Source organism: Stenotrophomonas chelatiphaga (genome assembly GCF_001431535.1).
Taxonomy (GTDB): Bacteria; Pseudomonadota; Gammaproteobacteria; order Xanthomonadales; family Xanthomonadaceae; genus Stenotrophomonas; species Stenotrophomonas chelatiphaga.
In genome coordinates this window covers 56,467-112,392 of the sequence record NZ_LDJK01000043.1, presented here as the reverse complement: position 1 = coordinate 112,392, position 55,926 = coordinate 56,467, and the positions used below count along the sequence as shown (strand labels likewise).

Below are 55,926 nucleotides of genomic sequence, written 5' to 3'. Positions count from 1 at the left end.
AAGGCAGGATGCCGGTGCCCACTTCCGATTGCAGGCCATCCAGCTTGAAGTCGGCCAATCCCAGTACATCGATGCCAAAGCCGACCACGCCCGGCGTATAGCCGCTGCGTGCATCCAGCACGAAGCCCTGCGCCCATTCCTCGCGCTTGCCCTGGCCGCTGCCGCTGCGGAAATCCCGGTTGTAGTAGAAGTTGGTCGCGGTCAGGTCCGCGCTGGCACCGGCCAGGAAGCCTTCGCCATCGGCGGCCAGTGCAGGGGCACTGGCCAGTCCGAAGGCGATCAGGATCGCATTGCGTGTGATGTTCATGAGTCCGGCCCCTCCGCCGTACACAAGTAGGAAAAAGGATCGGTCAGAAGATCGCGCTGGCGACCAGGATCAGCAGCAGCGACACCACCGAGGCCAGCGACACCGGCAGGCTCAGCGTCTTCAGCGTGCCGCGCAGGGTCATGCCGAAGGTGGTCTGCATCAGCCAGAACGTGTTGCTGGTGACATGCACCAGGAACAGCGAGCCGGAGCCTGCGGCCAACGCCACCAGCACCGGCGGCACATCCAGCGAATGCAGCGCCGGGGCCAGCATGCTGGCGGCGGTGATCGCCGAGGCCGACACCGAGCCGATGGCGATGTGCAGGATGGCGGCCACGACCCACACAAGCAGCAGCGGCGCGGCCGCATTGGCGCTGAAGTAACCGGACAGGATGTCGCCCAGCCCGGTGGTGGCGACCACCGCCGACAGCGAACCGGCCACGCCGGTCAGCAGCAGGATCTGTCCGCTTTCCTTGAACGCATCGGTCACCGCGCCACTGCGGTCGTGCGCGGGCACGGTGAAGCGGGCGATCACGAAGGCCAGTACCAGGCCGCAGAACAGCGCGAAGGTCGAGTTGCCCACCGCGGCCAGCGCCGGGATGTCCAGCCCCAGTGCGCGGTCCAGCGCGCCGGTGGCGATCATCAGCAGCGGCACGATGATCGGCAGCAGCGACAGCTTCAGCGGCACCGCGTTGTCCTCGTCCTTGATCTCGGCGGCAACCACCGCTGGAGCCTGATCATCAGGCAGTTCGTCGGTTTCCGGATTCCAGAAGCCGCGACGCAGCAGGAAATGGAAGCCCCACAGGGTCAGGAACACGGTGGGGACGGCGATCGCCAGGCCGACCAGCAGCATCGTGCCCAGCTCCACGTCCAGCACCGCCGACAGCGCCAGCGCCGCCACGCCCGGCACCACCATGGTCAGTGCCAGGTAGATGCCCACGCCCACCGCACCGGCCATCTTCGGCAGTGCGTCGCCACCGATGCGCTTGGCCGTGGCACGGGCCAGCGGCGCGGACATCAGCAGCAGCACATCGGTATAGATGGGCGGGAAGATCGAGGTCAGGATGGTGGCGAACGCATATGGCATCTGCGTCGGCTTGAACGTGCGCACCAGCAGGCGCACCACCTGCTGGAAGGCGCCCATGCGGTGCAGGAACGCACCGATCATCACGCCGAAGCCGATCAGCAGGCCGATCTTCCCCATCAGGTCGCCGAAGCCATCGGTGATGGCCTCGATGGTGGGGCCGAAGCCGAGCCCGGACGACAGCCCCAGGTACAGCGGGCCGGCGATCAGCGCGATCATCGGGTTGACCTTGAAATAGATGATCAACAGGACGATCAACAGAATGGCGAACAGAGCGTTCGCCAGCACAAACCACTCGTGCATGATTCCCTCCCAGGAATGAAGCGTTGTTGATTTCGCAGGGCGATGCCCTGCGCGATGAAGGACGAAAGGCTTACGCGGCGCGCAGCCCGGGCGGTGCGGGATGCAGGTCGGCGACCCGGCCGGCCTTGGCGACCTGGCCGGCGGTCTCATGGCCGACCAGCGCCGGCAGTCCGCGCGACAGGGCGATCAGCGCAGGCAGGTCCAACCCGGTCGGGATGCCCATCTCTTCGCACATCGCCACCAGGTCTTCGGTGCAGATGTTGCCGGAGGCACCGGGAGCGAACGGGCACCCGCCGAGGCCGCCCAGCGCTGCATCGAAACGCTGCGCCCCGGCATCATAGGCAGCCACCACGTTGGCCAGGCCCAGCCCGCGCGTGTTGTGGAAATGCAGGGTCAGCGCATCGGCGCCGACCAGCGGCAACGCCTGCTCCACCAGCGCGGCGACCTGGCGCGGATTGGCCATGCCGGTGGTGTCGGCCAGGGTGATCCCGGTGCAGCCCAGGTCCAGGTAACGGCGGACCAGGTCGAGCACCTTGGCGACCGGCTGCGCCCCCTCGAAGGGGCAGCCAAACGCGGTCGCCACGCTGCCGTTGAGCAGCACGTTGCCACGCGGCAGCGCGGCGATCCGCGCAAAGCCCTCGAAGCTTTCGTCGGTGGTCATGCGCATGTTGGCCAGGTTGTGGGTCTGCCCGGCCGACATCACCAGGTTCAGTTCCCCCGCACCGGCGGCCAGCGCACGCTCGGCGCCTTTCAGGTTCGGCACCAGCGCTACGTATACCGTGCCCGGCGCGCGCTGCATGCCGGCGAACACCTCGGCGGCATCGGCCAGCGCCGGCACTGCCTTGGGTGAGACGAAGCTGCTGACTTCGATCCGCGCAAAGCCGAGTGCGCTGAACGCATCGGCCAGGCGGATCTTGTCGGCGGTGGCAACGAAGACCGGTTCGATCTGCAGGCCATCACGCAGGCAGACTTCCTGCACGATCAAGGGACGGACGGTGTTCATGCGGCGTCTCCGGTGCGACCGCTGGCGGTGGCGATGGCCGCTGCGGTCATGCCCAGCGTGGCCAGCACCTGGTCGGTGTGTTCGCCCAGGGCCGGACCGGTCCAGTGCATCTGGCCCGGGGTGGCCGACAGCTTCGGCACGATGCCCGGCAGGGTGATCGGCTGGCCGTCGGGCAGGGTGGTTTCCAGCAGCATGCCGCGTGCCCGGTAGTGGGGATCGGCGACGATGTCGGCGGCCGAGTAGATGCGCCCGGCGGGCACGTCGGCGGCATCCAGCGCGGCCAGCACCGCATCGATGTGCAGCCCGCTGGTCCAGTGGGTAATGGCCGCGTCCAGTTCGGCATTGCGCAGCACCCGGCCCGGATTGGTCGCCAGCGCGGCATCGTCGGCGAGGTCGACGCGGCCGATCGCGCGCATCAGGCGCCGGAAGATCGGATCACTGTTGCCGGCGATCACCACGAAGCCGCCATCGGCGGTGGGGTAGGTGTTGGAGGGGCTGATCCCCGGCAGCGCGCCGCCGGTACGTTCGCGCACCGTGCCGAACATCGCGTGTTCGGGCACCAGGCTTTCCATCAGGTTGAACACGCTCTCCACCAGCGACACGTCCACTACCTGGCCGCCGCCCTGGCCGGTCTTGACCCGCAGCAGCGCCATCAGCGCGCCCATCACCCCATGCAGCGAGGCCAGCGAGTCACCCAGGCTGATGCCCACGCGTGCCGGCGGCGTGCTCGGGTCACCGGTGGTGTAGCGGATGCCGCCCATCGCCTCGCCGATCGCACCGAAGCCGGGGCGGTCGCGGTACGGGCCATCCTGGCCGTAGCCGGAGATGCGCACCATGACCAGATCCGGATTCATCGCGGACAGCACGTCCCAGCCCAGGCCCAGCTTTTCCAGGCCGCCGGGACGGAAATTCTCGATCACCACATCGGCGCTGGCGGCCAGTTGGCGCGCCGCCTCGGCGCCCTCGGCGGATTTCAGGTCCAACGCCACCGACTTCTTGTTGCGCGCCTGCAGCGACCACCACAGCGACGTGTCGCCATGCAGCTGGCGCCACTTGCGCAGCGGGTCGCCGCCCTCGGGCGATTCGATCTTGATCACCTCGGCGCCGAACTCGGCGAACAGCCGCGCGGCAAACGGGGCCGCGATCAGTGTTCCGAATTCAACAACGCGGATGCCGTGCAATGGACCGGACATCTTCTACCCTCCCAGGACTAGATCGGCAGGGTAGGTCGCAATCATCAGGTAACGCCATGCCTTTCTGACGAAAAACCGTTCGCGAAACGCGAACGCCTACGCCTTTAGTCGAAGGTGGTCGACCAGCTGCTGGGCGGCGGTGGACAACGGCCGGTCACCGCGCCAGACCAGTTTCAGCTCGCGCTGGGCCCAGGCGTCGGTCAGCGCCTCCACATGCAGTTGCATGGCCCGCCCGAAGAGCGCGAACACCGGCTCCGGCACCACGCCGATGCCCAGCCCGGCCTGCACGGTGCGGCAGATCGCATCGAAGCCGGGGACGTGGATGCGCCGCCGCAGCGGCCGGCCGGCATCGCGCGCGGCCATCTGCGAACGGGTGAAGATCGAGCTCTCCGCATGCAGCGCGATCTGGTCGAAGGGCAGCGTATCGGCGAACGCCAGCGGTCCGCTGCCGGCCAGCGGATGGTCCGGCCGCATCAGCATCACCAGCCGGTCGCGGCGGAAGGTCACGGCGGTCAGTTCGCCCAGTTCGCCATCGCCGGAACACACGCCGATTTCCGCCCAGCCTTCCTGGATGCCGCGCACCACGCCGCCGGTGGGGCGTTCTTCCAGCTCGATGCGCAGGTCCGGATGGGTCAGGAAGAACTGCTCCAGTTCTTCGGGGAGGTAGGCCACGATGGCCGACAGGTTGGCCAGCATGCGGATGTGCCCGCGGATGCCGCGACGGTATTCCAGCAGTTCCGATGACAGCGCCGAAGCGGCCAGCAGCATGCGCCGCGCGTGCTGCAGCAGACTCTCGCCGGCGAGGGTCAGCTGCATGCCGCGCGAGTTGCGGGTGAACAGCGCGACATCCAGCCCGCTTTCCAGGTCATTCAGGCGACGGCTCGCGGCGGAGGTGGCAATCGCTTCGCGCTCGGCCGCACGGGTCAGCGAGCCTTCCTCGGCCACGGCCACGAACAGCCGCAGCGTGGTCAGGCTGATCCGGTCGATGGACATCGGCTGGCTGATGGCGGCGGACCGTGATGTGAGGAGTCCGCATTCTACGACCCATCCCGTTTTCTCCGCAGGCCTGCGCTGATTCTGCAAGTTTCCGTGTCGCGTGGCGAAGGAAAATGCGAACCCGGACTGGACGCTTCCTCATGCATACGTGGACCTGTGGACCCTGCGGCACGGAAGCGAGCGTGAATGCCGTCGCGCAGGTGCGGCAAGTGATACCCAGCCTGCGCCTGAACACGGTCAGCAATGCGCCGCCGGCGTGCGGGTTCATTCCGGTGCGGGTGCCGGCCGCGGTAGTGCAGGAATTCATCGACTGGGGCGGACAGATCCTGACCACGCATCTGGTACGCCTGACCAACGTGCACCTGCCGGGCTTGGCATGGATGCACGGCGCCTGGCAGCTACGGCAGGTCGTGGCCGATCTGCGTCGTGGCCATCTGGCTGATGCGGTAGTGCGGGGGGCGCCTGCCGCGCTCGCGCTCAGCGGCCTGGGCGGGGCACTGCTGGAGGCGTGGCCCGGATCCGGTGGGCACCATGCGCGGCATGAAGCGGCGGTGCTGGCCGTTGCGGCCGCCGTGTGGGCCACCGGGCAAAAGGAAGAACTGCCCAGCGCACCGCCTGGCCTTGCGCAGCGTGCGCTGCTGGGATCATTGAGGATCCTGCGGACCGTGTCAGGCATGATGGGCGCCAGCGGCCGCCACCCACCCTTCAGCCCGCCCGATGTCTGCGATGGCGGGTACTGCGTGGGCACAACGCCGGTGCCCGCCGGATCGCCGGTCACGGGCAACCAGACCGCGTCGCTGACGGCGCGGGGCCTACTGCAGCCGAACCCGATCCCCCAGCAAAGCGTGGCGCCAGCGACGGGATGCGCGTTTCCTTTCGCGTGTGGCTTCACCGTGCTCCCCGTTGTAACGGCCAAGCGTTCCAGCGGACGGGGGGCGCCACCGCGGCCGGCACGCCCCAAGGCACCCGCGCGCTCATCCATGAGGCGAGTCGACAAGGGCGTCAAGGTCACCCGGAATCGCAAGCGGCATCCTGCCGCGTCGGAGGGACTCAACAACGTGCTCGAAGAAAAGAACCACGTCGTCCCCATGCGCGGCGCTGCCAGAAACAATGCGGCCATGGCCGCTCATGCGCAGGCCGCCAACGGGGACGGGAATCGGGATTCGATGATGGGCCCTCTGTCCCACTCCTCGCGTGTGGCCCTGGGATTGTCCGAGGCCGAAGACCGGCGGAAGGCGGCAGGTGCCGTCATTTCCACGCCTTCCCCTCCCACCCTTGATCCCCGCCGCAGGCGACCTGAAAAGCAACCGCCGGCACCACCGACACCACTGGGCCCGCCAGCGATACCGCTGGCGTCGGCTACGGTTCCTTCAACGACGGCTGCCGCCACCGCCCTGCCTGTCTGCCTGCGCTTCCACGATGTCCGTCAGACCTGCGCCCAACTGCGCGCACTGCGCGAGCAGCCTGATGTGATCAGGTACTGTGCCCATCCGCGCGACGATGAGCCCTTCATCACGATGTTCCGCTTTCCAGGCGCCGAGCTTCCGGGCCTGGGTGCGCGCACCATCGCCCATCCCATCCTCGAAGACATTCCAGAGGTGCTTCGCTCCTCGGCCATCCAGGTCCTCGGGCGGCAGTTGCATCCCGGTCCGGCCCATCTGTCCCGGCCCAGCGTGGTCGGGCATCATCGGCTGTATGCCGTGGTCACGATCGCGCTGCTCGATTCGCCGGTCGATGCCTCGGTTGAAACGCTGCTGACCGACGACCCCATGTCCCTCCTGCGCAACACCTTCCGTTTGATGGAATATGTCGATATCGGCGGAATGCGGCATCTGTTCATCGCCTACCTCGTGGCTCAGGATGAATCCGGAAAACAGGGTGTCGCCGCAGGCATCGTGGACGTTGAGGTTGATGATTCGGGCCGCGCCAGCCTGAAGGATCCACGACGCAACTGGATCATTGGCGCGCCTGACCTGGAAGCGCTTGTGACCAGCCTGGAAGACATGAGTGGGCTGGTCTTCGACCCGGGCCCGGACCGTCGGCATGCGGACGCCGACATGCCGCGTCCCATCATTCCAGAGCCGGCAAGCAACCTGTGGGTAACCGAGGAAGAACGGCTGTCATGGACGCCGCCACATGCGCGGCTTCCCTATGACCGTAGCCTTGGCTTCATCACGCCCGTTGTGATCCCGGAAAGCGCGCATCACCCTGCGGTGGAGTTGTACGCCAACAGCTTCAGCGTGAGGGGAAACAGCCTTGTCTACGCCGAAGATAACCGCTCGACCGGTGTGCTGCGCTTTGGCTGTCCGACCATCCAGCACAGCAGCGCGGCCATACGCCACTGCCCGCCGGGTGCCGATGCGGACTTCGCCGCCCGGTTCGGCCTGCAACACGGTTACGTCTATAACCTTGAGTCGCTGGCCCGGCAGCTGGTAGCTGGCGGCATGGTGCGGGTGCCGGATCCGGACGCCGAGACGGAGGACACGGGCGACACGGCGCTGACCACCACGACCACGCCCCCGGACACCTCGCCTGAAAGCGCTCTACGCTGCGCCGCATGCTTTACGTTCAAGCAGGGAATCCTGGACTACAAGGACCCTCATGGTCGTCAGGGAATATTGCGATTCGATGCAGTACCAGGTCATCGGCAACAGTATCTGCTGGGCGATATCGAACGCGCTGAAGACCAGGAATTCGTGCTGTTGAATGGCTTCAACCGGCTTGGCCGCTACACCGAAGATGCCATCGTGCAGTGGTTCATCGGGCAGGGTTACGTGCGACAGCGCGTCACGTAGCCTTGGTTCAATCGTGTCCGTTCGTCCCTGGTCTGCCTCTGCACCGGCCCCTGTGCTGGCCGAGCCGGTGCGGCGATGGCCGGAGGACGGATCGCACGGCTGCCTTTCTTCGGTGTACCGTTGGTCACATCCGCGCGGGGGCTTCGTCCTTGTCGCATGACCATCAGCAAGGGGAAGCAAGGAAGATGTCCAGAAACCACCTGAAACTGGCCGGGCTGTTGGCCAGTGTCCTGTGTGCTGCGTGCAGTGCGCCACCTTCGGCAAGCGAAGGCGGGGTCAGCGGGCGCCACTACGGGCAGATCGAATTCAAGCCCTGCACGCTGACCGGCGCGGTCGCTGCGGCGAATGTCGAAGCGTTGTGCGGCACCTTCAGCGTGCCGGAAAACCCCGCCGCGCCGGAAGGCCGGAAGATCGACCTGCGCATTGCCTGGCTGGATGCGGACAACGGGGGCACGGGCCTGCCGGACCCGGTGTTCTTCCTGGCCGGCGGTCCCGGCCAGGCGGCCAGCGACGTGGCGCTGCAGGTCAGCACCGCGCTGCGCCAGGTGCGCAAGCAGCGCGACATCTTCCTGATCGACCAGCGTGGCACCGGCGGTTCCAATCCGCTGAGCTGCCTCAGCCCGGACGGCAAGGAGCTGCCGATGGACGAGCACGCCGATCCGACCGAAGCGTATGTCCAGGGCTACGCCGCCCAGTGCGCCAAGTCGCTGGAAGGCCGTGCGGATCCGCGCTTCTACACCACCTCGCAGGCCATCGATGACCTGGACGCCGTGCGCAAGGCGCTCGGTGCCGGGCAGCTCAACCTGGTCGGCGGTTCCTACGGAACCCGCGTCGCCCAGCGCTATGTCGCGCGCTATCCGCAGCACGTGCGCAGCGTGGTGATCGACGGGGTGGTGCCGAACGATCTGGTGGTCGGCGGTGACTTCGCCAACACCTTCGAAGACGCGATCATCCTGCAGTCCGCGCAGTGCATCAAGGATGCGGCCTGCGCCAAGCGGTTCCCGGTCAACACCCGTACCCAGCTGCGCAGCGTGCTGGACACCCTGGCCGCCGCGCCGGTGACGGTCGACTACCGCGATCCGGCCACCGCGCAGGCCCGCCAGGACGTGCTCAAGCCGGACGACGTGCTGGGGCTGATCTTTGCCTTCTCCTACATTCCCGAGTTGTCCTCGCTGCTGCCGGTGGTGCTGGATGAAGCCGCGCAGGGACGCTACGGTCCGCTCGCGGCGCTGACCCGCAACGCATCGCGTGCGATGGACCTGCAGATCAGCCGGGGCATGCAGTGGTCGGTGATCTGCAGCGAAGATGCACCGCGCTTCCAGCCGGCCCCGCAGAGCGACCGCCTGCTGGGCCCGCACGTGGCGCAGATGTTCTTTTCCGCCTGCGCGGTGTGGCCGCACGACACGGCCGCCGCCGACGCCGCCACGCCGCTGAAGAGCGACTTGCCGGTATTGCTGCTGTCCGGTGAACTGGATCCGGTGACCCCGCCGCGCTACGCCGAGCAGGTGCTGAAGGGCCTGCCCAATGGTCGCCACATCGTCACCCGCGGGCAGGGCCACGGCAGCATCAACGCCGGCTGCATGCCGCGCGTGCTGGGCCAGTACATCGACACCGCAGACGCCAAGGCAGTGGATGCCAGCTGCCTGGATTCGCTGAGCCACGTGCCGGCGTTCACCTCGTTCAACGGATGGGAACCATGATCGTCGCAGAGGGCCTGCACAAGGCATTCAACACCAAGACCGGCCGCATCCAGGCGGTGCAGGACGTCAGCTTCCGTGCCGAGGATGGTCGCATCACCGGCCTGCTCGGACCGAACGGGGCCGGCAAGACCACCACCATGCGCATGCTGTACACGCTGATGAGCCCGGACCAGGGTCGGGTCACCGTGGATGGCATCGACGCGAACGTCGACGCCACCGAAGTACGCCGCCGGCTGGGCGTGCTGCCTGATGCGCGTGGTGTCTACAAGCGGCTTACCGCGCGCGAGAACATCGCCTACTTCGGCGAACTGCACGGGCTGGACGCCGGGACCATCGCCCAGCGCACCGAGGCACTGTCGCGCGCGCTGGACATGGCCGACATCCTGGACCGGCAGACCGATGGCTTTTCGCAGGGCCAGCGCACCAAGACTGCCATCGCCCGCGCGCTGGTACATGACCCGCGCAACGTGATCCTGGACGAGCCGACCAACGGCCTGGACGTGATGACCACCCGCGCCATGCGCCGCTTCCTGCATGGCCTGCGTGACGAAGGCCGCTGCGTGATCTTCTCCAGCCACATCATGCAGGAGGTCGCCGCGCTGTGTGACCACATCGTGATCGTCGCCAAGGGCACGGTGATGGCCGCCGGCAGCGCCGATGAACTGCGCGAGCAGGCCGGTGAGAACAACCTCGAAGACGCCTTCGTCAAACTGATCGGCACCGAAGAGGGCCTGCACGCATGAGCATCATGTCCACGTTGTTCACCGTGATGCGCAAGGAACTGCGCGACCTCTCGCGTGACCGCCGCACCCTGGCGCTGACCCTGCTGATGGGGCCGCTGCTGTATCCGATCCTGATCCTGGGCATGGGCAAGCTGGCCGAAAGCCGGGTCAAGTCACAGATCGAACAGCCGCTGGAAATCCCGACCATCGGCGCGGAAAACGCACCCAACCTGGTGCGCTTTCTGGCCGCGCAGGGCCTCAACGCGACCACCGCCCCGAAGGACCTCAACCAGGCGATCAGTGACCAGCGCATCGACGTGGCACTGCGCATCAGCGAGGCCTTCGACGAACGCTGGCGCGACGGCCGGCCGGCGCTGGTGGAGATCCTGCAGGACAGCACCCGGCGCGCCGCCGACGTGCCCACCGCACGGTTGAAGGCGGCCCTGCAGACCTACAACGGCCAGGTCGGTTCGTTGCGGTTGATGGCACGCGGCATTGATGCGCAGGTCGCCCGTCCGCTGGACGTGGCGACCCAGGACCTGGCCTCGGCCGAGGCCAAGCAGGGCATGATGCTGTCGATGCTGCTGCCGCTGCTGCTGACCATCACCTCGTTCCTGGGCGGTGCCTACCTGGTGATGGACACCACCGCCGGCGAGCGCGAACGGCAGTCGCTGGAACCGCTGCTGGCTACCCCGGCCAAGCGCAGCGCGATCGTCAGCGGCAAGATCGCCGCTGCCTGCGCGGTGGGCATCGCCTCGCTGGTGCTGACCCTGGTGGCGTTCAAGATCAGCGCGCAGCTGTCGGACAGCAGCGTCGGCCGCCAGCTCAACATGGGCCTGGGTTCGATGCTGCAGATGCTGCTGGTGATGCTGCCGATGCTGCTGATCGGCACTTCGCTGCTGACCTTCCTGTCGGCCGCGTCCAAGAGCATGAAGGAGGCCCAGAGCCACATGACCTGGCTGATGCTGCTGCCGATGCTGCCCAGCTACGCGCTGCTGGTGTATCCGCTGAAGAGCGTGGTGTGGCAGTACGCCATCCCGTTCCTGTCGCAGAACCAGATGCTGTTGAAGGTGATCCGCCACGAGCACATCAGCCCGACCATCTGGGTGATCTACCTCGGCGCCAACCTCGGCCTGGCCGCCCTGCTGTGGTACGCCGCGATCCACCGCTACCGCCAGGAACGCCTCGCGATCTCCGGCTGACAAAAAAGGGGACGGAGGGGATTAAGTCGTTTTCGGCTTGCCCCCCCGTCCCCTCATGACGTCTCTTCGCCCGTCTTGCGCGGACGCCCCCGCGCACGTGGGGTCACCGGACGCCCCAGTGTCTCGGCCAGCATCTGCAGGAACCGGGCGCCGCCAAGCGGGCACTGCGTCCTGCCGTGTTCCCTGATGCCTGCGGACTCCCTGTCGGCAGCACGGCGATCCTGCAGGAAGGCGCGGTAGCGGGCGCTGCGTCTGGCGGGCGTCGTGCCCAGCATCAGCAGTGCGGCATGCGGGGTCAGCAGGGGATCCCGACGCAGGCCAAGGGTGCCGTGCACGCTGGACCACCGTGCCTGCTCCGGAGGGGACACCAGGCCGGCACGCACCGGGTTGAGCTCGATGTAGCGGTGAACCGCCAGCAGATAGGCGTCGTTGTCGACCAGGCTGGAATGGTAGCGGCCCTGCCAGAGCGGGCCGGAGCGCCCGTGGCGCTGGTTGAACGCCTGAACATACGCGGTCCCGAGCGCACGCATCGCAGATGCCAGCCCGCAGGGGACCACCGGCGTGGCCAGCAGATGCACGTGGTTGTCCATCAGCACATAGGCATGCAGGGCGACGTCATGTTTGACGAATGCCTTGTGCAGCACGCGCAGGAAGTGGTCGCGATCGACGTCATCGGCAAAGATCGCGCCTTTGTTGACGCCGCGCTGGACGACGTGGAAAGGCAGGCCGGGCAACAGCAGGCGGGCGCGGCGGGGCATGGCGCGGGTCTCCACGGCAGGGTGGAAATCCAGCGTGCGGGTCGCTGCTGCCTGATGCCATCAGGCCAACGCGTACCACGCCATCGCGGCATGGCACGCGCTGCACCAGAAGGGGGGGATTACGACTTAATCCCCTCCGTCCCCTTTTTTCAGCCGCCGGGGCTGAAGGCCAGCGTGCGGCGGGTGGTGACCGGTGCGGCGACCGGCTCGAAGCGCCAGCGCTTCACGGCGGCCAGCGCTTCGCGGTCGAAGGTGCGGGCCGGCGTGGCGCGCAGCACGCGGGCGTTGGTGACTGAACCGTCGGTACCGACGGTGATTTCCACCAGCACTTCCCCGGAGGTATTCGAACGCAGCGCGTCGGCCGGGTAGCGCGGGGCCGGCGTGCTGACCGGACGCAGGCTCGGCGCTGCGGTCTGGCGTGCGGCGGCAGCCGCGGCGGCCTGTGCGGCGGCCTGCTGCTGGCGCTGTTCGGCTTCACGGCGGGCGGCGGCCTGGCGTTCGGCATCCTGCGCGGCCGGGGCGGGCGCGGCGGCTGCGGGCGCGGCAGCTGCCTGCTGCGCGGCGATCTGCTGGGCCGCGGCGGCTTCGCGGGTGCGCTGTTCGGCCAGCTTCTGCTGTTCGGCCAGCTGCTTGGTCTTGGCTTCGGCTTCGCGCTTGACCCGCTCGGTCTCTTCGGTGGTACGCAGCGCGGCCACTTCCACGCCGCGGGTGATGCCCTGCTTCAGGCGCGGCAGCGCCGGCGCCTTCGGGTCCACTTTTTCGATCAGCGCGATCAGGCGCTGGCCTTCCTCGAAATCCTCGCGCGCCATGTTCTGCTCGGCGGCGATCAGCGTGTACGGCAGCAGGTCGGTCAGCGCGCTCTTCACCGACGCATCGTCCGGCGTCTTGTCACGCAGGGCCAGGTAGTACTCGATGGCGTTGTCGCCGGCGGGGGCGTACATGCGGTTGTCGCGCAGCGCCTGGCTGGCCGATTCGCGCAGCTCTTCGCTGCCCATGGCCTGCACCTTGCTGGACACGGCCGGTTCGGCGGCAGGCGCGGTGGCGGCCGGCGAGGCGGCGGCAGGCTTTGCATCGGCGGCGGGTGCGGCGGTTTCGTCCTTGCCTGAACAGGCGGCAAGGCCGATCAGCAGGACGGCGGGCGCCAGCAGGCGCGCACGGACAATGACGGATTTCCTGACGTACGACATCCTGTTTCCCCCTTGAATACGACGATACGAAAGACCTGGCAATGGTCCCAGGCACGAGCCTGCGGCGTTTCCCGACGCCGTAGGCAGATACTGTCAGCAGTGCAATCTAGCATCCCGCGCGGGTGAAGGGGCAGGGGCAGCCGCGCCGCCCCTGCCGATCAGTCAATGCGCGTCGCGGGACCCACCGCTGCCGCTGTTCATCAGCTTGTCGGTCCAGGCGATGCCGATCGCCGACAGGATGAATACGGCGTGGATGATGGTCTGCCACAACACTCCGGTGGAGGTCAGCGTGGCGCACTTGGCGGCGCCGGCATTGGCGGCCGAGGCAGCGGCGTTCATCAGTTCCGGCGGGCACAGCGGCAGGCCATCCAGCGCCCCGGCGGCGATGAAGGTCTTCAGCAGGTGGATCGAGGAAATGCCGATGATCGACAACGCCAGCTTCACCTTCAACACGCTGGCGTTGACGTGGCTCAGCCATTCCGGCTGGTCCGGGTGGCCTTCCAGGCGCAGCCGCGAGACGAAGGTTTCATAGCCACCGACGATCACCATCACCAGCAGGTTGGAGATCATCACCACGTCGATCAGCCCCAGCACGATCAGCATGATCTGCTGTTCGCCCAGGCTGCTGGCGTCCATGATCAGGTGCCACAGCTCCTTGCCGAACAGGTAGACGTAGACGCCCTGGGCGACGATCAGGCCCAGGTACAGCGGCAGCTGCAGCCAGCGCGAGGCGAAGATCAGGGTGGACAGGGGATTGGGGCGGTGCTGAGGGGTCATGGACGGCATGCTGCGTTGCAGGAGAGGGCGCAGAGTACTGGTCCAATGAGACAGTGCCAAGCCGGTCCACCTACTACACTCGCAGCACATCCCCGCTGAGTGACCCGCCATGATCGATCTGTATTACTGGCCCACCCCGAATGGCCACAAGGTAACCCTGTTCCTGGAAGAAGCCGGGCTGGAGTACCGCATCCATCCGGTCAACATCGGCACCGGCGACCAGTTCAAGCCGGAGTTCCTGGCCATATCGCCCAACAACAAGATGCCGGCGATCGTCGACCCGACCCCGGCCGGTGGTGGCGCGCCGCTGAGCGTGTTCGAGTCCGGTGCGATCCTGTTGTACCTGGCCGAAAAAACCGGAAAGTTCCTGTCCAGCGACCCGCGCGAGCGCGTGGAAACCCTGGAGTGGCTGTTCTGGCAGATGGCCGGGCTGGGCCCGATGAGCGGGCAGATGGGCCATTTCAACGTGTATGCGCCGGAGAAGCTTCCGTATGCCATCGAACGCTACGGCAATGAAGTGACCCGCCTGCACGGGGTGATGGACAAGCGCCTGGCCGAACACGAATGGCTGGCCGGCAGCGCGTACAGCATCGCCGACATGGCGAGCTACCCGTGGATCGGGGCCTACGACAAGCTGCCGCCGGACTTCGCCGCCTTCCCGAACCTGCAGCGCTGGCACCAGGCAATCGCTGCGCGGCCGGCCACCCAACGCGCCTACGCGCTGCGCCAGCAGGTCAATCCGGATGCCGGCAAGCCGCTCAGCGAAGAGGAGCGCAAACACCTGTTCGGCAAGCGCTGACGGCGAACCCTGGCCGGTGCTTCCGCGCATGCGGCGGCGCCGGGTTAGGATTGGGGCAGCCGTATACCGGAACCTTTCATGCGCCACCTGTTTGCTGCCCTTGCCCTGATGCTCGCCACCACCACCACTGCCCACGCTGAAAAACTCACCTTGGAAGCCATCACCGGCGCGTTGCCGCTGTCCGGCCCGACGCTGATGAAACCCAAGGTGGCGCCCGATGGATCGCAGGTCAGTTTCCTGCGCGGCAAGGACAGCGACCGCAACCAGCTGGACCTGTGGACCTACGATATCGCCAGCGCGCAGACCCGCCTGCTGGTGGATTCCAAGGTGGTGCTGCCCGGCACCGAAACGCTGAGCGATGAAGAAAAGGCACGCCGCGAGCGCCAGCGCATCGCGGCCATGACCGGCATCGTGGATTACCAGTGGTCGCCGGATGCGCGCACCTTGCTGTTCCCGCTCGGTGGGGAACTGTATCTGTACGACCTGGGCAAGCAGGGCGCGGCCGCCGTGCGCCAGCTCACCCATGGCGAGGGCTTCGCCACCGATGCCAAGCTGTCCCCGCGCGGCGGCTTCGTCAGCTTCATCCGCGCCCGCAACCTGTGGGTGATCGACCTGGCCAGCGGCCAGCAACGCCAGCTGACCGGCGACGGCAGCGCGACCATCGGCAACGGCGTGGCCGAGTTCGTGGCGGACGAGGAAATGGACCGCCATACCGGTTACTGGTGGGCGCCGGATGATTCGGCTATCGCCTTTGCCCGCATCGACGAAAGCCCGGTGCCGGTGCAGAAGCGTTACGAGGTCTACCCGGATCGCACCGATGTGATCGAACAGCGCTACCCGGCCGCCGGCGATGCCAACGTGCGCGTGCAACTGGGCGTGATCGCGCCGGCGCTGGATGCACAGCCGCGCTGGATCGACCTCGGCAAGGAGGCGGACATCTACCTGGCGCGCGTCGACTGGCGCGATCCGCAGCACCTCAGCTTCCAGCGCCAGAGCCGCGACCAGCGCCAGCTGGAGCTGGTGGAAACCACGCTGGCCGACGGCCGCCAGCGCGTGCTCGCCCGCGAAACCAGCAGCACCTGGGTACCACTGCACAACAGCCTGCGTTTCCTCGATGACGGCAGCCTGCTGTGGTCCTCCGAACGCAGCGGCTTCGAACATCTGTACCGCATCGACAAGGCCGGCAAGGCGCACGCATTGACCCACGGCGAGTGGCCGGTGGATGAGCTGCTGGCGGTGGATGAAAAAGCCGGGCTGGTGTTCTTCCGCGCGGGCATGGAATCGGCGCGCGAAAGCCAGATCTACAGCGTGCCGCTGCAGGGCGGCGCGCCGAAGCGACTGTCGCAGGCCCCGGGCATGCACAGCGCCAGTTTCGCGCGCAACGCCAGCGTCTACGTCGACAGCTGGTCCAACACCAGCACGCCGCCGCAGATCGAACTGTTCCGCGCCAGCGGCGAGAAGATCGCCACCCTGGTAGAGAACAACCTGGCCGATCCGGCCCATCCCTACGCACGCTACAAAGACGCGCAGCTGCCGGTGGAGTTCGGCACGCTGACCGCCGCCGACGGCCGCACGCCGCTGAACTACAGCGTGATCAAGCCGGCCGGCTTCGATGCCGGCAAGCGCTATCCGGTCGCGGTGTACGTCTACGGCGGTCCTGCCTCCCAGACGGTCACCAACGCCTGGCCGGGCCGCGGCGACCATCTGTTCAACCAGTACCTTGCGCAGCAGGGCTACGTGGTGTTTTCGCTGGACAACCGCGGCACCCCGCGTCGCGGCCGCGACTTCGGCGGCGCGCTGTATGGCAAGCAGGGCACCGTGGAAGTGGCCGACCAGCTGCGCGGCGTGGAGTGGCTGCAGAAGCAGCCGTGGGTGGACCCGGCGCGGATCGGGGTGCAGGGCTGGTCCAACGGCGGCTACATGACCCTGATGCTGCTGGCCAAGGCCTCCAACCGCTATGCCTGCGGCGTGGCCGGGGCGCCGGTGACCGACTGGGGCCTGTATGACACCCACTACACCGAACGCTACATGGACCTGCCGGCGCGCAACGAAGCCGGCTACACCGAAGCACGCGTGCTGACCCACATCGACGGCCTGCGTTCGCGGCTGCTGCTGATCCACGGCATGGCCGACGACAACGTGCTGTTCAGCAATTCCACGGTGCTGATGAGCGCGCTGCAGAAGCGCGGCCAGCCATTCGAGCTGATGACCTATCCGGGTGCCAAGCATGGTCTGTCCGGCGCCGATGCACTGCATCGTTATCGTGTAGCAGAAGACTTCCTGGGTCGCTGCCTGAAGCCCTGATCGCGTGACCCCGCTGTTGGCAAGGAGCCCGTTGATGCAACCACCGCCGCCGCTTCCTCCGCACGCTGCACGTGGCGGGTGGTCTCGCCACTGGCGCTGGGCACTCCCGCTGGGCGTGCTGGCTGCCCTGGCCGTGATGGGGGGCTGCATCGGCTGGGCCCTGCTGCGCTGGAGCGAGAGGGCACATGACAGCGCGCCGATGCGCGAAGCGCTGCGCCGGGCCGGCTGCAGCATCGAGGTGGCCAGCGCCTTCGGCGAGCCCCTGCAGCCCGAGCGCCTGCCTTACGGCAGCATGCGGACCCACGTCGACGGGCGGCATGAAGTCGGGCTGGTGGTCGGCGTGCAGGGCCCGCGCGGCGTAGGCACCCTGTTCGTGCGGGGCGTGCGCGTGGACGATGCCTGGGACTACCCGGTGATGTATGTGCTGGGCGAGGACGAGGCGACCTTCGACCTGAGCGCGCTGGACGATGCCGAGGCCGCTGGCGAATGCGCGCTGCAACAGTGTCGTACCGAGGCAGGCGACGATGCCTGCGAGGACGCGCCGCCCGCGCTGCGGGTATGAGCCGGTGCTTGCGGCCGTGACCTCCGGCGCATTGCCGCCCCGGTCGTGAATGCGTAGGGTGCTGGCATTGCCCGCATCCTGGAGTGTGTGATGAAGCCGCTTGTCCTTGCCATTGCCCTCGCTTTGGGCGCCGCCCCGCTGCTGTCCACCGCCCCGGCCCATGCGGCCCCGGCCGCGGCGTCCAAGAAGCCCGTCGCCGCCCCGGCCTGGGTGGCGCGCAGCAACCAGCTGGCGCAGATCCTGCTGGATGCACAGGGCCCGTTCCAGCCGGAAAGCACCGGCTTCTTCGGCGTTCCCGGCTACGACGACAAGGTCGCCGACCTCGGCCCGGACAATGCCAGGCGCTACCGCGAGGCGATGACCAAGGCACGCGGTGAGCTGCAGGCCAAGCTGGCCAGCGAGAAGGATCCCAACGTCCGCCAGGACCTGGAGATCATGATCGGCGCGGCCACCGAAAGCATCGAAGGCAGCACGCTGGGCGAGCAGTACTTCCTGCCGTGGAGCGATGCGCCGCAGACCGTCTTCAGCGGCCTCAACCTGCTGCTGTCCGACCAGGTGCCGGCAGAGCGCCGCGCCAAGGCTGTGGATCGCCTGAAGGCCTATGCGGGCCTGCAGCCGGGTGGTACGCCGCTGACCACGCTGGCCCGCCAGCGTTATGAAGAACGCCTGTCCAACAGCGCGCTGCTGCAGCCGACCAAAATCGAAGTGCAGCAGTCGCTGGACAATGTGGAGACCTACATCAGCGGCATCGAATCGCTGCTGCAGAAGTACAAGGTGACCGGTGCGGACGAGGCCATGAAGACCCTCGCCGGGCAGCTGAAGGACTACGCCGCATGGACGCGCAGCACGGTGCTGCCGAAAGCGCGCGAAGACACCCGCCTGCCGGCGCCGGTGTATGCCTACCAGCTCAAGCAGGTCGGCATCGACATCGACCCGAAGCTGCTGATGCAGCGCGCCCAGCTGGAGTTCATGGAAACCCGTTCGGCGATGCGCCAGCTGGCGCCGCTGGTGGTGCAGGCCAAGGGCCTGAAGGTCAGCGATCCGACCGATCCGGTCGCGGTGATCCGCGCGCTGAAGAAGGAAACCATCGCCAACGACCAGCTGGAAGGCCACTACCGCAAGGTCATCGATGCGATCGACCCGCTGATCCACGAACACCAGATCGTCGACGTGCCGCAGCGTGCGATGCAGATGCGGCTGGGTTCGGCAGCGGAAAGCGCGGCCAGTCCGGCGCCGCATTTCCTGCCGGCGCCGCTGGTCAACAACACCGGGCAGCAGGGCACCTTCGTGCTGCCGCTGGGCAACCCGGCCGCCGGCGAAGGCGCGCAGTACGACGACTTCAACTTTGGTTCGGCGGCGTGGACGCTGAGCGCGCACGAAGGCCGTCCCGGCCACGAACTGCAGTTCACCGCGATGGTCGAGCGCGGCGTCTCGCTGGCGCGCACGATGTTCGCGTTCAATTCGGTCAACGTCGAAGGCTGGGCGCTGTATGCCGAAGCGGAAATGGTGCCCTACGAGCCGCTGGACGGCCAGCTGATCGCGCTGCAGTTCCGCCTGCTGCGTGCCGCGCGCGCGATGCTCGACCCGATGCTCAACCTGGGGCTGATCGAACGCGCCGACGCCGAACGCGTGCTGATCGACGAAGTGAGCCTGTCCAAGGCGATGGCCACCCAGGAACTGGACCGCTACACCGTGCGCATGCCCGGCCAGGCCGGCAGCTACTTCTACGGCTACACCCGCATCCTCGAACTGCGCATGCAGACCGAACTCGCACTGGGCGCGAAGTTCGACCGCAAGGCCTTCAACAACTTCCTGCTGGACCAGGGCCTGCTGCCGCCGGACCAGCTGGCCAAGGCAGTCAACGAAGTCTTCATTCCGAAGTATCGCTGACCCACTAAAAAGGGGACGGAGGGGATTAAGTCGGTTCTGGCCCGTTTACGGCTGAAAACGACTTAATTCCCCCCGTCCCCTTTTTTTGTTCAGCGTGCGGGGATCTGCTGGGCCGGCAGGCGCGGGACGGGCTGCGGGTTGGGCACCCAGATCGCCACGCCGGCCGCCTTGCGCTGGGTGGTCGGGATGCCGATGCCAAGGCCCCCGCCGACGTGCGAACCGTAACTGCCGGCACCCACCGACATGCCCACCGGCGAGCCGCTGGAGCCCACGCCCATCAGGATCACGCCGTTGGCGCCCAGCGCGGCGGCATCACGCTTGAGGCGGGCCACGGCCGCATCGGTCTGGCCCTGCGTACCGAAGCCCACCGCGCTGGACGATTCCAGCTGGGCGATCTCCACCGAACCGGCCGGCGGGGTGGAATACACCTGTACCTGCGCCGGGTCGATGGGCGCGCGGGCCTGGCCCAGCATCACCCGTGAGGTGCTGGCACAGCCGGCCACCAGCAGCAGCACGGCGGCAGCGGCGGTCCAGCGGAATGTGGTGGTCGTCTTCATGGCTCGAACCCCTGTAGGTAGGTAGCGGATCATCGGTCCATCGATCTGAATCGGCCCCAACGCCGGGACCCTGCAGGCACGCTAGCACTGCGGCGGTGAGCGCGGCGGCAAGCCCATGCGGGCCTATCCGACGCCCACGCGAACGGCTATGGTGGGCCCCAATCCATCGGCGAGGAGGGCGTATGGGACTGATCAGTCTGTTGTGGGGCATCGTGGCACTGGTATGGATGGTGGTCGCGCTGGTGCCGCTGCTCGGCTGGGGCAACTGGTTCCTTATCCCGTTCGCCGCGGTGGGCGCGCTGATCGCAGCGATCGGCATCCTGTTCACCCATCCCAGCAAGCGCGGCCGGGCCTGGACCGGACTGATCCTCAACGGCATCGTCATCGTGGTCGGCATCTTCCGCCTGGGGCTGGGCGGCGGCATCGTCTGAGGTCGCGGTGCGACCGTCGGTCGCAGGCGGGCCGGGAGGCCGCTGGCGCGGGCGTACAATGACCAGCCCGAGGGCCGTCCGGCCCTGCCCAGCGCCAGACCGGCGCGCAACGCTCCCGACGCCCCATGATCATCCGCCCACGCCCGCACGGCTGGCAGCTGCTGTACATCCTGCGCGGTTCCATCGTTCCGGCGGTGGCGCCCAAGGTGCTGGCGATCCTGCTGCTGGCCATCGCCGTGTCCGCGGTGGTGGAACTGGGCAACGTGCCGGGCATCGAACGGGTGTCTTCCGCGCCGTTCGCGCTGCTCGGCCTGGTGTTGTCGATCTTCCTCAGTTTCCGCAACAACGCCTGCCACGAACGCTGGTGGGAAGGCCGCAAGCTGTGGGGCCAGCTCATTTTCGAATCGCGCTCGCTGGCGCGCCAGGTGCAGCAGCTGCTGCCCGACGATGCACCGCGGCGCGCGCGTATCGGGCACCTCGCCATTGCCTTCGCCCACGGCCTGGCCGCACGCCTGCGCGGCGCGGATGAAGCGCAGGTGGCACGGGAATGGCTGGAGGCCGATCAGCGTGTCCTGCTCGACGACCGCCGCAATGCGCTGGATGCGCTGCTGTCGATGATCGCCGCCGAACTGGCGGTGCCGCTGCGCGACGGCCGCCTCGCGCCGATCCTTTATGCGCAGTTCGAAGAGCGCCTGCATGCGCTGTCGTCCATCCAGGCCGGCTGCGAGCGCATCCTCGCCACCCCGCTGCCGTTCGCCTACACCCTGCTGCTGCACCGCTGTGCATGGCTGTTCTGCGTGCTGCTGCCGTTCGGCCTGGCCAGTTCACTGGGCTGGGCCACGCCGGTGCTGTCGGCGGTGCTGGCGTATGCCTTCTTCGGCCTGGACCAGCTGGGCGAAGAGATGGAAGACCCCTTCGGCACCGAACCCAACGACCTGCCGCTGGATGCGATGGTGCGGACGATTGAAATCGACCAGCTGGACGCGCTGGGCCAGCGCCCGCTACCCGACCCCCTGCTGCCGCGCGACTATCGCCTGCAGTGACCCGATGCCTTGACGGAGCCCCCCATGTCGCACCCCCTGTACCGCCCCCGCCGCATGCGCCGCGATGACTTCTCGCGCCGGATGATGCGCGAAAACACGCTGACCGTGGACGACCTGATCCATCCGGTGTTCGTGCACGAACATGCCGGCCGCACCGCGATTCCCTCGATGCCGGGCGTGGAGCGCCTGTCCATCGAAGAACTGCTGAAGGTCGGCGAGGCGGCGGTGGAGCTGGGCATCCCGGTCATCGACATCTTCCCGGTGATCGACCCGGCATTGAAGTCGCTGGATGCCGAAGCCGCCTGGGCCGACGATGGCCTGGCGCAGCGTGCGGTGCGCGCGTTGAAGGAACGCTTCCCGACGCTGGGCGTGATGACCGACGTGGCGCTGGATCCGTACACCACCCACGGCCAGGACGGCATCATCGACGACACCGGGTACGTGCTCAACGACATCACCGTCGCAGCGCTGGTGAAGCAGTCGGTGTCGCACGCACGGGCCGGCGTGGATGTCATTTCGCCGTCGGACATGATGGACGGGCGCATCGGTGCCATCCGCCGCGGGCTGGACGAGGCCGGCTTCATCAACACCCGCATCATGGCGTACTCGGCGAAGTACGCTTCGGCCTTCTACGGCCCATTCCGCGATGCGGTGGGCAGTGCCGGCAGCCTCGGCAAGGCCGACAAGAAGACCTACCAGATGGATCCGGCCAACGGTGACGAGGCCCTGCGCGAGATCGCACTGGACCTGGAAGAAGGCGCGGACATGGTGATGGTCAAGCCGGGCATGCCGTACCTGGACGTGGTGCGACGGGTCAAGGAAACCTTCGGCGTCCCGACCTTCGCCTACCAGGTGAGCGGCGAGTACGCGATGCTGAAGGCAGCCGCGGCCAATGGCTGGCTGGACGAACGTGCCTGCGTGATGGAGTCGCTGATGTGCTTCAAGCGCGCTGGCGCCGACGGCGTGCTGACCTATTTCGCGCCGCAGGTGGCGCGCTGGCTGCACGAGCGCTGACAATAGCGGCTTGTGCACGAGGAGAACGGAACCATGGAAATCCTGGGCGTTGGCCACTGGATGATCTGGATCATCGGGGTGGTGGTGTTCGGCGCGCTGATCGTCTGGCTGGCGCTGGCAGCGTTCCGCGAAAAACGGCGTGCACCGGAACTGCCGTCGGCCGCCGCACGCGTGTCACGCGAACTGCAGCAGCCTGAAGCGGTGCAGGCCGAACTGGCGGCGTTGAACCAGCGCAAGGACGACGGCCGCATCAGCGAAGCAGAGTACGAACAGGCGCGCGCCAGACTGCTCGACCGGTAGGGACGGCCGCTGGCCGTCCGCATCACCTGGTAGGGACGGCCGCTGGCCGTCCGCCGTTGGTGGGTGACGACCGTTGGTCGTCACGCTTCCGCGTCCGCCGTCAGCCCCCACACCCGGCTACCGCCACCCCACGTGGCGCCATCATCCGGTACACATCGCTACCCCCCGCCCGGGGCGCGCGCGCGCTGCTGCTGGCCAACAGCAGTTCACCCGGCTTGGCCGCGTCGATCACCGGCGCACGGGTCATCCCGTCGGCCGTGTTGAACGACAGTGCCACCGGCTGCAGGCCGCCCGCGGTCCACGCGCAGTCGCTGCGCCACAGCTGGGCCGTGCCCTCGCCGGCACGGGTGAACACCACCGCACCTTCATTCCCCAGCCAATCGCCGTCGGTTTCGTCGGCCGCACTGTTCAACGCGTCCAGCGCGACCGCCGGGCCGCGCGCATCGGCGCGTAACGTCGCCACCTGCAGGTCCCAGCCGCGCCCCTTGCCGGCCTGTCGCGCGAACAGCAAGCGCTGCCCGTCCGCGCTCAGCGCCGCGCCGCGCTCGGCCGCCTGCACGCCGGTTTCCTGCCAGCGCTCGGCTGCGCCGAACCGCCCGTCCGCGTCGATGGCCACCCGATACAGCGCCATCGTGCCATCGCGGTCGGAGGCGAACAGCAGCCAGCGCCCGTCGTGGCTGAAGTACGGGTCCAGGTCATCGGCCGCGCTGTTCAGTGCCAGCGGCTGCGGTGCCTGCCAGCGGCCGTCGCGCAGCTCGGCCTGCCACAGGTCCCAGCCTCCGCTGCCGCCGCCGCGGTCACTGGCGAACACGATGCGTTGGCCATCCGGGCGCAGGCTGGCGCGGCCTTCCCCGGCCTTGGTCGAGACCACGCCCATGCCTTCGATGCCGAATTCATTCAACGCCATCGCCACGGGGGCGCAGAGTAAACTGGCGGCCACAACCAGCAGGGGCAGGGAAGATCGCATCGTCCAGGTCCAGGCAGTACAGGGACGTCCAGTGTAGGGCGTCCCCTTCGAACCATCCGAGGATTCCATGACCGATCGCTACGCTGTCTTTGGCCACCCCATCGCCCACTCCCTGTCGCCGGACATCCACGCCGCATTCGGCCGGCAGGAAGGCATCGCGGTGGACTACCGTGCCATCGACGCCACGCCGGACGGCTTCCTCGCCGCATTGGAAGCCTTCGCTGCCGAAGGCGGCCGGGGTGCCAATGTCACCCTGCCGCACAAGGAAGCCGCCTTCGCGCTGTGCACCACGCGCACCGCGCGCGCCACCCGTGCCGGCTCGGTCAACACGCTGCTGCGCAAGGGCGACCGCTGGCACGGCGACACCACCGACGGCGCCGGGCTGGTGCGTGACCTCACCGATCGCCACGGCCAGGACCTGCGTGGTCGCCGCGTGCTGCTGCTGGGCGCCGGCGGTTCGGCCCGCTCGGTGGCCCCGTCGCTGCTGGATGCCGGCATCCGCGAACTGGTCGTGGTCAACCGCACGCCGGAACGCGCCGATGAACTGATCGATGCGATGGGCGAACCCGGCCGCGCGCTGAGCCGCTACTGGGATGACCTGCACGACCTGGGTGACTTCGAACTGATCGTCAACGCGACCTCGGCCGGCCGCGACCCCAGCGCATCGTTCAAGCTGCCGCTGTCGCTGGTCAACAGCATGACCACCGCGGTGGACCTCAACTACGGCGACGCCGCCATCGCTTTCCTGGCGTGGGCGCGTGCAGCCGAATGCCGCAACACCGTCGATGGCCTGGGCATGCTGGTCGAACAGGCCGCCGAAAGCTTCCAGCAGTGGCACGAAGTGCGCCCGGACACCGATGCGGTGTACGCCGGGCTGCGTGGCAACCACCGCCTCACCGGAGAGGAATGAGCATGCAGGGCACCGACCTGTTGATGACCGTGTTGAGCCTGGTAGGCGTGCGCCTGCCGGTGTTGATCGCGCTGACCATCGGCGTGGTCTGGGTGATGGACGTTCCGCGCGGGCCGGTGCGCAGCGGTGCGCTGGCCGGGCTGCTGCTGCTGGCGGTGACCACCGTGGTCGGCCTGCTGGCCTCGATGCTGCCGATGGTGCTGGTCAGCATGGGCCGCTACGAGTCCATTTCCGGGATGAACATGATCTTCGGTGTCGTCCACTTCGTGCTGTCGCTGATCGAAGCATTCGGGCTGGTGCTGGTGGTCTGGGCGCTGACCCGTGCCCTGCGCGGTGGCGTGCCGCGCCCGGCCTGACCCTGCACGGGTCCCTGCGGCAGCGCAGGGACCGCTCCGCAGCGGGCTGACAGGTTCAGCGTCGCGGCCCGGGCGGACCGGCCCGGCATGCGACAATACGCAGCCTGATCCCGTACCGGTAATCCTGGCGTGACTGAACCTGTCGCCGTGCCGCGCATGCTTGATGACGCCTTGAAGGATGCAATCCGCAAGGCGTACACCACGCTGCAGGCCAACACCCCCGGCTTTGCCACCCGCCGCTCGCAGAGCCAGATGATCGGCGTGGTGTCGCGTGCGCTGGCCAAGAGCGGTGGCGTGGGCGTGGTGGAGGCACCGACCGGCGTCGGCAAGAGCCTGGGTTACCTCACCGCCGGCGTGCCGATCGCCATCGCCACCAAGAAGAAGCTGGTGATCAGCACCGGCACCGTGGCGTTGCAGTCGCAGCTGGTCGAGCGCGATATCCCGAACTTCCTCAAGGCCACCGGGCTGGAAGCCACCGTGGCGCTGGCCAAGGGCCGCACCCGTTACCTGTGCACGCGCAACGCCGCCGAAGCGCAGGGCGAGGCCTCGCAGGGCGGCATGTTCGAAGACGAGCAGCCGCTGTACGACCGTCCGCTGGCCCCGATTGAAATGGACATCGCCGCGCGGCTGACGGTGGCCTTCACTTCCGGCAGCTGGGACGGTGACATCGACAACGCACCGGAAACCATCAGCCCGGGACTGCGCGGCCGCATCACCACGCCGGCCTCCGCGTGTGCCGGACGGCGCTGCGCGTATTCGGCGCAGTGCGCGGTGCTGCGTTCGCGCAATACCGTGCGTGATGCGCAGATCGTGGTCACCAACCACGCACTACTGCTGTCAGCGCTGTCCATCGGCGAAAGCGAGAACAACCAGCCGCTGATCGCCGCGCCGTCGGAGATGCTGCTGGTGCTCGACGAGGGCCACCACATCGGCAACGTGGCCATCGACCAGGGCGCGGCCAGCCTGGCGCTGGATGACATGGCCAAGCGCGTCGGGCGGCTGCAGATCCTGATCGCCGGTGCATACCGTGCGGTGGACAAGGACCGCCTGGGCAACCTGCTGCCGAACGAGGCCATCGAGGTCGCCAGCAACGTGGCCAAGCAGCTGCGCGCCTTCCGCGACCACGTCGAAGCCTTGTGGATGCCGGCCCCGGCGGACGAAGAACCGATGTGGCGCGCGGCCAACGGGCGGCTGCCCGAGGCCTGGCGCGAGCCGATCGAAGCGCTGGCCGACGACACCCGCAGCCTGTTCAACTGGGCGCACGCGGCCAACGCCCAGGTCGCCAAGGGCAAGCAGGATGACCCCGCCCGCGAGCGCCTGCAGCGCAACCTCGGCATGGCGCTGGAAATGATCGAAGGCCAGTACAACCTGTGGCAGGCCTGGCGCCGCGAAGACAAGGACGGCGCGCCGCCGATGGCGCGCTGGATCACCGCCACGCGCGAAGGCGACCTGGTACTGCACGGCTCGCCGGTGTCGGCCGCGCACGTGCTGCGCAAGCTGCTGTGGGATGAAGTGGATTCGGTGGTGATGACCTCCGCCACGTTGACCGGGGGCGGCGATTTCCAGTCGCTGGCCATCGACAACGGCATTCCGGAGGACGCCGAAATGGTGTCGCTCTCTTCGCCGTTCGACCTGCCCAACCAGGCCGAGCTGATCGTGCCGCCGTTCCCGGTCACGCCGGACGACCGCGAAGGCCACCCGCGCGAAGTGGCGCGTTACCTCGGCAAGGAACTGGACTGGAAGAAAGGCTCGATGGTGCTGTTCACCTCGCGCTGGAAGATGGAAAAAGTGGCCGGGCTGATGCCTGCCGCCAAGCGCAAGCAGGTGCTGGTGCAGGGTGAAATGTCCAAGACCCGGCTGATCGACGAACACCTGCGCCGGGTTGCCGCCGGCGAAGGCTCGGTGCTGTTCGGCCTGAACTCGTTCGGCGAAGGCCTGGACCTGCCCGGCGAAGCCTGCACCACGGTGGTGATCACCCAGGTACCGTTCGCGGTGCCGACCGATCCGCAGACCGCCACCCTCAGCGAGTGGTTCGAAGCCCGCGGGTTGAATGCCTTCAACCTGATCGCCGTGCCGCACGCGCTGCGCACGCTGACCCAGTTCGCCGGCCGCCTGATCCGCACCTCCACCGATACCGGCCGCGTGATCATCCTCGATTCGCGCCTGCTCAGCCGCCGCTACGGCAAGCGCATCATCGATGCGCTCCCTCCGTTCAAACGCGTGATCGGCTGATTGCCCCCGCCCCTGGATCACACGTGATCGGCGTATCGCCCCGGGTAGCGCCGAGACATGCTCGGCGGCTTCCCCCTTCCAGTATCTGTTCCCCTCAACGGCCCGTCGGGTCCGGCCGAGTGGTGCGCGAGCGGACGCTCACAACCAAGCTGGGCACCACAGCGCGATTCGCACTGGCCTGATCCGTCTAAAGATGGACTTCGGCACTTTCCATCAATGCTACAACGCTGGCTACAACCGACACCGGGAGATTCCTTGACGAGGCGATCATCCTGGATTCCAGCGACGCCCTCGCACCTCCTGCTGCTGCACGTGCCTCGATCCCTCTACCCTGTGCCAGCCACGAAAGGCTGATGTTCATCACTTCGCTCAGGCGCTGGAGATGTGCGATGGACGGCGAGAAGCCGTGCTCACGTTCCCAATGACCGACTGTCGAACGGTTGACGTTCAAGGCAGCGGCAAGATCGGTCTGTGAGAGCCCACGGTCCACTCTCGCTCTGCGTAATCGTGCAGCCAGTGTCGTTCCTGCGTCCAGATCCAAAGCAGTCTCCGCGAAGTGGTCTCGAGCAGGGTCCTAGTGTTCGAGATGGAGCCCCGCCAGTCAAAGGTCGACGGCGACCTTTCGCCGCATCCCGGTGTGGATCAAGACAGCGAAATCAAAGCCGAAAATGCCTTGCTGTGTGATCCACAGCAACACGCTTGCGATTGTCTCGAGGAGCGGGGATTAATGGCCGCGGACGTTGAGCAGGAGCGTATCTGGTGTCACCACGGCATGGATCGGGGAAGCCATGGATTCTGGGTTTGATGCACCTCATTGAAGCCCGGGACCGGGTACAAAACAGTACCGCTTGGCTCTCAGTGGAACCGGTGGACGTGGTGCCTGCGGCTGCGACCCTTCTTCACTGACCTACTGGCGGCAATCGTGATCGCTTACTACTTCAGCTTGGCGTACAGGCGCCTGCTGGCAACCAAAGGCATGAGCATTGCGTTGATGCTCGCACTGGGCCTGGGTGTCGGGGCCAGCATGACGATGCTGACCGTCGTCGACGCAATGACATGGGATCCGTTGCCAGGGCGTAGCAACCATCTTTTCCATCCAGTCCTGGATCCTCTGCCGGCGTCATATCCTGTCCGCGCTGGACGCGATCCACGAATGGCCATGGCATGGCCGGATGCACAAGCGTTGCTCAAGCTGGGCCCCGCTTCCCAACAGGTGGCGCTTGCCTCCGGCAAGCTGCTCGTCGACAGCCAGATGGGTGTACCCCGACCCTTTCACGCGAGAGGGCAGTACGCCACTGCCAGCGTTTTCGAGATGTTCGGGATAGCCATGGTGGCCGGCCGCCCGTGGACTCAAGGCGAACAGGAGCGTCGCGCGCGCGTGGTGGTGCTGAGCCGCTCGTTGGCCGCGCGGGTCGGTCTTGGTGAGAGACAGGTGGGTAACACCGTCAGGCTGGGCGGGCGCTCGTTTACGGTGATTGGTATCGCCGAGGACTGGAAGCCGGGGCCCCGTTTTCACACCGATCTCCAGCAGGAGGTCTTCAAAGGCTCAGAGGAGTTCTTCATTCCTCTGGGTTTGACGATGGACCTCGACCTGGAGGTTACAAGCAGCCTGTTTTCCTGGTCGGACGCGGGCACGGGAAACAGGCTGGAGGATCCCCGATCCTCGTGGCTCCAATACTGGGTCGAGCTTGGCGACGGTACCCAGAAAGCGGCATACATGCGCTTCCTGGAGCACTACGTGCAAGCCCAGGTTGACGTGGGTCGCTTTGAACGATACGTCACGCCGCGTCTGCCGAGCCTGCACGAGTACCTCAACGAACAGCAGATCGTGCCGGATGAGGTCAGGTTGCAGCTTGCGCTATGCATCGCGTTCCTTGCGGTGTGTCTGCTCAACATGAGCGCCCTGATTCTCGCCCGCTTCCTTGGCAGGAGCCATGAAATTGCCATTCGCCGCGCCTTGGGCGCGCGGCGAATCGACATCATCGGCCAACTACTGAGCGAGGCGGCGATCATTGGGGCCTGCGGTGGACTCATCGGGTTGCTTGTCGCCCAATTGGGTACTGCGCTGGTTCGCCGCCAGCCCGAAGACTACGCGGCCCTCGTGCATCTGCATCCCGGCCTGATGATGGCCACGTTGGTGCTCGCGCTGGTCTCAAGTCTAGTGGCGGCACTGCCCCCCGCGCTGCGTACGCTTTCCGGACGCGTGGCCATGCAGATAAGTGTCGCCGAATGATATTCAGTCAGATTCCGTTGATCGCAAGATCGCTGAGGCGCAACCGGATCACGGCGCTTGTCCTCTCCATGCAGATGATGGTTGCCACGGCGTGCGTGGCCAACCTGACGTCTCTTCTGATGGACAGACTGTCCACGTTGGGTCTGGATACGGGAATGCAGGAGAACGGCCTGCTGGTCGTCGAGGCGGAGTTCATTGGAGATCCCGCCAGGAACCCCTCCGCCGCCATAGCGACGGACGTTGAAACCCTGCACCGTACGCCCGGTGTGAGCGATGTCGTGGCAGTTGGGTCGCTTCCGTTGTCAGGACGGAACTGGACAGCTGGCTTCACGGACAGACCCATTGAAGGGGACCAGATCGAAGGCATAACCGAGGTGGAGCCTTCGGTGTATGCGGTCTCTGCTCCAGCGGTGCGTCTACTGGGGCTGGAACTGATCGCCGGACGGGATCTTTCGCCTGATGCGTTTGTCGCCATGCGTTCCAAAGATGGCTATGCAGGGCTGCACAGCGCAGGCGAAGCTGTTTTGTCCGAAGCAGTGGCGAGGCGCATTTTTCCTGGCAGTAGTGCGATCGGCAGGTTCATCTATGCCGACGCACGGTACCCGGTGCGCGTGGTCGGCGTTGTCAGAAGGCTGTCCAGGCCTGTGCTCCGCAATCACGAAGATGACGGCCTGTCCCTGATGCTGCCGCTTGTTCCTGATACGAACCGGGTCATGTACGCGATCCGCGAGTCGACGGGCGTAGCGGGCATTGGCGTGAACAAAGCGCGGGAGGTGTTGTTCCAGCTCGATCCTACGCGCAGCATCGTGAGCAGCACCACCTTCGGGGAGCTGCGTTCGGACTACCTCCGCCATGACCAGATCATGGCCGTCGTTTTCCTGAGTGCCACGCTCGCCCTGCTCCTGGTGACCGCCATCGGCGTCTATGGGCTGTCCAGCTTCTGGGTTCGCCGACGCTATGCGCAGATAGCCATAAGGCGTGCACTTGGGGCGCGAAGGGTGGATGTCATGGTGTATTTCCTGGTCGAAAACCTGATGCTGGCGGCGGTAAGCACGTTGATCGGGACGACCGCAGCCATGGGCATCAACCTGCTGGTTGCCAGACACTACGAGGTGGCACGACTGGGTCCGGCCTATCTGCTGGCGGCAGCACTTGCGGTTGTTCTGCTTGGGCAGATCGCGGCATTTGTTCCTGCCTGGCGTGGTGCCAGGCAGGGGCGGTAGAAGGGGGGCGAAATGCCCCAAGGCTCGGCGCTACCGCGGGTATCGGTAGTGACGGCCGCTGACCGTCACGCTTGTGCCTGCCGCTGCCTTCGGCGCTACCGTGCAGACCCCTCTTCGTCAGTCGAGCAGGGCGGTGTTGCGGACGGCGCCCTTGTCGGCGCTGGTCGCCAGCAGGGCGTAGGCCTTCAGCGCGCTGGTGACCTTGCGCGGGCGTGCTTCCAGCGGCTTCCAGCCGCGTGCATCGGCGGCGGCGCGACGCTCGGCCAGGGTGGCGTCGTCCACCAGCAGGGTGATGCCGCGGGCGGGGATGTCGATGCGGATGCGGTCGCCGTCGTGGACCAGGCCGATCACGCCGCCGCTGGCGGCTTCAGGCGACACGTGGCCGATCGACAGCCCTGAGGTGCCGCCGGAGAAACGGCCGTCGGTAAGCAGCGCGCATTGCTTGCCCAGTCCCTTGGACTTCAGGTAGCTGGTCGGGTACAGCATCTCCTGCATGCCCGGCCCGCCCTTCGGCCCTTCGTAGCGGATCACCACCACGTCGCCCGGCTTCACCTGATCGGCAAGGATGCCGGCCACCGCCGCGTCCTGGCTTTCGAATACGCGCGCATTGCCCTCGAACACATGGATGGACTCGTCCACGCCGGCGGTCTTCACCACGCAGCCGTCCACCGCCAGGTTGCCGCGCAGCACCGCCAGCCCGCCTTCCAGCGAATAGGCATGCTGCAGCGAACGGATGCAGCCTTCGGCACGGTCCAGGTCCAGCGACGGCCACCGCGTGGCCTGGCTGAAAGCCACCTGGGTGGGGATGCCGGCCGGGCCGGCGGCAAAGAACTCATGCACCTTCGCATCATCGGTGAGCGTGGCATCCCAGCGCTTCAACGCGTCGGCCAGCGACGGGCTGTGCACGGTCGGCACCGAGGTATCCAGCAGCCCGGCACGGTCCAGTTCGCCGAGGATGCCGAACACCCCGCCGGCACGGTGCACGTCTTCGATGTGGTATTGCGGCGTGTTCGGCGCCACTTTGCACAGCTGCGGCACGCGCCGCGACAGCGCATCGATGTGGGTCAGGTCGAAGTCCACGCCGCCTTCCTGCGCGGCCGCCAGCAGGTGCAGGATGGTGTTGGTCGAGCCGCCCATGGCGATATCCAGCGTCATCGCGTTGCCGAACGCGGCCGCGGTGGCGATGCCGCTCGGCAAGGCGCGCGGGTCTTCGCCGCCATACCAGCGGTGGCACAGCTCCACGATCACCCGGCCGGCGCGGCGGAACAACATCTCGCGGTCGGCGTGGGTTGCCAGCGTGGTGCCGTTGCCCGGCAGTGACAAACCCAGCGCTTCGGTCAGACAGTTCATCGAATTGGCGGTGAACATGCCCGAACACGAACCACAGGTGGGGCAGGCGCTGCGCTCGTACTCGGCGACCTTTTCATCGGAGGCGCTGTCATCGGCGGCGATCACCATCGCATCCACCAGGTCCAGCTTGTGCTCGGACAGCTTGGTCTTGCCCGCTTCCATCGGGCCGCCCGACACGAAGATCACCGGGATGTCCAGGCGCAATGCGGCCATCAGCATGCCGGGGGTGATCTTGTCGCAGTTTGAAATGCAGACGATGGCATCGGCGCAGTGCGCGTTGACCATGTACTCCACCGAGTCGGCGATGATTTCGCGGCTCGGCAGTGAATACAGCATGCCGTCGTGGCCCATGGCGATGCCGTCATCCACCGCGATGGTGTTGAACTCCTTGGCCACGCCGCCGGCCTGTTCGATTTCGCGTGCAACCAGCTGGCCAAGGTCCTTCAGGTGCACGTGCCCGGGCACGAACTGGGTGAAGGAGTTGGCGATGGCGATGATCGGCTTGTGGAAGTCGCCGTCCTTCATGCCGGTGGCACGCCACAGGGCGCGGGCGCCGGCCATGTTGCGGCCGGCGGTGGAGGTGCGGGAACGGTACTCAGGCATGGGCTGGCAGGAACGGGCGGGCCGTACGACGTGGGTGTCTGGCGATCATGCCGGAAGATCTCGGTTGCTGCTGCAACCACCCGGACCGTCGGGCCGGGGGGGCCGCGCATTTTTCCCGATGGCTGGAACCTGACCCCATCGTTCATGTTGTTGCTTTGCCGACTTTGGTTGCAGGCGCTGATGCGGCATTATTGGTGGGTTGATCCGCATGAGGCATGAGGCCATGAAACGTTCCCGCACCACCGCGCTGCTGTTGATGAGCGCCGCACCGCTGCTGTTCACCGCCTGCCAGAAGGACGAACAGGTGCAGGTGCAGGAAGGGCTGTATACCTCCGTGCAGGCCTGCACCGAGGCCACCGGCGATCCGTCGTCGTGCCGCAATGCCTTTGCCGAAGCGCAGCGGCAGTCTGCCGATGCCGCGCCGAAGTACGCCGACAAGGCGGCCTGCGAAGCCGATTACAAGCCGGAAGAATGCGTGGAACAGCGCACCTCGGCAGGCACCTCGTTCATCGGGCCGATGATGATGGGCTTCTTCATGTCGCAGATGATGAACAGCGGACGTGCGGGCCTGGCCCAGCAGCCGCCGGCCGCCAGCCCGGCCTACCAGGACAAGAACGCCGGTTGGGCGCGCTCGGCCCCGGGTGGCAGCGGTGGCCTGAACACCGCCAGCGGCATCGGCGCCGGCAAGGCCGGCCTGGCCCCGGTCAGCAACGTGCCGAACCGCGCCACCACCGCCAGCCGCGCCGGCTTCGGCAGCACCAGCGCGCGCCGTAGCGGCGGCAGCTTCGGCGGCTGATCGATGCAGCGTGTCCGCATTGCCGAGCGCGCCCAGTGGCGCGCTCGTGCCGAAGAAGCCGGCTTCCGCTTCCACACCATCGATGGCCAGCCGTACTGGGATGAAACGGCGTACTACGCCTTCACCCTGCGCCAGATCGAGCAGGACATCGAAGACCCCAGTGCCGAACTGCACCAGATGGCGCTGTCCCTGGTCGACGACGTCGTGGCCTCCGATGCGCTGATGGACAAGCTGGCGATCCCGGCGCATTACCGCGACTGGATCGCCGACAGCTGGCGCCAGCGCCAGCCGCACCTGTACGGCCGCCTGGACCTGGCCTATGACGGTAGCGGCCCGGCCAAGCTGTACGAACTGAACTACGACACCCCGACCTCGCTGTTCGAAGCCAGCTTCTTCCAGTGGCAATGGCTGGAAGACCAGCGCAACGCCGGTCGCCTGCCGCAGCACGCCGACCAGTTCAACGCCCTGCATGAAGCACTGGTGGAGCGTTTCGGTGAGCTCGCCGCCAGGCTGCCGCCGCCGCTGTTCTTCAGCGCCGTGGGCAGTTCGCAGGAAGACGTGGGCACGGTGGACTACCTGCGGGACTGCGCCGCCCAGGCCAACCTGCACGGGGAGGGCATCGCCATCGAAGACATCGGGCTTTCCGAAGATGGCCGCTTCACCGCGCTGGACGACACGGTGATCGGCACGCTGTTCAAGCTGTATCCCCTGGAAGACCTGATGGCTGAGGAATTCGGCCGCGCGCTGCCGGCGTCCGGGGTGCAGTTGCTGGAACCGGCATGGAAGGCGGTGCTGAGCAACAAGGGCATCCTGCCGTTGCTGTGGGAGCGCCATCGCGGGCATCCGAACCTGCTGGAATCGCACTTCGATGATGGCCGCACGCTGGGTGCCGGCTGGGTCCGCAAGCCGCTGTTCTCGCGCGAAGGCGCCAACATCGAAATGCACCTGGCCGATGGCAGCGTGCAGCGCAGCGACGGGCCCTACGATGGCCCGGCGATCCTGCAGAAAGCGCATCCGTTGACCCGTTTCGAAGGCGGTTATCCGCTGATCGGCAGCTGGGTGATCGGCGACCAGGCCTGCGGTATCGGCATCCGCGAAGATGACAGTGCGATCACCCGTGACAGTGCGCGTTTCGTGCCGCACGCGATCATCGACGAAGCGCCGACGCAGATCTACGTCTGACCCCACGCGGTGACGACCAACGGTCGTCACCTGCCAAGGCCGGGCGGGCATCCGGTGGCGCCGTGCCATGCCCGGCGGCTTTGGGTCGGCATTGCGTGATGGACGGCCAGCGGCCGTCACTACCGTACGGGCGGCCAGCGGCCGTCACGACCCGGTTACAGCAGGCCGTCGCGCTTCACCGACAGGTAGCGCTCCACCAGCGCGCCGGGCAGCGCGTCGGCGGTGACATCCAGCACCATCACGCCATGGCTGCGCAGCGCATCGTGCGCCTGCGCACGCTGTTCCAGGTACATCGCCGCGGCACCGGCGTGGGCGGCATCGGTGGGCTCCAGCACCGGCTGCTGCAGTGCCTGGTCCAGCACCTGTTCGCGCAGGCTGGCCACGCACACCAGGTGGCGCCGCTGCAGCAGCTTCACCGCGGCCAGCAGGTCTTCGATGTCCTCGTCGCGCACGTTGGTCACCAGCATCACCAGCGCCCGCCGCCGCTGCAGGACCGAAAGCCGGGTAGCCGCGGCCAGGTAGTCGGTCGCCACCGGCTGTGGCTGCAGGTCATGGCTGGCGCGCAGCAGGTCGTCGATGGTGCCCATGCCGCGCTTGGGCGCCACCCAGCGCGGCTCGCCACCAATGGCATGCAGGCCGACACCGTCGCCCTGGCGCAGCGCCAGGTAGGACAGCACCAGCGCGGCGTTCAGTACCTGGTCGAAGTGCGAAAGCCCGCCGTCGCTGGCCATCATCCGGCGACCGGTGTCGAGCATCAGCAGCATCTGCTGGTTCTTTTCATCCTGGTACTCGCGCGATACCAGCCGGCGCGCGCGCGAGGTGGCCTTCCAGTCGATCTGGCGCAGGCTGTCACCGATGCGGTACTCGCGCATCTGGTGGAAATCGGTGCCTTCGCCGCGCCGGCGCTTGAGGTGTGCGCCCACCATGCGCGAAGCCTGTTCGGCACTGAACAAGGCAAAGCGGGTCAACGGCACGAAGTTCGGGAACACCCGCACCTCGAGGGCAGGCGGCACGCTGCGTCGCTGCGTCCACAGCCGCCACGGCGACTGCAGGCGCAGTTGCACACCTTCGAAGCGGAACGCGCCCCGCTGCGGCGGCTGCACGTGGTACTCCAGCGTGGTCGCAAAGCCGGCACGCAGGCGCAGCCGTCGCGGCAGGCCTTCGCTATGCCATGCACCCGGCACCAGGTCGAACACCTCCAGCCGCATCGGTTGCTCGGCCTGCAGGCTCAGCTGCACCGCGCGGCGCACGTCCAGCGCCAACGACTCCGGCATGTGCCGCTGCACGCGGGGCGACGGCAGCCGGCGCACGCGCAGCAGGTCGACCAGCCCGATCAGCAGCAGCGTCGCCAGCAGCGCCCACCAACTCCAGCGCGGCAGGCCGCCGGCCAGCACCACGCCGCCCACGCCGGCCCACGCCAGCAACAGCCACAGCAGGGGCAGGGCAGGCCTCATCGGCGCGGTGCGTCCACCTTGGCCAGCAGCGCCGACAGCACGTCGTCCGCACCCTGGCCTTCGATCTGCAGCTCCGGGGCCAGCGCGATGCGGTGGCGCAAGGCCGGGCGTGCGATATCGCGCACGTCGTCCGGGGTGACGAAATCACGGCCGGACAGCAACGCCTGCGCACGCGCGGCACGCACCAGCGCGATGCTGCCGCGCGGCCCCGCACCGAGTGCGATCCCCGGCCATTTGCGGGTGGCGGCAACGATGCGCACCGCGTAGTCGATCACTTCGGCATCCACGGTGATGGCGGCGGTCGCCTGCTGCAGCGCGACCACCTCGCCGGCGCTCAGCACGCGCGGCACGCGTTGCAGGTCGAAGTCGCTGGCGCTGCGCCCGGTGGTGACCGCATCGACCATGCGCTTCTCTTCTTCCAGCGCCGGGTAATCGATGATGATCTTCAGCAGGAAGCGATCCAGCTGCGCTTCGGGAAGCGGGTAGGTCCCTTCCTGTTCAACCGGGTTCTGCGTGGCCAGGGCCATGAACGGCGGCGCCAGCGGGAACGATTTGCCTTCGATGGTGACCTGCCCCTCCTGCATCACTTCCAGCAGCGCGGACTGGGTCTTGGCCGGTGCGCGGTTGATCTCATCGGCCAGCAGCAGGTTGGTGAACACCGGCCCGCGACGGATCTTGAAGCTCTCGCTCTTGGGGTCGTACACCGCGTGGCCGCTGACATCGCTGGGCATCAGGTCCGGGGTGAACTGCACCCGGCCGTGGTCCAGTTCCAGGGCCTGCGCCAAGGCGCGCACCAGCAGCGTCTTGCCCAGTCCCGGCACGCCTTCGATCAGCACGTGGCCGCCGGCCAACAGCGCGATCAGGATCTGGTCCAGCACCTCCTGCTGGCCGATGAAGGCATGGCCGACCGCTTCGCGGATCGCGTCCACGCGTTCGACCAGGTCACCGGCAACCGGCGAAGGCCCACCCAGCGGCGGCGGGGACGAAGGGGTGTTTTCCAGTTCGGTCATAGCAGGCGTCTCATCTGCAGCAGGAGGGCAATCCGCTCTTTCAGGGCGGTAAGGTCGTTGGCGGCGGGCGCGGCCAGCGCGGTGCGTACCCGGCTTTCCGGCCACTGCAGCAGGGTGGCGATGGCCTGTTCCTGGGCGGCGCCTTCCAACGCGGCGGCGATCGGCGCGCGCGCCTGCAGCCGGCGCAGGAACAGTGCACGCACCGCGGCATGCAGGCGGGCGCCCTGGCGCTGGCGCAGCAGCAGCTCACCGCTGGCGCGCACGTGTTCCAGCAGCGAACGGCGTTCGGCCAGTGGCGAGGGCAGTTCACTGCCGAAGCGCTGCGAGCGCATCCACAGCCAGCCCAACAGGGACAGCAGCAGGGGCAGCCAAAGCGGCCATCCCTCGAAGAACATCCGCGCCCACAGCGACGGCGGCCGGCTGGCATACACCAGCCACATCGTGCCCTTGCCGTAGTTCGGCTGCAGCAGGTAGCGCGCAAGGTCGCGGTGCGGCCCGTCGTACAGGCCATCGCGGGGGTTGTCCAGATCGCGCTTGGGTCGGTACTGGGCAACGATGAACGATGGGGCTTCCGGCTGGCCGCGCATGAAGTCCATGTCGGCCAGTACATCCACGCTGCCCTTGCCGTGGCGCAGGCGCGCGAACACCAGGCCGCTTTCGTTGCCCCACTGCCGCTGCACGTTGGCCTGGGCGGCATCGCTGAGATCGAAACGGCGGCCGCCGCAGAACTCCTGGTGGCGGTCTTCGCCTTCGACCTGGAAGGGTTGGCAGTTGCTGCCGAAGCCCAGGCTGCCGATGCCCAGCGCCTGCAGCAACGCGGGCTCCCGGCGTTCGTCATCGTTGCCGGTTGGCGGTGTGCGCACCAGCAGGTGCCCGCCACGCTGCACCCAGGCCAGCAGCGCGGCCACTTCCGGCGCGGGCAGTTCGCCACTGTCCTGCAGCAGCACCACGGTGTCGCCGGCGGCCGGTGACATCACCGCCATGTCCAGCCGCGCGCGTGCCTGCACCTGCAGGCCATCGGCGCGCAGTGCCTGGCCCAGCACGTACAGCGGGTTGTAACTGGCTTCGCCCTGCGGCGGCAGCGTTTCGGTCCGGGTCACCTGCTCATGGGTGCGCAGGAACCACACTCCCAGCGGCACGCTGACCAGCACCGCCAGTGCGATCACCACCGGCCACAGCACGCGCGCCTTCATGCCGGCCACCGGTACTGCGCCTGCAGGGCATCGGCCAGCGCTGCAAACGCATCGCGCGAGGGCAGGCGGTTGCCGTAGGCGGCGTACTGCCACATGCGCACGATGGCGCCGAACAGTTCGCGGTCACGCGCATCGGGCATGCGGCGCGAAGCACGCAGCACCTGCGCTTCGGTGGCGCCGGGCGGCAGCACCACGCCACTGCGTTCCACCACCGTGCCCACGCTGGCGCGGTACAGCAGGGCCAAGGCCTGGCGCGGCAGCCCGCGATCCCACAGTTCGCGCGCGCGGGTCGCCACGTCGGGCGGCACCACCTCGGGCAGGGTGATGGAGTCTTCGGTCACCGCGCTGGCGCTGACAGCCTTGCGCCGGCCGGAGCCACGCAGCCACGGCAGCCAGCGCCGCGCGGTCAGCAGCAGCACCAGCAGCAACACGCCGAGCAGCAGCCACAGCCCCCATTCCATCGCCAGCGCGACCATCTTGGCGGCCGATCCGGCAAGCTCCCTGGATTTGCCCGCGTCGGCTTCGCGCTTGAGCCGCTCGCGTTGCCTGCGCTCGGCTTCGTCCTCGGGTTCACGCGTTTTCCATTCGGTCACCGTCCGGGTGGGGCGCTGCAGCGGATCTTCATACGCGCGCTGCACCGCCTGGCGGAAGCCGGCGGTATCCACCGGAGCGTCGCCGAAGATGCCCACTGGGGTGTCGTCGGGGTCTATCGGAGACAGCGCCGGCGCCTCTTCCCCGCTCGCCTCTTCGGTCTCGCTGTCCTCATCGTCGGCAGCGGCGGTCGCGTCCTGTGCCGTGTCCTGCGCCTGCACCGGCGCGTACGCGGCCGGCAGCGCGAACAGCACCACCAGCAGCAGCAACGGCGCTGCCTGCTGCAGGCGCTCGCGCAGGCGGCGGAAGCTGATTTCCACGTCCCATGCTTCCATCTGCGTGCGGCGGTTGAGGTACAGGCCGAAGCCTGCGCCCACATGGAACGGCCCGATCACGCTGGCGGCCAGCCAGAACACGCCATTCAATCCGAACTTCGCCCACGCCGGGGTGTCCTGCCGCACCAGTTCCCACGCCGCGCGCCAGGAATCGCTCAACAGTTCCACCGGTACGAACAGGAAGATCGCCGACAGCGCGCCGATCACCAGCACGGCTTCAAAGCCGAGGCACAGCAGCGTGAGCAGCATCGACGGACCCGCCGCCGCGCTCAGTACCGCACGACGGCGCAGGCTGCGCAGTGATGCATCGGCGCCCTCCAGCAGGTTCACCGGCAGGCACACGTTGCGTACCGGGCTGAAGCGCCGCCAGCCCAGGTAACCCCAGAACCCGCTGACGCCCCACCCGCGTTGCGCACGCAGTGCCTGCCATGCGCTGACCGGTTCGCCGAATACATCGCGTGACAGCACGTACAGCACCACGCGCTCGAACAGCGGCTTGCACCACCACAGCAGCAGCCACGCCCAGCCGAAGGCATCGCCGTGCCACCACGCCAGTGCATTGAACAGCAGGAACAGCGGCGCACTGGCCAGCAGCCAGGCACCCCATGCCGCGCGCGGCTGGCGACGCGCCAGCGCGGTGCCCAGCTCCATCGCCTCCCAGCTGCTGCGTGCACGCAGCGCCACGTTGAGCTGGTCAATCCGCATGTGCATCCCCGCGGCCACCGCGCCACAGCCACAGCAGCACCAGCGTCCACAGCACGGCGGCCACGCTGTACTTGCCCCACGCCGGGATGCTGGCGATGGACGACCAGAACGCTTCGATGAAGGCCGCCACCAGCAGCATCGCGGCGACGCCCAGGCACAGCCGTGCACCGATGCGGCCGCCTTCCACCAGCGCATCCAGGCGGCGCAGGCGACCGGGCGCGACCAGCCGCAGCCCCAGCTGCAGGCCGGCGCCGCCGGCGATCACGATGGCAGTCAGTTCGAAGGCACCATGGCCGACCACGAAGCGCCAGAACGGATCGCCGTGGCCCACGTGCTGCAGGTGCCCGGCCACCGTGCCGATGGTGATGCCGTTGAACAGCAGCACCAGCACCGTGCCGACACCGGCCAGCAGGCCACTGGCGAAGGTACGCAGGCCGATGCTGATGTTGTTCATGATGTAGTAGCCGAACATCATCCAGTCGGTGCCACTGTCGCGGCCCAGGTTGGGTGAAGACGGGTCATACATGCGCTCCACCTGCGCCAGCCGCGCGTTGTCCATCAGCAGGTGGACCAGCTCAGGCCGCAGCTGCACGGCCACGAAGCTGCCCACCAGCGGCACCGCGAACAAAGCCAGCGCCACCCACATCACCGTGGACTGGCTGCGCACCAGCTGCGGGAAATCGGCGAACAGAAACTCCAGCACGCCACGCCAGCGGAACGCCGGCGTGCGGTACAGCAGCGTGTGGCCGCGCTGCATCAACTGCTGCAGGTGCTCCACCAGCTGCGGGCTGTAACCGCGCTGGCGGGCCAGTGCCAGCTGCTGGCACAGGCGGCGGTAGCGCTGCGGGAATTCGGCATCGGCCGGCAGCGCGGGATCCACCGGCGCACGCGCGCGGCGGCGGCGGCCCAGGTGCGCGCGCTGCTCCAGCCAAGCTTCCAGGGCCTGCCATTCGGGTTGGTACCGGCTGACGAACTGTTCCTGCTTCATCGCCGCCCCAGCAACCAGTTGGCCATGGCATACAGGCGCAGCACGCCGACCTGGCCGTTGGCTTCGGTCAGCGGGCTGACGATCGCCGCCAGTTCCTGCTGGCGTGCCGGTACCAGCAGCGGCGCGCGTTCGGCGAAGGCGATCACCGCCGATTGTTCCAGCGGCTGCAGCGGCACCGGTGGCGGCAGCGCACTGTCGATGGTGGCCGCCGGCGCACGGATGCGCGGCTCTGCATGCACCACCAGGGTGCCGGCGACCAGATCGCCAAGCCGCCGGCCATGCGGATCGAACAGGCTGCTGAGCAGCCCCAGCGCGTAGCCGAAAGGCAGCATGTCCACGGTGCGCAGCAGGTTGCGGGTGACCGACCCACTCCAGCCCACCGGTGCCCCGTCGCGGGCGATCACCCGCAGGCCCATCGCCCGCTTGCCCAGGGTCTGCCCCCAGATCGCTTCGAGCACGATGGTGTAGGCCCAGTACAGCAGGAACATCAGGGTCAGGTGCAGTCCACGACCGAACTCATCCAGCAGTGCCAGCGGAAAGGCCAGCACGATCAGCACGGCCGCGCGGATCGAAAAATCGATGAGCCAGGCCAGCGCGCGCGGCAGTGGGCCGGCGGCACGCAGCTGCAACGGCACGCCTTCGGGCGTGACCACTTCGCGGTAGGTGTCCAGCATCGGCATTGCGGTCATCTGTGCCGGATTCCTCTCCGGCAGGCGGCCACGGGCATGTGAGTCTCGACGTCGTCCTGGGTCGGAGCCTGACTTTAGCAGGTTGCCGGGCTCACCGAGCCGACTGACGTCGGCGCTGCCTGCAGCTGGGAGCTCAGCCCAGGTACTCGTCCTTCAGCCGCACGTAGTGGGCGGCAGAATAGTGCAGCGCTTCGATCTCGCTGTCTTTCAGCATGCGTGCCGGGCGTGCGGGGTTGCCCAGCCACAGTTCGCCTTCACCCACCACTTTGCCCGGGCCCACCACCGCACCGGCACCGACGAAGCCATGCTTCTCCACCCGCGCGCCATCGAGGATGCAGGCGCCCATGCCGATCAGGCTGTAGTCGCCGATGCTGCACGCATGGATGATGCAGCCATGGCCGACCGTCACGCCTTCGCCGATCAGCGTGGGAAAGCCGGCCTTGTTGAACGGGCTGTGGTGGCTGACGTGGATGATGGTGCCGTCCTGCACGTTGGTGCGCGCGCCGATGCGCACGAAGTTGACGTCACCGCGGATCACCGTGCCCGGCCAGACCGATGCGTCCTCGCCGATTTCCACATCACCGATGATCGTGCAGGCAGGATCGACGTAGGCACGCGCGCCGAGCACCGGCATCTTGTCGCGGAAGGGGCGCAGCGGGTTCATCGGCTTCTCCGGTATAGCGCCGGGCCCTGCCCGGCAGAAAGGGTAGCGCCGAGCGAGCCTCGGCTGGTAACGGTAGCGCCGAGCCATGCTCGGCGAGCGCAGCGGATCGCAGGCCCGCCGACCTAGGCCACGCGGCCGCGGCGCGAACGTTCCAGATGCACCAGCAGCAGCGAAATCGCCGCCGGGGTCATGCCGGGGATGCGCTGCGCCTGGCCGATGGTCTGCGGCCGCACGCGCTCCAGTTTCTGCAGCGCCTCGGCCGACAACCCGCGCACGATCGCATAATCGAAGCCCTCGGTGATCGGCGTGGATTCGTGCCGCTGCTGGCGCTCGATCTCCTCGCGCTGGCGGTCCAGGTAGCCGGCGTACTTGACGCCGATCTCCACCTGCTCGGCCACCTTGGCATCGTCCACGCCCGGGCCCAGCGAGGGCACCTGCATCAGCTTGGCGTAGTCCAGTTCCGGGCGCTTGATCAGGTCCAGCACGTTGGTTTCGCGGCTCACCGCCACGCCCAGCACCTGTTCCACTTCGCGCCCCAGTGCATTGCCCGGCGTGGCCCAGACCGCGCGCAGGCGGGCACTTTCAGCGCCCACCGCGGCCTGCTTGGTCTCGAACGCCGCCCAGCGGCGGTCGTCCACCAGGCCCATCTCGCGGCCGACCGGGGTCAGGCGCTGGTCGGCGTTGTCTTCGCGCAGCTGCAGCCGGTATTCGGCGCGGCTGGTGAACATGCGGTACGGCTCGGTGGTGCCGTGGGTGATCAGGTCGTCCACCAGCACGCCCAGGTAGGCCTCATCGCGGCGCGGGCACCAGCCGTCCAGCCCACGCACCTGGCGGGCGGCATTCAGGCCGGCCAGCAGGCCCTGCGCGGCCGCCTCTTCGTAGCCGGTGGTGCCGTTGATCTGGCCGGCGAAGAACAGCCCGCCCACGGTCTTGGTTTCCAGCGATGCCTTCAGCCCGCGCGGATCGAAGTAGTCGTATTCGATGGCGTAGCCGGGACGGGTGATATGCGCGTGCTCGAAGCCGCGGATGCTGCGCACCATCGCCAGCTGCACATCGAAGGGCAGCGAGGTGGAAATGCCGTTGGGGTAGATCTCCACGATGCCCAGGCCTTCGGGTTCGACGAAGATCTGGTGGCTTTCCTTTTCGGCAAAGCGCACCACCTTGTCTTCGATGGACGGGCAGTAACGCGGGCCGATGCCCTCGATCTGCCCGCTGTACAGCGGCGAGCGGTGCAGCGACTCGCGGATGATGTCGTGGGTACGCGCGCTGGTGTGGGTGATCCAGCAGCTGACCTGCGGCGGATGCTCATCCACCGAGCCCAGGAAGGACATCACCGGCCGCGGCTCGTCACCAGGCTGTTCGTCCATCACGCTGTAATCCAGCGAACGCCCGTCGATGCGCGGCGGGGTGCCGGTCTTCAGCCGGTCCACCTGGAACGGGCGTTCACGCAGGCGCGCGGCCAGCGTGGTGGCCGGCGGGTCGCCCATGCGGCCGGCGGCGTACTGGGTCGGCCCGACGTGGATCTTGCCGGCCAGGAAGGTACCGGCGGTCAGCACCACCGCCGCCGCGTCGAAGCGCAGGCCGGTCTGGGTGAGCACGCCACGCACCTGGTCGCCTTCGATGACCAGGTCATCCACGGCGGCCTGGAACACGGTCAGGTTCGGCTGCGCTTCCACGATGGCGCGGATCGCCATCCGATACAGGTTGCGGTCGGCCTGGCAGCGGGTGGCGCGCACCGCCGGTCCCTTGGACGCGTTCAAGGTGCGCCACTGGATGCCGGCGCGGTCGGCGGCATGTGCCATCGCCCCGCCCAACGCATCGATTTCCTTGACCAGGTGGCCCTTGCCGATGCCGCCGATCGCCGGGTTGCAGCTCATCGCGCCCACGGTTTCGATGTTGTGGGTGAGCAGCAGGGTGCGCGCGCCACCGCGTGCCGCGGCCAGGGCCGCTTCGGTGCCGGCGTGGCCGCCGCCGATGACGATGACGTCGTAACGATGGAAGGAGTCGGTCATGGGGAACGCAGGGGGTGGCCGCAGCCATCGGTTGGGAAGGCGCAGGCGCCTTGGAGGGTGGCGATTTTAGCGCCAATCGCAGCCGGGGTCAGATTCCTTTCGCCGCCTGCCGGAAAGAAACCCGCGCAGATTCGTGAATCGACCCTAAAGTTGGCATGGAACCTGCAGATATATCCATAGCACCCAGCGTGATCGGCGCCATTGGCGCTACGGACCGGAATTGGAACAGGGGCTGGTCCAGATGCACATTGGGGAAGCGTAGGGCCGGCAGTCGGGGGACTGTCCGGCCCTGTTTTTTTCCGGGACACCGGAGCAAGGCCGTTCCACCTGCAACAACCGCTGAAACAACAAGGCCCCGCTTGCGCGGGGCCTTGTCTTTTTAGGTGCCGACATCCGACAGGGCCGGAACAGGGGGGATCCAGATGTTCCTGGCGGATATCGACGTAGATCGTATGACCGGCTGCGTCGACTTTGTCACTTTTGGACGCGGCGGGTCAATCCGGGCCTACTTTGAACCTTCCTGACAGAAGGTTCAAGAGCCGATCACCGCTCCTGCTGTCGTTCTGTGGAGCGGTTCAAGTTTCGCCACGGCGAACCACTGGGACGCGGCGCCGACGCCGGGCGTGGCGGCGCTGAAGGGCGTACCTGCTGCTGCGGCTGCGGACGGTTCATGCCCTGCGGCGGACGCGATGGACGCGTGTTGCCATCCAGGTTGCGCCATGGTGAGCCGCCGCCGTTGTTGCCGGGCGGGCGGGTAGTGGGCGGACGCGGACGGTCCGGCGGCGGACGATTGCCTGGCGGACGGTGGCCATGATGCGGCGGCCGGTAATTCGGGTAGGGACGATAGACCGGGTAGCCGTAGCCATAGCCGCCACCGTAGTAGCCACCGCCGTAGTAGCCGCTGCCGTAACCATAGGGGCTGCCGCCGTAGCCATACGGATAGCCCGCCGGATAGCGGTATTCCGTGGAAGGCGCGCCGTGGTAATAGCCACTGCCGCCACCACCGCCACCGCCGCCGACATAGTCGTACGTGGCGCAGCCGGACAAAGCCAACAGCAGGCCTCCGGCAACCATCAAGCGCATCTTCATGACACGGCCCCCTAGGGTGAGGACTCCAGCTTAGCCTTTCGCATTGAATCGCCGCTAAATCCGCACCCCCCAAGCATGAATGGTTGGCAATCGACCCGATATCGACAGCTGCAGGCGCTGCGAGCGGGTAGGGGCATACGTTAATCTTTGCAGATGAACGAGGCGCTACCACCCCCCGCCCAAGCTGTACTTGAAGCCGCCGCGCGGATCGCGCCGCATGCGGCAGTGACGCCCGTACTGCGCTCGCAGACGCTCGATGCGCTGGCCGGCGCGCAGCTGGCCTTCAAGGCGGAACACCTGCAGCGCAGCGGCGCGTTCAAGTTCCGCGGCGCCTGCAACGCGGTGTGGTCGCTGTCCGCCGACCGGGCACCGGCCGGGGTAGTGACCCATTCTTCCGGCAACCACGGCGCTGCGTTGGCGCTGGCCGCGCGCACCCGCGGGATCGCCTGCCATGTGGTGGTGCCCGACGGCGCGGTGGCCGCCAAGCTGGCCAACATCGCCCGCCACGGCGCCACGCTGTGGCGCTGCGCGCCGACCATCGCCGCGCGTGAGGCGGTGTGCGCCCAGGTCCAGGCCGATACCGGTGCCACCCTGGTGCACCCGTATGCCGACGCGGCGGTGATTGCCGGGCAGGGCACCGCCGTGCTGGAGCTGCTGCAGGCCGAAGGTCCCTTCGACGTGGTGGTGGTGCCGGTGGGCGGGGGTGGGCTCGCCGCTGGTACCGCGCTGGCGCTGCAGCAGGTGTCCCCGCATACCCGCCTGGTACTGGCCGAACCGGCCGGTGCCGCCGACACCGCGCGCTCGCTGCAGGCGGGTGAGCGTCGCATCGACTTCGTGCCCGATACGGTCTGCGATGGCCTGCGCGGCACGCTCGGCGCGCCTAATTTCCAGCTGCTGCAGGCTGCCGGGGCGGAGGTGATCGTGGTTGACGATGCCGCCACCGTGGCCGCCATGCGCCTGCTGTGGCAGGTGCTCAAGCAGACTGTGGAACCGTCGTCGGCGATTGCCCTGGCCGCGGTACTGGCGCAGCCGCAGCGCTTCGCCGGCCTGCGCGTGGGACTGGTGCTGTCCGGCGGCAACGTGGATATCGACGCATTGCCGTGGTCGGCCGCATGAGCCGCCACCGTGTCGGCCTGCTGGGCTGGATGTGGCGCCTGTTCGTGCTGGTGCTGGTGTGGCTGCTGGGCGTGACCGGCTGGATCATGTGGATCGGCGAGCGCGACCAGGCGGCCAAGGCCGATGCGATCATCGTGCTCGGTGCCGCCGCCTATGACGCCAAGCCGTCGCCGGTGTTCCAGGAGCGCATCCGCCACGGACTTGACCTGTACGAAGCCGGCTATGCGCCGCTGCTGATCTTCACCGGCGGCTATGGCGGCAGCGGTGCGCGCTTTTCCGAATCGCAGGTGGCACGGCGCTATGCCTTGAAGCAGGGCGTACCGGCGAAGGCGATCCTGATCGAAACGCAGTCACGCAACACCGTGCAGAACCTGGTCGAAGCCAAGCGGCTGATGGACCAGCACGAGCTGCACCGGGTGATCATCGTCAGCGATCCGCTGCACATGGCACGCGCGCTGCGGCTGAGCCGTGCGATGGGCATCGATGCACTGGCCTCGTCCACGCCGAGCACGCGCTTCCGCAGTTTCCACACCAGCTGGCGTTTCCTGGCGCAGGAAATCTATTTCTTCCACCGCGACCTGTTCATGCAGGCGAGTGGGTGACGACCCGCTTCTGGTGGGTGACGACTCGCTACTGGTGGGTGACGACCCGCTACTGGTGGGTGACGACCGTTGGTCGTCACGGCTTCTGCCTCGATCCTTGCTGATGCCAGGAGCGTGACGACCAACGGTCGTCACCCACCAAAGGACGGTCGTCACCCACCAAGGACGGTTGTCACCCACCAAGAACGGTCGTCACCCGCCAAAGAAGGCCCTCACCCCGGCCGGCGGCGGATCGGGATCGCCGACAGCGGCACGGCCGCGATGTCCTGGCCCTGTTCGCGGATCGGCGCGCCGGCCTGCGGCGCCCATGCGTGGGCATAGATCACATCCCAGCTGCTGGGCAGCTTGCCGTCGGCGCGCCGCATCGGTTCGTATGCCGCGGCCGCCGCCTTGAAGCGTCCCGGCCCGGTCAGCGCACGACGGCGATCCAGCCGCGCGTTGGTCGCGCCCAGCGCCCGCAGCTCGGCCATCAGCGCCGGCAGGTCGTCGTAGGTCAGGGTGAACAGATCGCGATCCAGGACCGGATCGCGGAAGCCGGCCATCATCAACGCATCGCCGAACTGGGCGATGGGTGCGAAGCGGCTCACGTGCGGCTGCTCGTCGGCGGCGTGGAAGGCCTCGGCCAGTTCGATCAGCGTCTCCGGCCCGTAGGTGGAACACAGCAGCAGGCCACCGGGCTTCAGCACGCGGCGGAAGCCGGCGAACACCGCCGGCAGGTCATCCACGTACTGCAGGCACAGATTGCTGAAGATCACATCCACGCTGTTGTCGGCCAGCGGCAGCGCGGTGGCGCTGGCGCATACGCGCTGGAACGGCTTCCACCAGCCGGCCTGGCGCTTGGCCTGCGCCAGCATCGGTTCGGCCACGTCCAGCGCGATCACCTGCGCCTTCGGCCAGCGCTTCTTCATCAACGCACTGGCGTGGCCGGTGCCCGCGCCCACATCCAGCACCACGTCCGGCACGCGGGCTTCCAGGTACTCCAGCGATTCCATCAGGCGCTGCTGCACTTCACGCTGCAGCGCGGCGGCCGCATCGTAGGTGGCGGCGGCGCGGGAAAACGCGCGGCGCACATGGCGGGGATCGGGACGGGGATCGGTACGCTGGTTCATGCGGTTCTCGGTGCTGCGGGGTGCGGCGTCAGAAGGTGCCCGGGTAGGCGCCGCCGTCGATCAGCAGGTTCTGCCCGGTGAGGTAGCCGGCCTGTGCACTGCACAGAAACGCGCAGGCCGCGCCGAACTCATCCGGCTGGCCAAAGCGCCCGGCGGGAATGTGGCGGCGTTTCTGCTCGGCGATGGCCTCCGCATCGGCCTCCTGCTGCTTTGCCAGGAAGGCGAAGTTGCCGCGCAGGCGGTCGGTGTCGAACTGGCCCGGCAGCAGGTTGTTGACGGTGACGTTGGCCGACACCGTGCGCCGCGCCAGCCCGGCGACGAAGCCGGTCAGCCCGGAACGCGCACCGTTGGACAGCGCCAGGATGTCGATCGGCGCCTTCACCGACGAGGAGGTGATGTTGACGATGCGGCCGAAACCGCGCGCGATCATGCCGTCCACGGTGGCGCGGATCAGCGCGATCGGCGCGAGCATGTTGGCATCCAGTGCGGCGATCCAGTCATCGCGCTCGAACTGGCGGAAGTCCCCGGCCGGCGGGCCGCCAGCGTTGGTGACCAGGATGTCAACCTGCGGGCAGGCAGCCAGTGCCGTGGCACGGCCGGCATCGGTGGTGACATCGGCCGCCACCGCGACCACCTGGCCGGCGCCGGGCAGCGTGCGCAGGGCATCGGCGGCCTGCTGCAGGGCCTGTTCGCCACGGGCGACGATGACCACGTTCACGCCTTCGGCCGCCAATGCACGCGCGCAGCCCAGGCCAAGGCCCTTGCTCGCGCCACACACCAGGGCCCAGCGGCCGGCGATTCCCAGATCCATGTCAGTCCACCTTCTGTTGCGGGGGGCGTTGGCCGTCAATCCAGCAGTGTCGATCGGCGGCCAGCGGCCGTCACTAAGGCATTGTGGTTTGACGGCCAGCGGCCGTCACTACCTGCGCCGTGATGAAGTGTTGCAGCTGCGCGGCAACCTCGTCGGCCTGGCCGAGGAACGGCGCATGGCCGCCATGGGCGATGGTCTGCGCGCTCGCCGAATCGGCCGGGCACGATGCTGCTGCGGCATGTGCGGCGGCCGGTGGCACCAGCCGATCGCGGTGGCCGGGCAACCACAGGCTGGGCGTGCGCAACGACGGCAACACAGCGCGCAGTTCTGCCGACTGCAGCAGCCGCGCGCCTTCTTCCAGCACGCGCGGGTCCGGCGCGCCGGCGTCCAGCAGGTGTTGGCGCAGGCCGCGCAGATCGGCGCGTGCCGGGTCTGTGTTCATCAGGTCCAGTGCAAGGAAGCGATCCACGGTGGCCGGGAAGTCGTCGGCCAGGTCACGTGCGAACTGCGCGAACACCGGTGCCGGCACCGCATGCGGCCAGCTGTCATCACGCACGAAGCGGGGCGACGAGGCCAGCATCACCAGCCCCTGCACCTGCGGCCGGGTGGCGGCGGCATGCAGCGCGAACAGGCCGCCCAGCGACCACCCGCACCACACCGCCGGCGGCGTGGCCGCGGCAATGGCAGCCACCACCGGTTCGCATTCCAGCGGGGTGGCATCGTCGCGGCTGCGGCCATGCCCGGGCAGGTCCACCACGTGTACGGTGAACTGGCTGGAAAGGCGTTCCACCAATGGCGCGAAGACATCACCCTGCAGCGCCCAGCCATGGATCAGGACCAGCGCGGAGCCGCTACCGCTGACCGCGATATGCATGTGCTGGATCAGGCCAGCGCAGCGGCCGGCAGCAAGGTGCCGGCATGCAGGCCATCGCGCGCACGCGCGATCGCATCCACCAACGCCTGCACCTGCGCGGGCACATGCAGGGCGGACAGGCTGACGCGTACGCGCGCGGCACCATCGCCGGTCAGTCCGGCCGCAACGGTGCCAACCCACATGCCGGCCTGCTGCAGGTTCTGCGCCAGCGCCATGGCCTGCTGGTCGGTGGCGAAGGACAGCGACTGGATCGGGGTTTCGGCCGCCATCAGGCCCAGGCCGTGACCGCGCGCGGCGCTGCGGAACACGCCGACCAGTTCAACCAGCTTCTCGCGGCGCCAGTCATCGCGGCGCGCCAGGCGCAGCGCTTCCAGCGATGCCGCCGCCAATGCCGGCGACAGCGCGGGGGAATACAGATAGGGACGCGCGGTGGCGGCCAGATGTTCCAGCAGTGCGGCATCACCGACCACCAGCGCGCCGGAGCCACCGAGTGCGGCATCCAGCGCGAACACCTGCAACGGCACCTCGGCGGTGCCCAGTCCGGCGGCCGACACGCTGCCACGGCCGCCATCGCCGAGCACGCCGATGCCATGTGTATCATCCACGCACAGCAGCGCCTGCTGCATGCGCGCGACCAGCGTCAACGAACGCAGCGGCGCACTGTCGCCATCGATGCAGAACACGGCATCGGTCGCCAGCATCGCCGCGCCTTCGGCAGCATGCTTGAGCTGGCGCATCGCCCCTTCGGTATCCAGGTGCGGGTAGCGGCGCAGGCGCGCACCGGCCAATGCCGTGGCATCAAGCAGGCTGGGATGGTTGAGCTGGTCCTGCGCGCAGACGTCGCCGTCTTCGCACAGCAGCACCTGCTGCACGGCCAGGTTGGCCAGGTAGGCACTGCTGAACAACAACGCGCGCGGATGGCCCAGCCACTCGGCGGCCTCGGCTTCCAGCGCCTGGTGCAGCGCATGGCGGCCACCGGCGGCCGGCGCGGCGCCGCCGTTGACGCCTTCGCGCGCCACGGCGTCCTGCAGCGCGTTGACCACGCCGAACTGCTGCGCCAGGCCGAGGTAATCGCTGCCGCGGAAGCTGGTCAGCGTATGGCCATCGACCTCCACGCGGACGCCATCGCGGCGGCCCACGGCCTGCACCGGCGCAACCGAACGCAGGCTGTCCGCGCTGCTGCGCAGGGTCTGGATTCGCTCGAACAGATCAGGACGGGCCATCGGGGCGCACTACGGATGAACGGGCGGCTAGCGTAGCAAAACCGTCGCCAACGGGTCCGTGAGCCCGCCCCACCGCCGGTCGGTAGTGACGACCGCTGGTCGCGAGCACGGTAGTGACGGCCGCTGGCCGTCATCCAGCCGCCCCCGGTGGGTGACGACCGTTGGTCGTCACAGGCACGCCATATCCCCCCGCCACCCCGCGCCATCCTCCGATACCAGACACCCTCCACCAGCCGCATCCTGATCCCCATCATGCCGCTGCCCACCTTCCGCACCCTCGCCAACGGCCTGCTGTGCAGCCTGCTGCCCCCGGTCTGCCAGATCTGCGCCGACCCCGGCGAACGCGGCCACGAACTCTGCGGTGCCTGCAGCCTGACCCTCCCCTGGCACAGCGACGGCTGCGCGCGCTGCGCACTTCCCTTGCACGAAGACGCGGACGCGCTCTGCTTCCGCTGCGAAGAATCGCCACCACCGCTGGATGCCTGCTGGGCCAGCCTGCGTTACGAAGACCCGGTGTCCGGGCTGCTGCTGCGCTACAAATTTCATTCGGACCTCGCCGCAGGACGTTTGATGGCCAACCTGATGGCCCTCAACCCACCGCCGTGGGCACTGGCGCCGCTGGTGGCTGTGCCGCTCCACCCCAGCCGCCTGCGGCAACGCGGCTACGACCAGGCGGCGGAGCTGGCGCGCCTGATCGGCGCACCGCGCTGGAAAGGCCTGCGACGGATCCGCGCCACCGCACCGCAGTCCGAGCGCAATGCCGATGCACGCCGGCACAACCTGGATGGCGCGTTCGGTGTCGTGGGGGAGGTGCCGCAGGCAGTGGTGCTGGTGGACGATGTGATGACCACCGGCAGCACGTTGCATGCGTGTGCCGAAGCGCTGCGCAAAGCCGGCTGCCAGCAGGTCAATGCCTGGGTGTGCGCGCGGGTGCCGTGATGGGGCGGGGGCGGTAGATCACCCACAAAAAAGCCGACGCTGCCAGGCAGCGTCGGCTTTCAGAAAGCTGCTTACTGAAGTCTTACGACTTCATTGCATGCTTGCGGGCGCGCATGACCGCATGGGTCTCCTGCACTTCCGGCAGCAGGCGGGTGACTTCGGTGCGCACCGGGGCCGGCACGTCGTTGTCGGTCAGCACACCCTTGAAGGCCTTCAGCAGGCGATCTTCGGACTCTTCCAGCTCGGCCACGTAGCCGTACTGGGTGTCGCCCAGGGTGGCGCGGATGTTGCCGTACATCTTCTGCACCGAACCGACGAAGGTGCCGTGCTCTGCCGGCTCACCACCGGTAGCGGCGACGGTGGCGCTCAGCGAGGTGACAATGTCGGCCTTGCTGCCGGCGATGCGGGTGAACAGGGCAGCCAGCTCGGCGTCCTTCACCTTGGTCGCGGCTTCGCTGTAGAACTTCTGACCATCACGTGCGATCTCGATCAGGTCGTTGAGGCTGTGTTCGATCTTGGACTGGGTGCTCATAGATAGTGCTCCGTGTGAGTGGTCGTTTGGAACGGCGGGACAGATGCCGTGCCGTTGGGGACCACCTTGGACAAGTGCGAGTCCACTGCGGGTGAGCAGCGTTTGATGCGCCCGTCATGTGGCCCAACGCGGGCTGACGACCCGCGCCGAAAGCACTTGAATGGGCAAGCTGCGGATACAGGCCAGAGCCCCATTGAAACCGCCAGCACGCGGTGCGATCAGGCAGATGCTTCCAGCCGCAGCTGGATGCCCAACGCACGTGTCACGCCCAGCACGCTGTCGAAATACAAGGGGCGGGTGCCGTTCAGCTGCCGGCGCATGGCGTCGCTGTCGAGGCCGCACGCGTGGGCGACGAGGCTCATTCCGTGCAGCTCGGATACCAGCAGCAACGAGCGGGCGAACGTGCTCTCGTCGTAGTGGCTCATGTGCAGGCGGGTGTCCAGGTAGTCGGCCATATCGGCCGCACGGTGGTTGGCCAGATGGGCCCTTGCCTGCTCATAGGGCGTCATTCAGTACCCCACATGGCATCTGCGGACAAGCGGACCAATGCGCGGCCAGAGACGATGAGCCCTTCCACCAAGTGGTCGCTCAGGCCGCTATCCGGCTGGCCGTCCTGCCGGCCCAGGTGCACGGAATGCAGGATTTCGAAGATCGACGCGAGTCCCTGCAGCGTGCGGATGGGCACGGCGACCTGTGCGGTACGTTGGAGATCTGCATGGGGCCTGTTGCCGATCAGCGGTGCGTCGGGCCCGACGTCTGGAACGAAGCGAAGATGGACCACGCGATGCTTGTTGGTGCGCGAGGTTTCGAACGCTTCCAACCGCCGCTCCAGGCGTTCGATGAAGTGCGGCGGGAAATCGAGCATTCTGTCGCCCATCAGCGTGTACAGACGCTTCGCGCTCAGGGGGTATTGCGATTCATTCGGCGTATCCATTGATGAACCTCGCAAGGCTTGAGGCCACCTGCGCCGAAGCGTCAGGTGGCGGGCGATGCGGGTTCGCATACCGGTTGAAGGCAGCAAAAATGACCGGCGGATCTGGGATCCCCCGCATCGCCCACCATGGTTTCGGTGCGCGATGCAGTGCATTCTCCGCCGTGCCCAGAGGGCAAAACAGAGCCAAATGCCGCCTTCAAATCAGGATGCGAATCCCGGCTGGCGCTCTTCGTCGCCAGCAGGTTCATCCAATCAGTCACGGGCCCCTGCGTACATGGGCAAAGTTGCACATGTGGGTGTTGCAGACGGTCGGTGCAGCACACGGAGTGCGGGAACAGGGCGGCAGCTGAAGGCGACGCGCCCGGGTACGCCGTGATGCGGAATGCGCCAGCGGTTCAAGGCAGGCCCCCGCAAGAGGCAGGGGCCGCCCGGATCAATCGCGGTCGAGCTTGAGCTCCAGACCATCCGCGGTGTTACGTATGACCATCACATCGAAATCGCGGTTGCCGTTGACAGCCTTGATCTCTACCTCGTCCAGGTCATCAGTCTTGATGGCGTAGACACCTGTGCCGAACTCCTTCGACAGCGCGTTGGAGATCAACACCGCAGCCGCCTCATGATTGGTGGCCGCCGGAATGGCGATGGCGACGTTGGTGGCTTCACCGGCTTCCGGCCTCACCGCAAGGGTGATCTCGCCATCGACCTTGGAACGGCCCTTGAGCTCGACGTTCCACTTGTCCGCAGGTGCGGCGAAAGCGGGGACGGCCATGGCGAAGGCGACAGCTACGGCCAGGGACCGGGCAAGCGGGGTACGCAGGATGTTCATCGATGCCACTCCTCTGCAGGCGGGCAGGCGCCCGTGGGAGGCCGATGCTGTCGCAGGGGAGTTGGAGGGGGTGTGAAGCGTCGCTGCCGTGGCTGAACAGGCCTTCAGCGGGCCCGTTCGCGGCGTCCGGGCGGTGAGCCTGGGACGGTGGGATAAGCGAGGGAGATGGTGCGCCCGGAGGGATTCGAACCCCCGACCAATGGCTTCGGAAGCCACTACTCTATCCGGCTGAGCTACGAGCGCGCTGGCCGAGTAGTGTAACCTAAACTAGAGTATCGTGCGCAGCATCGGCCCTCGGCGCGGTGTCCGATGACACTCCGCGCCTGAGTGGAGCTCGACCCGAGAACTCAGCGATCTCGGCAGGCTTTAATTGCCGGTCGCGCACTGGGGCAAATGCCAGAGCTTGCTCAACATCAGCGAAGTTGAGCCTCCAAGTACCTTGTGCCGAAGCGAGTTATCCATAGCTTTGCATGCCTCTGATGTGGAGGCTGCCCCCGCGACTTGCCATGGCAATTTCCAGTAGGGGAAGTGAACGATCTCTTGGGACGTTGAGTAAAAGCTGTGATCATACTTTCCGGCACGATAGTCATCCAATCGCGTTTGCAGTATCACAACGTTCGGATTCGCTTCAGCCTGCTCTAGCATCCAGTCTCTTGATACACCAGCCGCGCCCCACGTGAGAGCGGTGAACGCGTACGCGTTGTAAAAAAGCGCTCGCTTCCCACGACTATTTTCATACGGAAAACCATCCGCATCTATGTGGGAGAAGCCCTCTGCGATCCCAGCCTTTCCGCGTTCATAGAGCGCATTCCGTCCTGTATACCGGCCTGCGAAAACCGCAAACGCGGAGCTCCAGTAAAAGAGGTTGTTTCTCTTCCGGCCGGAAGCTGAGAAGTAGGTCAGGGACTGATCTGCGAGCATCGCGAGCCAGCGCTTTGTTCTGTCGCAATCTGCATCTCTGCAAAGTTCAGCGCTCTGGCCGAACGAAGACACAAACGACATCCCATAGAGCATTGACGTCACTTGGCCCTGAAACCCGACAGGATGGGATAAGCCATCGCGCGATGCCCATTGGCTGAGGAGCTGGAGCGCACGCATTCCGCTGCAATCATCGCCAGTCACGTATTTGTTTGACATCTCGGCGATTTGCAAGGCTGCACGATCAATGGGTGCAACGTCGATTGAGTTCTGCTTTTTACGTGCTTCGTCGACTACTGATGACTGACGATCCATGTAGACTGATGTAGTTTCGACGTCTTTTACGACAGTACCCGGAGCTACGGATTCACATTGCGCCGAATTCGCATTGGCGTTGAACGTGTAAACGACAATGAGCAAAGCCATGCTCACGCGGGCGAGGAAACTCAAGGCGGCTCCCTTTGGCAATGTCACAGCCTCGTGTGTATTTCAGAAACAGGGCGACGGGCCGAAGCGCAGCCACGAAACTCGTCATT

Annotated in this window: 53 protein-coding genes and 1 tRNA gene (2 of these 54 cut by a window edge); 22 read left to right on the top strand and 32 right to left on the bottom strand. The window is 67.3% G+C overall.

Annotated features, from left to right (window positions below; translation table 11 throughout):
* The 5 genes from ABB28_RS10480 to ABB28_RS10460 form a co-directional block, all read right to left on the bottom strand.
* On the bottom strand, window positions 1-307 hold the 5' end (the start) of the coding sequence (locus tag ABB28_RS10480; RefSeq protein ID WP_057508573.1) for an OprD family outer membrane porin. 953 nt of this gene lie to the left of the window's left edge; the window shows 307 of its 1,260 coding nt (coding positions 1-307); it begins with the start codon at window positions 305-307; its stop codon lies off the left edge, out of view.
* 43 nt (window positions 308-350) lie between these two features.
* The gene (locus ABB28_RS10475; protein WP_057508572.1) at window positions 351-1,691 is read right to left on the bottom strand and encodes a GntP family permease; all 1,341 of its coding nucleotides are present in this window, start codon (window positions 1,689-1,691) and stop codon (window positions 351-353) included.
* Between the two features lie 70 nt (window positions 1,692-1,761).
* Entirely contained in the window at window positions 1,762-2,694 is a 933-nt protein-coding gene (locus tag ABB28_RS10470; RefSeq protein ID WP_057508571.1) for a hydroxymethylglutaryl-CoA lyase, read from the bottom strand.
* Window positions 2,691-3,887: a CaiB/BaiF CoA transferase family protein gene (locus tag ABB28_RS10465; RefSeq protein WP_057508570.1), complete on the bottom strand. Its 1,197-nt coding sequence runs from the start codon at window positions 3,885-3,887 to the stop codon at window positions 2,691-2,693. The genes ABB28_RS10470 and ABB28_RS10465 overlap by 4 nt, the downstream gene beginning before the upstream one ends.
* 96 nt (window positions 3,888-3,983) lie before the next feature.
* Window positions 3,984-4,880 carry a LysR family transcriptional regulator gene (locus ABB28_RS10460; RefSeq protein WP_057508569.1) on the bottom strand — a complete coding sequence of 299 codons (897 nt, stop codon included), beginning with the start codon at window positions 4,878-4,880 and terminating at the stop codon, window positions 3,984-3,986.
* 185 nt (window positions 4,881-5,065) lie between these two features.
* On the opposite strand from ABB28_RS10460, the gene ABB28_RS18015 reads away from it, so the two are divergent.
* The 4 genes from ABB28_RS18015 (at window position 5,066) to ABB28_RS10430 (ending at window position 11,302) form a co-directional block, all read left to right on the top strand.
* A complete protein-coding gene (locus ABB28_RS18015) occupies window positions 5,066-7,678 on the top strand; it encodes a hypothetical protein (RefSeq protein ID WP_152983450.1) in 2,613 nt (870 codons plus the stop codon).
* 185 nt (window positions 7,679-7,863) lie between these two features.
* Window positions 7,864-9,378, top strand: a complete 1,515-nt coding sequence (locus tag ABB28_RS10440; protein ID WP_057508565.1) for an alpha/beta hydrolase — start codon at window positions 7,864-7,866, stop codon at window positions 9,376-9,378.
* Window positions 9,375-10,121 carry an ABC transporter ATP-binding protein gene (locus ABB28_RS10435; protein WP_057508564.1) on the top strand — a complete coding sequence of 249 codons (747 nt, stop codon included), beginning with the start codon at window positions 9,375-9,377 and terminating at the stop codon, window positions 10,119-10,121. The genes ABB28_RS10440 and ABB28_RS10435 overlap by 4 nt, the downstream gene beginning before the upstream one ends.
* Entirely contained in the window at window positions 10,118-11,302 is a 1,185-nt protein-coding gene (locus ABB28_RS10430) for an ABC transporter permease (RefSeq protein ID WP_057508563.1), read from the top strand. The genes ABB28_RS10435 and ABB28_RS10430 overlap by 4 nt, the downstream gene beginning before the upstream one ends.
* Window positions 11,303-11,355: 53 nt before the next feature.
* Here the strand turns inward: ABB28_RS10430 and ABB28_RS10425 are convergent, their stop codons facing one another.
* From ABB28_RS10425 to ABB28_RS10415, 3 genes are all read right to left on the bottom strand, one after another.
* Window positions 11,356-12,075 carry a transposase gene (locus ABB28_RS10425; RefSeq protein ID WP_338063035.1) on the bottom strand — a complete coding sequence of 240 codons (720 nt, stop codon included), beginning with the start codon at window positions 12,073-12,075 and terminating at the stop codon, window positions 11,356-11,358.
* A 134-nt stretch (window positions 12,076-12,209) separates the two neighbouring features.
* Window positions 12,210-13,247, bottom strand: a complete 1,038-nt coding sequence (locus tag ABB28_RS10420) for an energy transducer TonB (protein WP_057508561.1) — start codon at window positions 13,245-13,247, stop codon at window positions 12,210-12,212.
* Window positions 13,248-13,409: 162 nt separating this feature from the next.
* Window positions 13,410-14,024: a TIGR00645 family protein gene (locus ABB28_RS10415; RefSeq protein WP_057508560.1), complete on the bottom strand. Its 615-nt coding sequence runs from the start codon at window positions 14,022-14,024 to the stop codon at window positions 13,410-13,412.
* Window positions 14,025-14,133: 109 nt separating this feature from the next.
* Here ABB28_RS10415 and ABB28_RS10410 point away from each other — a divergent pair, with 109 nt between their 5' ends.
* The 4 genes from ABB28_RS10410 to ABB28_RS10395 all read left to right on the top strand — a co-directional run bounded on the left by ABB28_RS10410 (window position 14,134) and on the right by ABB28_RS10395 (window position 19,579).
* Entirely contained in the window at window positions 14,134-14,823 is a 690-nt protein-coding gene (locus ABB28_RS10410) for a glutathione binding-like protein (RefSeq protein ID WP_057508559.1), read from the top strand.
* Between the two features lie 78 nt (window positions 14,824-14,901).
* Window positions 14,902-17,127, top strand: a complete 2,226-nt coding sequence (locus ABB28_RS10405) for a S9 family peptidase (protein ID WP_057508558.1) — start codon at window positions 14,902-14,904, stop codon at window positions 17,125-17,127.
* Between the two features lie 34 nt (window positions 17,128-17,161).
* Complete coding sequence (locus ABB28_RS10400) at window positions 17,162-17,689, top strand: Coa1/Tim21 domain-containing protein (protein ID WP_057508557.1); 528 nt, start codon at window positions 17,162-17,164, stop codon at window positions 17,687-17,689.
* A gap of 90 nt (window positions 17,690-17,779) precedes the next feature.
* Window positions 17,780-19,579 (top strand): DUF885 domain-containing protein, encoded by a 1,800-nt coding sequence (locus tag ABB28_RS10395; protein ID WP_057508556.1) that lies wholly within the window; start codon window positions 17,780-17,782, stop codon window positions 19,577-19,579.
* Window positions 19,580-19,668: 89 nt separating this feature from the next.
* Here ABB28_RS10395 and ABB28_RS10390 read toward each other — a convergent pair whose 3' ends face one another.
* Window positions 19,669-20,136 carry a hypothetical protein gene (locus tag ABB28_RS10390; protein WP_057508555.1) on the bottom strand — a complete coding sequence of 156 codons (468 nt, stop codon included), beginning with the start codon at window positions 20,134-20,136 and terminating at the stop codon, window positions 19,669-19,671.
* Between the two features lie 182 nt (window positions 20,137-20,318).
* On the opposite strand from ABB28_RS10390, the gene ABB28_RS10385 reads away from it, so the two are divergent.
* From ABB28_RS10385 to ABB28_RS10370, 4 genes are all read left to right on the top strand, one after another.
* Entirely contained in the window at window positions 20,319-20,567 is a 249-nt protein-coding gene (locus ABB28_RS10385; RefSeq protein WP_042613201.1) for a hypothetical protein, read from the top strand.
* A 125-nt stretch (window positions 20,568-20,692) separates the two neighbouring features.
* A complete protein-coding gene (locus tag ABB28_RS10380) occupies window positions 20,693-21,610 on the top strand; it encodes a bestrophin family protein (protein WP_057508554.1) in 918 nt (305 codons plus the stop codon).
* 24 nt (window positions 21,611-21,634) lie between these two features.
* Window positions 21,635-22,624 (top strand): porphobilinogen synthase, encoded by a 990-nt coding sequence (gene hemB, locus ABB28_RS10375; RefSeq protein WP_057508553.1) that lies wholly within the window; start codon window positions 21,635-21,637, stop codon window positions 22,622-22,624.
* Window positions 22,625-22,657: 33 nt separating this feature from the next.
* Window positions 22,658-22,924, top strand: coding sequence for a gas vesicle protein GvpG (locus ABB28_RS10370; RefSeq protein ID WP_057508552.1), 267 nt, complete (start codon window positions 22,658-22,660; stop codon window positions 22,922-22,924).
* 100 nt (window positions 22,925-23,024) lie between these two features.
* On the opposite strand, the gene ABB28_RS10365 is transcribed toward ABB28_RS10370, so the two are convergent.
* Window positions 23,025-23,891 (bottom strand): TolB-like translocation protein, encoded by an 867-nt coding sequence (locus tag ABB28_RS10365; protein WP_057508551.1) that lies wholly within the window; start codon window positions 23,889-23,891, stop codon window positions 23,025-23,027.
* A gap of 67 nt (window positions 23,892-23,958) precedes the next feature.
* Here ABB28_RS10365 and aroE point away from each other — a divergent pair, with 67 nt between their 5' ends.
* The 3 genes from aroE (at window position 23,959) to dinG (ending at window position 27,389) form a co-directional block, all read left to right on the top strand.
* On the top strand, window positions 23,959-24,801 hold the full coding sequence (gene aroE / locus ABB28_RS10360; RefSeq protein ID WP_057508550.1) for a shikimate dehydrogenase: 843 nt from the start codon (window positions 23,959-23,961) through the stop codon (window positions 24,799-24,801).
* Window positions 24,798-25,157: a hypothetical protein gene (locus ABB28_RS10355; protein WP_312682889.1), complete on the top strand. Its 360-nt coding sequence runs from the start codon at window positions 24,798-24,800 to the stop codon at window positions 25,155-25,157. Before aroE ends, ABB28_RS10355 begins: the two co-directional genes overlap by 4 nt.
* A gap of 156 nt (window positions 25,158-25,313) precedes the next feature.
* The gene (gene dinG, locus ABB28_RS10350; RefSeq protein WP_211260386.1) at window positions 25,314-27,389 is read left to right on the top strand and encodes an ATP-dependent DNA helicase DinG; all 2,076 of its coding nucleotides are present in this window, start codon (window positions 25,314-25,316) and stop codon (window positions 27,387-27,389) included.
* Between the two features lie 187 nt (window positions 27,390-27,576).
* Here dinG and ABB28_RS17765 read toward each other — a convergent pair whose 3' ends face one another.
* Window positions 27,577-27,930: a helix-turn-helix transcriptional regulator gene (locus ABB28_RS17765; RefSeq protein ID WP_259169898.1), complete on the bottom strand. Its 354-nt coding sequence runs from the start codon at window positions 27,928-27,930 to the stop codon at window positions 27,577-27,579.
* A gap of 381 nt (window positions 27,931-28,311) precedes the next feature.
* Between ABB28_RS17765 and ABB28_RS10345 the strand changes: the two genes are divergently transcribed.
* Window positions 28,312-29,622, top strand: coding sequence for an ABC transporter permease (locus tag ABB28_RS10345; RefSeq protein ID WP_057508581.1), 1,311 nt, complete (start codon window positions 28,312-28,314; stop codon window positions 29,620-29,622).
* The gene (locus tag ABB28_RS10340) at window positions 29,619-30,845 is read left to right on the top strand and encodes an ABC transporter permease (protein WP_057508547.1); all 1,227 of its coding nucleotides are present in this window, start codon (window positions 29,619-29,621) and stop codon (window positions 30,843-30,845) included. Before ABB28_RS10345 ends, ABB28_RS10340 begins: the two co-directional genes overlap by 4 nt.
* Before the next feature lie 117 nt (window positions 30,846-30,962).
* Here ABB28_RS10340 and ilvD read toward each other — a convergent pair whose 3' ends face one another.
* On the bottom strand, window positions 30,963-32,798 hold the full coding sequence (ilvD, locus tag ABB28_RS10335; protein WP_057508546.1) for a dihydroxy-acid dehydratase: 1,836 nt from the start codon (window positions 32,796-32,798) through the stop codon (window positions 30,963-30,965).
* Between the two features lie 223 nt (window positions 32,799-33,021).
* Between ilvD and ABB28_RS10330 the strand changes: the two genes are divergently transcribed.
* Window positions 33,022-33,594 (top strand): DUF1190 domain-containing protein, encoded by a 573-nt coding sequence (locus ABB28_RS10330; RefSeq protein ID WP_057508545.1) that lies wholly within the window; start codon window positions 33,022-33,024, stop codon window positions 33,592-33,594.
* A 3-nt stretch (window positions 33,595-33,597) separates the two neighbouring features.
* Window positions 33,598-34,776, top strand: a complete 1,179-nt coding sequence (locus tag ABB28_RS10325; protein WP_057508544.1) for a glutathionylspermidine synthase family protein — start codon at window positions 33,598-33,600, stop codon at window positions 34,774-34,776.
* A gap of 155 nt (window positions 34,777-34,931) precedes the next feature.
* On the opposite strand, the gene ABB28_RS10320 is transcribed toward ABB28_RS10325, so the two are convergent.
* From ABB28_RS10320 to ABB28_RS10280, 9 genes are all read right to left on the bottom strand, one after another.
* Window positions 34,932-36,230, bottom strand: coding sequence for a DUF58 domain-containing protein (locus ABB28_RS10320; protein ID WP_057508543.1), 1,299 nt, complete (start codon window positions 36,228-36,230; stop codon window positions 34,932-34,934).
* Window positions 36,227-37,240, bottom strand: a complete 1,014-nt coding sequence (locus ABB28_RS10315; protein WP_057508542.1) for an AAA family ATPase — start codon at window positions 37,238-37,240, stop codon at window positions 36,227-36,229. The genes ABB28_RS10320 and ABB28_RS10315 overlap by 4 nt, the downstream gene beginning before the upstream one ends.
* Window positions 37,237-38,433 carry a DUF4350 domain-containing protein gene (locus tag ABB28_RS10310; protein WP_057508580.1) on the bottom strand — a complete coding sequence of 399 codons (1,197 nt, stop codon included), beginning with the start codon at window positions 38,431-38,433 and terminating at the stop codon, window positions 37,237-37,239. Before ABB28_RS10310 ends, ABB28_RS10315 begins: the two co-directional genes overlap by 4 nt.
* Window positions 38,430-40,064, bottom strand: a complete 1,635-nt coding sequence (locus tag ABB28_RS10305) for a DUF4129 domain-containing protein (protein WP_057508541.1) — start codon at window positions 40,062-40,064, stop codon at window positions 38,430-38,432. The genes ABB28_RS10310 and ABB28_RS10305 overlap by 4 nt, the downstream gene beginning before the upstream one ends.
* Entirely contained in the window at window positions 40,054-41,052 is a 999-nt protein-coding gene (locus ABB28_RS10300; RefSeq protein WP_057508540.1) for a stage II sporulation protein M, read from the bottom strand. Before ABB28_RS10300 ends, ABB28_RS10305 begins: the two co-directional genes overlap by 11 nt.
* Entirely contained in the window at window positions 41,049-41,741 is a 693-nt protein-coding gene (locus ABB28_RS10295) for an RDD family protein (protein WP_245625325.1), read from the bottom strand. The genes ABB28_RS10300 and ABB28_RS10295 overlap by 4 nt, the downstream gene beginning before the upstream one ends.
* A 133-nt stretch (window positions 41,742-41,874) precedes the next feature.
* Complete coding sequence (locus ABB28_RS10290; protein WP_057508539.1) at window positions 41,875-42,405, bottom strand: gamma carbonic anhydrase family protein; 531 nt, start codon at window positions 42,403-42,405, stop codon at window positions 41,875-41,877.
* Window positions 42,406-42,527: 122 nt separating this feature from the next.
* Window positions 42,528-44,417: a tRNA uridine-5-carboxymethylaminomethyl(34) synthesis enzyme MnmG gene (mnmG, locus tag ABB28_RS10285; RefSeq protein WP_057508538.1), complete on the bottom strand. Its 1,890-nt coding sequence runs from the start codon at window positions 44,415-44,417 to the stop codon at window positions 42,528-42,530.
* 543 nt (window positions 44,418-44,960) lie between these two features.
* Complete coding sequence (locus ABB28_RS10280; protein WP_057508537.1) at window positions 44,961-45,506, bottom strand: hypothetical protein; 546 nt, start codon at window positions 45,504-45,506, stop codon at window positions 44,961-44,963.
* Window positions 45,507-45,659: 153 nt separating this feature from the next.
* Between ABB28_RS10280 and ABB28_RS10275 the strand changes: the two genes are divergently transcribed.
* Both ABB28_RS10275 and ABB28_RS10270 read left to right on the top strand, forming a co-directional pair.
* Complete coding sequence (locus tag ABB28_RS10275; RefSeq protein WP_057508536.1) at window positions 45,660-46,622, top strand: pyridoxal-phosphate dependent enzyme; 963 nt, start codon at window positions 45,660-45,662, stop codon at window positions 46,620-46,622.
* On the top strand, window positions 46,619-47,224 hold the full coding sequence (locus tag ABB28_RS10270; RefSeq protein WP_057508535.1) for a YdcF family protein: 606 nt from the start codon (window positions 46,619-46,621) through the stop codon (window positions 47,222-47,224). Before ABB28_RS10275 ends, ABB28_RS10270 begins: the two co-directional genes overlap by 4 nt.
* 212 nt (window positions 47,225-47,436) lie before the next feature.
* On the opposite strand, the gene bioC is transcribed toward ABB28_RS10270, so the two are convergent.
* The 4 genes from bioC to ABB28_RS10250 all read right to left on the bottom strand — a co-directional run bounded on the left by bioC (window position 47,437) and on the right by ABB28_RS10250 (window position 51,241).
* Complete coding sequence (gene bioC / locus ABB28_RS10265; protein ID WP_057508534.1) at window positions 47,437-48,333, bottom strand: malonyl-ACP O-methyltransferase BioC; 897 nt, start codon at window positions 48,331-48,333, stop codon at window positions 47,437-47,439.
* A 28-nt stretch (window positions 48,334-48,361) separates the two neighbouring features.
* Window positions 48,362-49,144, bottom strand: a complete 783-nt coding sequence (locus ABB28_RS10260) for an SDR family oxidoreductase (protein WP_057508533.1) — start codon at window positions 49,142-49,144, stop codon at window positions 48,362-48,364.
* A gap of 73 nt (window positions 49,145-49,217) precedes the next feature.
* Window positions 49,218-50,018 carry a pimeloyl-ACP methyl ester esterase BioH gene (gene bioH / locus ABB28_RS10255; protein WP_057508532.1) on the bottom strand — a complete coding sequence of 267 codons (801 nt, stop codon included), beginning with the start codon at window positions 50,016-50,018 and terminating at the stop codon, window positions 49,218-49,220.
* A gap of 8 nt (window positions 50,019-50,026) precedes the next feature.
* A complete protein-coding gene (locus ABB28_RS10250) occupies window positions 50,027-51,241 on the bottom strand; it encodes an aminotransferase class I/II-fold pyridoxal phosphate-dependent enzyme (protein WP_057508531.1) in 1,215 nt (404 codons plus the stop codon).
* Between the two features lie 252 nt (window positions 51,242-51,493).
* Here ABB28_RS10250 and ABB28_RS10245 point away from each other — a divergent pair, with 252 nt between their 5' ends.
* Entirely contained in the window at window positions 51,494-52,180 is a 687-nt protein-coding gene (locus ABB28_RS10245) for a ComFC family protein (RefSeq protein ID WP_057508530.1), read from the top strand.
* Between the two features lie 82 nt (window positions 52,181-52,262).
* On the opposite strand, the gene ABB28_RS10240 is transcribed toward ABB28_RS10245, so the two are convergent.
* The 7 genes from ABB28_RS10240 to ABB28_RS17755 form a co-directional block, all read right to left on the bottom strand.
* A complete protein-coding gene (locus ABB28_RS10240; RefSeq protein ID WP_057508529.1) occupies window positions 52,263-52,712 on the bottom strand; it encodes a PA2169 family four-helix-bundle protein in 450 nt (149 codons plus the stop codon).
* A gap of 218 nt (window positions 52,713-52,930) precedes the next feature.
* Complete coding sequence (locus ABB28_RS10235; RefSeq protein WP_057508528.1) at window positions 52,931-53,221, bottom strand: helix-turn-helix domain-containing protein; 291 nt, start codon at window positions 53,219-53,221, stop codon at window positions 52,931-52,933.
* Window positions 53,218-53,646 carry a hypothetical protein gene (locus ABB28_RS10230; RefSeq protein ID WP_057508527.1) on the bottom strand — a complete coding sequence of 143 codons (429 nt, stop codon included), beginning with the start codon at window positions 53,644-53,646 and terminating at the stop codon, window positions 53,218-53,220. Before ABB28_RS10230 ends, ABB28_RS10235 begins: the two co-directional genes overlap by 4 nt.
* A 433-nt stretch (window positions 53,647-54,079) precedes the next feature.
* Window positions 54,080-54,472, bottom strand: a complete 393-nt coding sequence (locus ABB28_RS10225; RefSeq protein WP_057508526.1) for a hypothetical protein — start codon at window positions 54,470-54,472, stop codon at window positions 54,080-54,082.
* 166 nt (window positions 54,473-54,638) lie between these two features.
* A tRNA-Arg gene (locus ABB28_RS10220) sits at window positions 54,639-54,715 on the bottom strand.
* Between the two features lie 123 nt (window positions 54,716-54,838).
* Complete coding sequence (locus ABB28_RS17760) at window positions 54,839-55,840, bottom strand: alginate lyase family protein (protein ID WP_152983448.1); 1,002 nt, start codon at window positions 55,838-55,840, stop codon at window positions 54,839-54,841.
* A 20-nt stretch (window positions 55,841-55,860) separates the two neighbouring features.
* On the bottom strand, window positions 55,861-55,926 hold the 3' portion of the coding sequence (locus ABB28_RS17755) for a nitroreductase family protein (protein WP_083491992.1). Its footprint extends 918 nt past the window's final position; only the last 66 of its 984 coding nucleotides appear in the window; the start codon falls outside the window, past its right edge — the gene reads right to left on this strand; the stop codon is at window positions 55,861-55,863.

What these genes read in the sequence shown, in the direction of transcription:
- bioH (WP_057508532.1), bottom strand. Translation starts at nt 50,018, where the DNA reads ATGCATATCGCGGTCAGCGGTAGCGGCTCCGCGCTGGTCCTGATCCAT.
- ABB28_RS10305 (WP_057508541.1), bottom strand. Translation starts at nt 40,064, where the DNA reads ATGCGGATTGACCAGCTCAACGTGGCGCTGCGTGCACGCAGCAGCTGG.
- ABB28_RS10440 (WP_057508565.1), top strand. Translation starts at nt 7,864, where the DNA reads ATGTCCAGAAACCACCTGAAACTGGCCGGGCTGTTGGCCAGTGTCCTG.
- ABB28_RS10240 (WP_057508529.1), bottom strand. Translation starts at nt 52,712, where the DNA reads ATGAGCACCCAGTCCAAGATCGAACACAGCCTCAACGACCTGATCGAG.
- ABB28_RS10290 (WP_057508539.1), bottom strand. Translation starts at nt 42,405, where the DNA reads ATGAACCCGCTGCGCCCCTTCCGCGACAAGATGCCGGTGCTCGGCGCG.
- ABB28_RS10465 (WP_057508570.1), bottom strand. Translation starts at nt 3,887, where the DNA reads ATGTCCGGTCCATTGCACGGCATCCGCGTTGTTGAATTCGGAACACTG.
- ilvD (WP_057508546.1), bottom strand. Translation starts at nt 32,798, where the DNA reads ATGCCTGAGTACCGTTCCCGCACCTCCACCGCCGGCCGCAACATGGCC.
- ABB28_RS10475 (WP_057508572.1), bottom strand. Translation starts at nt 1,691, where the DNA reads ATGCACGAGTGGTTTGTGCTGGCGAACGCTCTGTTCGCCATTCTGTTG.
- bioC (WP_057508534.1), bottom strand. Translation starts at nt 48,333, where the DNA reads ATGAACCAGCGTACCGATCCCCGTCCCGATCCCCGCCATGTGCGCCGC.
- ABB28_RS10395 (WP_057508556.1), top strand. Translation starts at nt 17,780, where the DNA reads ATGAAGCCGCTTGTCCTTGCCATTGCCCTCGCTTTGGGCGCCGCCCCG.
- ABB28_RS10225 (WP_057508526.1), bottom strand. Translation starts at nt 54,472, where the DNA reads ATGAACATCCTGCGTACCCCGCTTGCCCGGTCCCTGGCCGTAGCTGTC.
- mnmG (WP_057508538.1), bottom strand. Translation starts at nt 44,417, where the DNA reads ATGACCGACTCCTTCCATCGTTACGACGTCATCGTCATCGGCGGCGGC.
- ABB28_RS10460 (WP_057508569.1), bottom strand. Translation starts at nt 4,880, where the DNA reads ATGTCCATCGACCGGATCAGCCTGACCACGCTGCGGCTGTTCGTGGCC.
- dinG (WP_211260386.1), top strand. Translation starts at nt 25,314, where the DNA reads ATGCTTGATGACGCCTTGAAGGATGCAATCCGCAAGGCGTACACCACG.
- ABB28_RS10245 (WP_057508530.1), top strand. Translation starts at nt 51,494, where the DNA reads ATGCCGCTGCCCACCTTCCGCACCCTCGCCAACGGCCTGCTGTGCAGC.
- ABB28_RS10470 (WP_057508571.1), bottom strand. Translation starts at nt 2,694, where the DNA reads ATGAACACCGTCCGTCCCTTGATCGTGCAGGAAGTCTGCCTGCGTGAT.
- ABB28_RS10415 (WP_057508560.1), bottom strand. Translation starts at nt 14,024, where the DNA reads ATGACCCCTCAGCACCGCCCCAATCCCCTGTCCACCCTGATCTTCGCC.
- ABB28_RS10275 (WP_057508536.1), top strand. Translation starts at nt 45,660, where the DNA reads ATGAACGAGGCGCTACCACCCCCCGCCCAAGCTGTACTTGAAGCCGCC.
- ABB28_RS10330 (WP_057508545.1), top strand. Translation starts at nt 33,022, where the DNA reads ATGAAACGTTCCCGCACCACCGCGCTGCTGTTGATGAGCGCCGCACCG.
- ABB28_RS10230 (WP_057508527.1), bottom strand. Translation starts at nt 53,646, where the DNA reads ATGGATACGCCGAATGAATCGCAATACCCCCTGAGCGCGAAGCGTCTG.
- ABB28_RS10405 (WP_057508558.1), top strand. Translation starts at nt 14,902, where the DNA reads ATGCGCCACCTGTTTGCTGCCCTTGCCCTGATGCTCGCCACCACCACC.
- ABB28_RS10385 (WP_042613201.1), top strand. Translation starts at nt 20,319, where the DNA reads ATGGGACTGATCAGTCTGTTGTGGGGCATCGTGGCACTGGTATGGATG.
- ABB28_RS10430 (WP_057508563.1), top strand. Translation starts at nt 10,118, where the DNA reads ATGAGCATCATGTCCACGTTGTTCACCGTGATGCGCAAGGAACTGCGC.
- ABB28_RS10300 (WP_057508540.1), bottom strand. Translation starts at nt 41,052, where the DNA reads ATGAAGCAGGAACAGTTCGTCAGCCGGTACCAACCCGAATGGCAGGCC.
- ABB28_RS10410 (WP_057508559.1), top strand. Translation starts at nt 14,134, where the DNA reads ATGATCGATCTGTATTACTGGCCCACCCCGAATGGCCACAAGGTAACC.
- ABB28_RS10380 (WP_057508554.1), top strand. Translation starts at nt 20,693, where the DNA reads ATGATCATCCGCCCACGCCCGCACGGCTGGCAGCTGCTGTACATCCTG.
- ABB28_RS10325 (WP_057508544.1), top strand. Translation starts at nt 33,598, where the DNA reads ATGCAGCGTGTCCGCATTGCCGAGCGCGCCCAGTGGCGCGCTCGTGCC.
- ABB28_RS10390 (WP_057508555.1), bottom strand. Translation starts at nt 20,136, where the DNA reads ATGAAGACGACCACCACATTCCGCTGGACCGCCGCTGCCGCCGTGCTG.
- ABB28_RS10280 (WP_057508537.1), bottom strand. Translation starts at nt 45,506, where the DNA reads ATGAAGATGCGCTTGATGGTTGCCGGAGGCCTGCTGTTGGCTTTGTCC.
- ABB28_RS10235 (WP_057508528.1), bottom strand. Translation starts at nt 53,221, where the DNA reads ATGACGCCCTATGAGCAGGCAAGGGCCCATCTGGCCAACCACCGTGCG.
- ABB28_RS10420 (WP_057508561.1), bottom strand. Translation starts at nt 13,247, where the DNA reads ATGTCGTACGTCAGGAAATCCGTCATTGTCCGTGCGCGCCTGCTGGCG.
- ABB28_RS10320 (WP_057508543.1), bottom strand. Translation starts at nt 36,230, where the DNA reads ATGAGGCCTGCCCTGCCCCTGCTGTGGCTGTTGCTGGCGTGGGCCGGC.
- ABB28_RS10250 (WP_057508531.1), bottom strand. Translation starts at nt 51,241, where the DNA reads ATGGCCCGTCCTGATCTGTTCGAGCGAATCCAGACCCTGCGCAGCAGC.
- hemB (WP_057508553.1), top strand. Translation starts at nt 21,635, where the DNA reads ATGTCGCACCCCCTGTACCGCCCCCGCCGCATGCGCCGCGATGACTTC.
- ABB28_RS10260 (WP_057508533.1), bottom strand. Translation starts at nt 49,144, where the DNA reads ATGGATCTGGGAATCGCCGGCCGCTGGGCCCTGGTGTGTGGCGCGAGC.
- ABB28_RS10340 (WP_057508547.1), top strand. Translation starts at nt 29,619, where the DNA reads ATGATATTCAGTCAGATTCCGTTGATCGCAAGATCGCTGAGGCGCAAC.
- ABB28_RS10295 (WP_245625325.1), bottom strand. Translation starts at nt 41,741, where the DNA reads ATGACCGCAATGCCGATGCTGGACACCTACCGCGAAGTGGTCACGCCC.
- ABB28_RS10435 (WP_057508564.1), top strand. Translation starts at nt 9,375, where the DNA reads ATGATCGTCGCAGAGGGCCTGCACAAGGCATTCAACACCAAGACCGGC.
- ABB28_RS10355 (WP_312682889.1), top strand. Translation starts at nt 24,798, where the DNA reads ATGAGCATGCAGGGCACCGACCTGTTGATGACCGTGTTGAGCCTGGTA.
- ABB28_RS10400 (WP_057508557.1), top strand. Translation starts at nt 17,162, where the DNA reads ATGCAACCACCGCCGCCGCTTCCTCCGCACGCTGCACGTGGCGGGTGG.
- ABB28_RS10365 (WP_057508551.1), bottom strand. Translation starts at nt 23,891, where the DNA reads ATGCGATCTTCCCTGCCCCTGCTGGTTGTGGCCGCCAGTTTACTCTGC.
- ABB28_RS10315 (WP_057508542.1), bottom strand. Translation starts at nt 37,240, where the DNA reads ATGACCGAACTGGAAAACACCCCTTCGTCCCCGCCGCCGCTGGGTGGG.
- ABB28_RS10370 (WP_057508552.1), top strand. Translation starts at nt 22,658, where the DNA reads ATGGAAATCCTGGGCGTTGGCCACTGGATGATCTGGATCATCGGGGTG.
- ABB28_RS10270 (WP_057508535.1), top strand. Translation starts at nt 46,619, where the DNA reads ATGAGCCGCCACCGTGTCGGCCTGCTGGGCTGGATGTGGCGCCTGTTC.
- ABB28_RS10310 (WP_057508580.1), bottom strand. Translation starts at nt 38,433, where the DNA reads ATGAAGGCGCGCGTGCTGTGGCCGGTGGTGATCGCACTGGCGGTGCTG.
- aroE (WP_057508550.1), top strand. Translation starts at nt 23,959, where the DNA reads ATGACCGATCGCTACGCTGTCTTTGGCCACCCCATCGCCCACTCCCTG.